A 57,671-nucleotide genomic window follows, 5' to 3' on the forward strand; every position below is an offset into this window, starting at 1 on the left:
TGATCAGCGGTGGCTCGGCAGGATTGAGCACGATGATGGCGCGTCCGCTCGTCGCCTCGCCGACCACTTCGATGGCCAGCGAGGTGGTCTCGGTGAATTCGTCGATGTTGGCGCGGGTTCCGGGCCCGGCGGACTTCGATGCGATCGAGGCGACGATCTCCGCGTAGGGCACGGCGGTGACCCGCGAGATGGCGGACACGATCGGAATCGTCGCCTGCCCACCGCAGGTCACCATGTTGACGTTCGTCGCATCCAGATGCTGGTCGAGATTCACCGCGGGCACCACGAACGGCCCGATCGCGGCCGGGGTCAGATCGATCAGCCGCTTCCCGTACGGCGCGAGGGCGTTCGCGTTGGCCTGATGTGCTCCTGCGGAGGTCGCATCGAAGACGATCTCGATCTCCTCGAAGCCCGGCAGGCCGATCAGCCCGGCGACGCCGTCGGATGTGGTCGGCACACCCAGTCGTGCGGCGCGTGCCAGGCCGTCGGAGGCCGGATCGATGCCGACCATGGCGGCCATTTCGAGGGTCTCCGACAGGCGCAGTACCTTGATCATCAGGTCGGTGCCGATGTTGCCCGAGCCGATGACGGCCACTTTGGTGCGGCTCACGATTCCTCCCAAGTGAAGTCGACGACACCGAGTGTCGTTGCACCGGTGAAAAGTTCGGATCTGACGTGCGAGTGAGGGCTCAGCGGCGCCATGGGTCCGAGCGCACCGGAGAGAATGATCTCGCCCGCCCGCAGCGGCGCACCGAAATCCCGGGCGGTACGGGCCAGCCAGACGACGGCGTTGATCGGGTCACCCAGGCACGCGGAACCCGTTCCTGTGGAGACGATTTCGTCGTCGATAGCCATGTTCATCGCGATCTCGCGCGGCTCGAAGTCCGACAACGACAGCCGCAGCGACCCGAGTGCGAACCATCCGCTCGAGGCATTGTCGGCAACGGTGTCCGCGAAGGTGATGTCCCAGCTGGCGATTCGGCTGTCGACGATCTCGAGTGCAGCGACCGCGTAGTCGATGGCGCCCCGCACAGCGATCGCATCCAGCTGCTCGCCGTCCAAATCGGATCCGAGTACGAACGCAAGCTCGGCTTCGACCTTGGGTTGCATCAGCCGGGGCCGCTGGGCCACTGCGGTTTCGGACACGTGCATGTCGTCGAACAGCACCCCGAAATCAGGCTGGTCGACGCCCAGCTGCTGCTGAACCGCTCGAGAGGTCAGTCCGATCTTGCGACCGACAATCCGGGCCCCGGCGGCGAGACGGGCGTTGGTGCCGATCGTCTGCACCGCATACGCCGACACAACGTCGTCGGGACCGATGAGGTCACGCACCGGCGCAACCGGGACACCGGTGCTCATCGCGCCGGCCAGCCGGTCGGCTGCGGCTCGTACCGCAGGAGAGTCCGCCAAAGCGAAAGTCATCGAGCCTCCGATAGATAGCGGCGCGGTGCCAGCGCCGGGTTGGATTTCCGTACACGCGACGCGCTGCCGCGCGTCGGCGCAAGAGCGAGCTGGCTGACGAGCTCGGCGACGAGCTGGTCACCGCGCCCGGCTGCCGCGGTACCGAAGACATATCGGTCTGGGCGGAGCAGGAGAAGCCCTCCGTTGCGCACGCCCGCCTTCGCGAACCATCGGGTCAGCATGCCGGTGTGGTCCTCGATATCCGCGAAGTCATCACCGATGGATCTCCCGTCCCCCGGCACGCCTTGCGGGCGACCGCCGAGGGCGTAGACGGTCACAAACCGGCTACCCAAAGCTCGCAGTGCGGCCAAGTCGTCGCCGCTGAGCGTGGTGCGTGGGTCGACGCCGTAGCCGATGACCGAAAAGCCCTGGCCCAGTACATCATCGAGGCGACGGTGACGACCGTCGTAGGTGCGTACCTCCGGCTGTGGAGCGAGGGTGCCTTCGACTCCGCGCAAGCGGCGCCGGGGAAGGCCGAAGTATGCCCCGCGCCGGAACCGCGGTGACGGCTTCATCTTCGCCTCACGGATCCACCCGGCCAGCCCAGGCACCCGCAGCGATCCGGTCAGGACGACATCGCGGGCCGCGGCAACGGCTTTGTTGTCGACGGAGACCAAGTTCTTGTTCAGCACCGACAGGCTGATCATCGCCTTGGCATGCGGTCGACGCTCGGACTCGTAGCTATCCAGAAGCGCCAGCGCCGCACCGCGTTTCACGATCGCCTCGAGCTTCCAGGACAGGTTGTCGGCGTCGCGCACACCCGAGTTCATGCCCTGGCCGACGAACTGCGGCGTCATATGAGCAGCATCACCCGCGATCAGAATGCGCCCCTCGCGCCACCGCTCGGCCACCACCGCATTGAAGGTGTAGACGAGCTTGCGCAGCACTTGCACTTCGTCCGGGTCGACGTAGCGGGAAATGTGGCGGCGGACGGTGTCCTCGTCCTCCATCTCCTCTTTCGTCTGCTCATCGTTCAGCATGAATTCGAAGCGGTGGTGACCACCGGGCTGGGGGCAGGATACGGTCGGCAACACCGGGTCACACACGAAGTTGAAGTAGGGCAGGTGCCGGAACGCGTCCACCCCGTCCGCGGCCTTCAAGTCCACCACGAGCCAGCGCTCCGGGAAACTGGTGCCGGACATGTCGATTCCGAGTTTGGTCCGTACGACGCTGCGTCCCCCGTCGCATCCGACGAGGAACTTTGCCCGCACCCGCTCCGCGGTCCGCGGGTCGCTCTCCGCTGACCGCTTGCCGTATTGGGTCCCCGAACACGCGGCGTGCTCAACGCTCACACTCGAGTCGTTCTGATCGAAATCCGTGACCACACGGCCTCGGCGAACAGTGACATGGGGATACTGTTCGAGCGCCCGCTCGAGGCTGTTCTCGAGGTATGGCTGGTACAGGAAGTTCGCTTTCGGCCAGCCCAGCGGCTGGTCCATCGAATGGAACTGCGCCAGCACATGCCCATCGCCGCGCACCCACTGCACGGTGCAGTCGAGATTCATATCGGCAGAGAGTTCGTCTGCCGCACCGGCGGTTTGAAAGATCCGCATGCCTTCGTCGTCGGTATATACCGCGCGGGCCATTCCATAGAATTCGGGTTCACGCTCGAGCACGAGGACGCTCACGCCCCGTCGCCCCAGCAGGTTGGCCAGCGTGAGGCCGGTCGGGCCCAGTCCAACGACCACAACGTCGTAGTCGGTATTCATCGCGAAACTCCTCCGGTGAGCTCAGGCACTGCGATCTCGGGCGTTCCCACGGTCCGCAGCGCCTGCCGGAACTGGGCGAACTTGTTCAGTACGGTCTCCCCCACCGTGGAGTGACCCCAGCTACTGATGCCCTGATAAGTCGACGGTTCCCACGTGGACTCGAGTTCGGGACCGATCACGATCGGATTCCACCCGACCTCCAACTCGAAGCCCGACGGTGTGACGCAGTAGTAGGACAGCTCGCGGTCATTCGTGTGCTGCCCTACCGACCACTGCATCCGAAAACCCAGGTCCGTGACCCGCTGATAGGAGTCCAGCATGTCGTCCAACGTCCCGGACTGAATATTGATGTGCTGCACCGACGTCCGAATGGGATCGATCTTGACCCCGCGGATGTTGGCGATGGCGATCGAGTGATGGCGTTCGTTGACTCGCAAGAATCGGATCTTCATCTTGAGCCCAGAGATGTTCTCGTCGATGTAGTCACTCAGGCGCGAATCGAAAACGGTCTGGAAGTAACCTCGTACGGACTCCGGCTCCCGCGACAGCATCGCCACATGCCCCAGACCGGCCTCCCCCGTCACCCACCCCGAGCTCTGCATCCGCAGCGGCTCCGGTGTGGTCACCGCATTCGTGAAGATCTCCTGCGCGATGCCTTTCGGACCCGCGAAGCGCCACAGCCGCTCCACGCCACGCAGCGCCGCCTCCTCCGGAGTGCCTTCGATGATCGGCACCTCGCGTTCGGTCACGCGGGCGACGATGCGGTCGAAGGTCTCGTGATCATCGACCTGCCAGCCCAGGGCTATGACGTCCTCTGCGGGGCCACGCCGAATGAGGAATCGACAGCTCCGGTCATCCAGTCGGAAGCGCAGTGTGCTGCTGTCGAGTTCGTCGACGTGCAAACCGATCGCGTCGGCTCCGAATCGCCGCCAATCGGACAGCCGATTCGATTGCACGACAACGTATCCCAGATGAACCGAACCGAACACCGAACCGTCGGTGGTTGGGTGCAGAAAGCTGGTCACGGCGCCGCCTCCAGGAAGGCGACGGCCAGCTCGTTGAACAGCTCCGCACGCTCCCACTGCACCCAGTGCCCTGTTTTCGCCGCCAGATACACGTCGCAGTTGGGCATGGCGGCGGCGAGCATGGCGGCACCGGCGGGCCGGTTTACCTTGTCCTCGGCACCCCAGACCACCAGGGTTTGATGAGTGACCTGCCCCAGTCGGCTGTCTCGGGTGAAGTCCATCCGCCACAGTGTGCGCAGCGCCAGGGGGCCGGAGGGGCGACGCAACGGCGGGTTCGCGACGACCTCGGGATCGAGGCTGGCCTTGTATCTGGTCTCGATGAGTTCATCCGGCACTGCGCCACCGTCGTAGACCAGGTATTCCCGGACGAACCGGGTGATCTTCTCGCGACTCGGTCCGCCGCCCGCGTAGTAGTTCAGCAGTTCCTGCAGTCCCGCGGTCGGCAACGACCGGGTGGTGCCAACACCGCCGGGACCCATCAGGATCAAACGGTTCACCTTCTCCGGCCGGTCCATGGCCAGGCGCAGCGCCGCTGCGCCACCGTAGGAGTTGCCGATCAAATGCGCTGCGGCGATGCCGAGTTCATCCAGCAATCCACCGATTGCCTGCGCCAGATCGCCGAAGGGGTCTGCCCGGTCCACCCACTTCGACGACCGACCGTAGCCGGGCATGTCGGGCACGATCACCCGAAATCGCTTCGCCAGGTTGTCGATATTGCGTGAATAGTTCGACAACCCCGAGGCCCCGGCCCCGCCGCCGTGCAGCAGCACCACCGCGGGGCCGGTCCCCGCCTCAGTGAAGAAGATGTCGCGATCGCCGACCCGGACCGTCCGACCGGTGCCGACACCCTTGTCGATGCTTGTCAAAGCTACCTCCAGAACCGTTATTGATTAGATCATCAGTTCCGATGGTATCGTCTGTCAAGTTGATTCTGATGAAATCATCACCCATTGACCGGGAGATCCGCTGGCCGCCCCGACACGGCCGTCCGCGGCAATGCCCGGAACGGGAAGGTGCGGCGTGAGGCGCGTTCTCGATGCCACCGCACGATCGGATCAGCCCGGAGTTCGCCGTTCGGAGTGACGCACTGCTGCAGCATTTTTCGGGCAGGCCGTGATCGCGGAAGGGACCGCTTCACCCCCTCTGCGATCGGGTCCAGCCAAGCGTCGCCCTTCAGCCGAAGATGACGCTCTCCGTGGCCAGGAAATATGCGGACTGCGCGAGGTCGATGAATTCATTCTCGCTGTCAGCCAGCACTTGATTCGCTTGCGCCCCAGCCTGTGTGGCGAGCGCCTGCCCCAACTCCCGCTCGGAGGGGAACCAGACTTCGATGACACCGTCGAATGCCTGGCCGGAGCTGTGAGAGAACGCAGTCGCGGCGTTCAGCACCGTATCTACGGTGTGGCTCTGAACGTAGCGTGTCGCGCCGAGCACGGTGAGCGCCTTGACCGCTACGGGCGCATGGACGTTGAGCCAGTGTTCGTCGAACCGGGCCGGCGTCATGTCCGCCCTGCGGCGGACGATTCCCACCAGCTTGATCGGACCGCCGGAAGGCGTGTCGGCGTTAGCGTTAGGAAGCTGAGATGCCAGCACGCCAGCGAGGCCGATGGCTGCGACACCGCCGATCGATGTCCGGCCCGCAGGTCCGCTGCCATGTGTGTTCTCGTTCAATGTCTGATCCTTCATGGTGGGAGATTCCAGTACGCACTGCTCGGCACTCATCTAGCCGAGCAGCACGTACTCCTTCGTCAGGTAGAGCGAGCATTGCGCCGAGTCCATGAAGTTCTTCTCGTCGTTGACGAGGTTCTGGTTGGCCGAGATCCCTTGCAGGGTGGACATCGCCGTGATCATCGCTTGCAGCGAAGGGAACCACGCCTCCACGATGCCGTCGTAGGGCTCGCCCGTACCGTGCGATGTGGTGAAGAGCCCGGTGAGGTCGGAGTATGTTGCGTGGCTTTGGACATAGCGGTATCCGCCAAGGGCTTGGATCTGCTCTTTGGCGAAGGGCCCGTGCCGGTTCAGCCAGTAGTCGTGGAACTGGGCAGGCGTCAGATCCGGTCGGCGCCGCAGGGCACCCACCAACTTGATCGGATCCGAGGAGGGATCCGCTGCCGCCGCCTGGAGGTGGGACCCGAGGAAAACGCCCAGCCCTACCGTGGTCGCACCGATCAGAAAGGCTCGTCTCGACGCAGCACCCTTGTATGCGTTCTCTGCCAACTGTTCATCCTTCAACTCGAGCACGCTTGCGCCCGTTGCGCAGCGTGGCTTCGCGATCTACACGAAGGTCTTGGCCCGTAACGTCCCCGCACGACCGATCACACCGCACGACACGTTCCCGACGGTGCTCGAGGGCTCTCATTGGAATGCTGATGACTCCGTTAGGAAATGCGCGACAGGTCGGCGATCCCACTTCTCATGCATCTCTGATAGATCCATCAGGCGTGACGAGACTAACAGCGAGCGTCAAACTGATGCAAGAGTCATATATGACTGTATCGTCACAAAATATTGGACCTGCACGGGGCATCCTTGTGCGGTACGACGCCGACTACCGAGGTCAGGCAGACCGCGCGAGGATCCACAGCGGCAGGTGACGCAATGCAAAGCCGATTGGAATCCATGGCCAGGCAGGGACTTTCGCTTCGGCCTTTTCGTGTTCGATAGCCTTCACCATGGCCCGAACACCGCTCGCAGTGGATGCCATCAGCGGCGTCGCTCCGACCCTCGCACTCAGTTCCGACTCGATGTAGCCGGGATACAAAGTAGTCACGGCGATCGGAGACAGCAGAGTGTCGGCGCGAATGGCCTCCGCGAGGGTCGCAACGCCGGCCTTGGTCGCGGAGTAGATCGATAGGTAACCCGGCATCCCACGCAGCGCGCTGATCGACGAGATCACCACGAGGTGCCCGCTGTTCTGTGCGCGGAATATCTCCATTGCCGCCTCGCACTGCGCCAGCGCCGCAATGAAATTCGTATTGGCAGTCCGAAGGTTGGCTTCGAAGCGGCCGGTGCCTATTGGCTCGCCTTTACCCATGCCAGCGTTGACGATCACTCGATCCAGGCCGCCCAGCTCGCGCTCGAACCTTCGAAAGGTGGTGAACACTTGGTCGTGGTCGTTCACGTCCAGTTGCGCGATCACCACCTCGATGCCGGGGTGCGACCGCAGCAGTTCGTCACGCAGCTGCTCGAGCCGGTCGAGGCGACGCGCGCACAGCGCGAGATTCCTTCCTCGAGCCGCGAATTCACGCGCCATCTGCGCACCCAACCCCGAGCTGGCCCCGGTGATGACGATGTTGGCGCGTCTCGGCATTTTCGGCTTCTCCTTGCTCATCCGAGAATCGGTAGGCGGTGGCGTGTCTGGCGATCGAGTTCGGATTGCATGACGACGCGGATGCGCTCGGCAAAGGCATCGGAGCCCTCATCGGCGACCATCGAAACCTGAGGTAGGACCGCGGTCCGGAGCTTCGTCGGCAACGGCATGTACGGCAGCAGTCCGGCCGCGCCGACACTGATCCCCCAGGGCGCAGTGAGCGTGACCGGCAGCCGTTTGAGCCGAAATGCTTTGTCCAGTCGCAGGAACCGAGCCAGGCGGGCGCCGTCCCCGAGGACGATGGCGGATTCCCCTCCTCCCGAGGTGACTACGGGCACCACCGGCACGTCCGCTTCGCGAGCCAGATCAGCGAAGCCGCATCGACCGCCGAAGACGATGTCGTTGCGGTTCCGCCAGGGCTTGAATGCATCGACGTCACCCCCGGGGAACACTACGACGTGGCTATCTTCGGCGAATGCTTGCAAGGCGACATCCCGCCCGGCCTGCCGAGCACCGAACGGCTCGAGCAACGCACCGACGCCGAGGGCCCACGCCATCCGGTGCGTCAGCATGATGATGCGGCGTCGATCGCCGGTGCGCTCGACGGCAGCGAAGAGCGCGAGCACGTTGAGGTCGAAAACCCCGCCGAACCCATGATTTGCAACAAATAGAACCGGCTGGTCCGGCAGGGGGTCAACGGTGATTTCGTGGCGGTTGTAGACCCGCAGCGCGTGGCCACCACCGCGGAGGAATTGCCGTACCCACTCCGGCATCTGATCCTTGTTCGAACTCCCCGAATCGGTTCTTTCGGGAGAGTCGCAATGAGTTTCAACTTGCGGTGGATGCCCCGGGAGCGAAGGCTCCCGCTCGTCGCCGAGCACTCCACCGAGCCCGTCCAGCCTGGCATCGATCCCCACGGAAACCATCGTCTCTCCCCTACTAAATGACATAAACGTCAGTTACGATCAAATCATCTACTAGCCTCGAGAGGGCTGCAACCGGGAGCGAAATCCGGCGAAGAGAGAACTGTCACGATCCAACCGTTCGACAGCCCGAGCCAAAGTTTCAGCACACCAACGAGACTCGACCAGATCGCAGCAGATCGGGATCCCCAGCGCGAAGGCCGAAACGCGGGCCCCGACGACCACATCACACCGCCGACCCGTAGGGACCGCGGCGCTGCCGGGTACATCGAGCCGATAATGACGGTATTGTCAGTTCCGATGAAGATGTCACCCATCGTGCTTCGGTGGGTCGGTTGGGAAAGGCAGGGCGGCCGGTGGGCCACTACAAGAGCAACGTGCGCGACTTGGAGTTCAATCTTTTCGAGGTGCTGGGCCTGGACGCCATCCTGCAGTCGGGGCCGTTCGGAGATCTCGATGGCGAGACCGTTCGAACGATGCTGGCCGAAGCGGCCCGGCTGGCAGAGGGCCCGGTCGCGGATTCCTACGCTGACGCCGACCGCGTTCCTCCGGTGTTCGATCCGGCGACCCACACGGTGCAGCTGCCCGAGTCGTTCAAACGATCCGTACGCGCATGGGCCGACGGCGACTGGTGGCGTGTCGGCAGGTCAGAGGCGATCGGTGGGGTAGCCGCGCCGCAGATGGTGGTTTGGGCAATCAACGAATTCGTCTTGGGCGCACAGCCGGCCGCGTGGATGTATCTGACCGGCTCGGGGATGGCCACGCATGTCCACCGCTCCGGCACGGAGCTTCAGCGACACTGGGCACAGATTGCCGTGCAACGCAATTGGGGAGCCAGCATGGTTCTCACCGAACCGGACGCCGGTTCCGATGTCGGGGCCGCACGGACTCGGGCGATCCCGCAACCTGACGGCACCTGGCACATCGAGGGCGTGAAGCGGTTCATCACCTCCGCCGAATCCGACGATCTGTTCGAGAACATCGTCCACCAGGTCCTCGCTCGCCCGGAGGGCGCTGGTCCGGGAACCAAGGGCTTGAGCCTGTTTCTGGTGCCGAAGTATCACTTCGACCCGCAGACCGGCGAGCCTGGGGAACGGAATGGCGTGTACGTCACCAATCTCGAGCACAAGATGGGCCTCAAGGCATCGGCGACCTGTGAACTGACCTTCGGCGGGCACGGCACGCCTGCCGTCGGGTACCTCCTCGGTGAGGTACACGATGGGATCGCGCAGATGTTCCACGTCATCGAGGAAGCTCGGATGATGGTGGGCACCAAGGCGATCGCCACCCTCTCCAGTGGCTACCTGAACGCCCTCGAGTACGCGAAGACGCGGGTGCAGGGCACCGACCTGACGCAGCTCGCCGACAAGACCGCACCGAAGGTCACCATCGTCCATCACCCCGACGTACGCCGCTCATTGATGCTGCAGAAGGCGTACGCCGAAGGTCTGCGCGCACTCTACCTCTACACCGCAGCACACCAAGATAGTGTTGCCGCACAGCATGTTTCGGGCACAGATGCCGACTTGTCCCGCCGCGTCAACGATCTCCTATTGCCGATCGTCAAAGGTGTCGGCTCCGAGCGCGCCTACCAGTACCTGACCGAATCGCTGCAGACCTTCGGTGGCTCCGGCTTCCTGCAGGACTACCCGATCGAGCAGTACATCCGCGACGCCAAGATCGACTCGCTCTACGAGGGCACCACCGCCATCCAGGCGCAGGACTTCTTCTTCCGCAAGATCGCCCGCGACCGCGGCGTCGCCCTGGCCCACCTCGCCGCCAAGATCCGCGGAACCGTCGAATCCGACGCAGACTCCGGTCGTCTCAAAGCCGAGAAGATCCTGCTCGGCGCCGCACTGGACGACGTCCAGGATATGGCCGGTCGACTCACCCAGCACCTGCTGGCCGCCCAGGAACAGCCATCCGAGCTGTACAAGATCGGCCTGGTGTCGGTGCGCTTCCTGCTCGCGGTCGGAGACCTCCTGATCGCCTGGCGCCTCCTGGTCGCCGCCGAAACAGCCCTGGCCGCACTCGAATCCAACGACAGCAACACCGACGACACCTTCTATCTGGGCAAAGTCGCTGTTGCGTCGTACTTCACCAAGACGGTGCTGCCCAGGCTGGGCACAGATTGGGCGGTGATCTCCGACATCGACACCGCTGTAATGAAGCTCGACGAAGCAGCGTTCTGAGCCCATCCCCAGTGTGCCCTCGTCGACGTGCGAGGGCCTCTTGGCAGTTAGGTGTGCAGTAATGTGCGCATCGATATCAACTGCCGTCGCCGGTGGTGGTTCTGACGCAAGCTTGGCTCACGTGTTGCCAGATTCGTCACTCGGAGTTGATATTTGCGCGCGTTCGGTGCGCGATCACCGAGGGGGCGTCACATTAGGCCCTAAGGGGCGCGCGCAGTACCTACACTGATTACGGCCTACCAGTCTCGACCAACACTGGGGAAGTGCACGTGGAGGCAGCGCCGGATCGAGCCGACACACCACGCGAGGCGCTGCAGGCTGTAGTCGCCAGTCGACTGCGATTGATGGGCAAGCCCGGGAACACGATTCCGGCTGTTCTCGACCCTCATGCCGTCGAGGAGGCGCGCCAGCTAGCTGCCGTGTTGCACGACGGGGATGGCGATCTGCGGTCTCGGCTGCTGTTGGGCTGGGTGCACTGGTACCGATTTCTAGCGCTCCCCCGAGGACAGGATCAGCCTGATCTAGAGCTGGCGATCGAGATGTTCCTGCCTGTATTCGTCTCCGATGGTGTGATAGCCCAAGAGTTTCCGGCGCGGTTGACGCCTGCGCTGGCTGACGTAGCGGAGCGTGAGGCGCGCGATCGCCTCGACCGGGAATTCGGCTCCCGCGACACTGCAGCCGTTACTACCACCGTCGAACTTTGGCGACGGATCGTGGCCGCCACTCCCCACAGCCACCCCGAGCAGTCTGACCGGTTGTCAACGCTCGGAACAGCTTTGACAAGGCTATTCGTATTGCAGGGGTTGCTGCCTGTTCTCGAGGAGGCAATCGAGGTAGCGCGACGCGCGGTAGCGGTTACTTCCGCAGATCACCCTAAGTGGTCGAAGTATCGGGCCAAGCTCGCGGTCGACCTCGAAACCAGGTATCAGCGGACCGGTCAGATCGCTGACCTCGACGAGGCCACCGAGCTGGCCCGACAAGCCCTTGCCGGCCTACCCACCGCTCACCGTTACCTGCCTGCCGGGCTCTCCAATCTCGCCCACCTTCTCCGGCAGAGATTCGAGCGCAAGGGTGTTGCGACTGACCTGGACGAGGCACTGTTTTTGTACCAGAGAGCTCTCGACTCGATTACCGCCGATGATCCCCGTCGCGCCGAGAAGCTGTCCGATCTCGGCAATGCCCTGCGGGTCCGGTTCGACGCGACGGACGCACTGGCCGATTTGGACCGGGCCGTCGACATCGCTCGACAGGCGGTGGTCATCTCCCGAGCAAGCAAAGGCTACTTACTGGCCAATCTGGCCACTGCCCTCCGGACTCGATTCGACCGGACCGGGTTCGTTGCGGACCTGGACGAAGCCGTCGAAATGGCCCGGCGAGCCGTAACAGTCACTCACCCCGACGATTTGAAACATGCCAGCAGGCAATCCACTCTCGCCAGCAGTCTCTTGACCCGATTCGAGCGAACCGGAGTCGCTGCCGATATCGACGAGGCTGTGAGGGTCGGTCAGGCGGCCGTGGCCCGCACGCCTCATGATCATCCGAATCGGCCTATGTACCTATCCAATCTTGGGATCGCCCTTCGAACACGATTTGAGCGGACCGGTGCTCTGACGGACTTGGACCAGGCCGTTGATGTGTCCCGCCAAGCTGCGACGGCTACCCCGACCGATGACCGTAACCATGCTGGTGTACTTAGCAATCTGGCAATTGCACTATCGACCCGGTTCGATCGATCGGGACTCTCCACAGATCTGGACGAGGCGATCGAAATAGTTCGACGCGCACTCGAAGCCACGCCTACTGGCCATCCTGATCGGGCAGCTCAACTGTCGAGCCTTGGCGGATACCTCCGGACTCGTTTCAGCCAGACGGCGCAAGTGGCAGACCTGAACGAAGCGGTCAGGGCAGGTCGTCAAGCGGTCGCGTGCGTTCCCTCTGACCATCCGGACAGGGCGATCTACCTGTCGAACCTCGGAATCTCATTGCAAGTTCGGTTTCGCAAGACAGACGTCGGCAACGACCTGGATGAAGCGATCGTCGCAATTCGGCAGGCAGTCGACGCTGTCCCTGGCGACCACCCCTACCACGCCATCATGGTGAGCAATCTCGGGACCGCGCTATCGGCCCGTCACGCCGCCACTCACGCGAGGGTCGATCTCGACGAGGCGATCTCGTATTTCCGAGCTGCAGTACAACTTCGAACGGCCAAACCCTCGACTCGAATTCTTACTGCTCAATTGGCCGCAGAAGTCGCTGCAGTCTCACGCCCCGACGTTGTAGCGGAGCTGATGGAGACCGCCGTCCGCCTGCTCCCTGACGTGGCACCGCGGCAGTTGCAGCGGTCCGATCAGCAATACGCCCTAGGCGAGTACCGCGGACTTGCTTCGGACGCGGCCGCGCTAGCGTTGTCCGCCCCGTCCACGCCTGCCAGCCAACGAGCCGGGCTAGCATTGCGGTTGCTCGAGGTGGGGCGAGGAGTGCTGCTCAGCCAAGCCCTCCAGGTCCGCAACGACCTGACGGAGTTGACCGATCGGCACCCTACGTTGGCCCGCGAATTCACTCGACTTCGTAACCTGCTCGACGAGCCTGACATCCCTGTAACTCTGGTCGAAGCAGGCAATCCTGGGCGTGACCGCAACCAACTCGTCGACGACTTCGAGCAGTTGCTCACCACGATCCGAGCCATGGACGGATTCGAATCCTTCGCGGCACCGCCCGCTTACGAACAGCTCCTCGCCCAGGCCGCATTCGGACCGATCGTGGCCTTCAACATCAGCAGGCATCGGTGTGACGCGCTGCTGCTAACCACCAGCGGAATCGACTGTCTACCACTACCTTTGCTGACGTTGGCATCGGCGACAGACAAGGTCAAGGCATTCACGGCAGCTCTCCGAGCTGCTTCCTACGGCACCACGAAAGACGACCGTCAAAGGGCCCAGCAAGAGCTACAGCGTGTCCTGGAATGGCTGTGGGACAGTGCTGCCGGTCCAGTGCTCGATTTCCTTGGCTGTGAACCTAAGTCGGGGCCTCGTGATGTTGGCCAACGCGTTTGGTGGATCCCCGGCGGATTGTTGGGCCTTCTTCCGATCCATGCCGCTGGCTACCACACAGGCGGCTCTGAGTCCCGAACGGTAATGGATCGTGTCGTGTCCTCCTACGCACCAACGATTGCCGCGTTGGCCCACGCCCGCCAACACCCGCCCAAGACCGACACTTCTACCGCGAACCGAGCATTGATCGTGGCAATGCCTACCACGCCCGACGTCCCCGGCCGACTGCGTCACGTTCTCGACGAAGCAAACTTGATCTCGACTCGCTTGCCCGGATCGATCACCTTGACGGAGCCCGACGATTGCTCGACAACCGTGCCGGCCGATATGCCGACCCGAACCAACGTCCTCAACCTTCTCAAGATCTGCTCGATCGCGCACTTTGCCTGTCATGGCACAAGTGACCCCAGCGACCCTTCCCGCAGCCACCTCCTACTCCACGATCACGCCGAATCCCCACTGACTGTTGACACCCTTACCCCCGTACACCTTGCTCACGCCCGATTGGCTTACCTCTCTGCCTGCAACTCCGCCCGAGCCGCCAACACACGGCTCATCGACGAAGCCATTCACCTGACCTCTGCCTTCCAGCTGGCCGGGTATCCCCACGTCATCGGGACGCTGTGGGCCATCAACGATGAGTTCGCTGTGCAGATCGCCAAATCGTTCTACACAGCACTCACCGCGACCGCCGACAACAGTCCGAACGTGGACATCGCGGCTCATGCACTCCACCACGCAGTACGTACTGTTCGCGAGATGGCCCCCAACATCCCATCCCTCTGGGCCGCTCACATCCATGTCGGAGTCTGAACATCGTGCGGGCGCGAACATTCACGCAGCCGAGACACCCCCACCGATGTTGCAAACGGATCCGCAGCGACGATGACCCAGCAGTCGACTCGGCCCGAGCCAACCATCATAAGGAGGGAAAATGTCGACACCAGATGCCGAAAGCACCCCTGGTCAAGACAACTTCGCTGACGGAGCCGAGCCAGCGCCAGAGGCGCCACCGATACGCGACTGGCTGGAATTCGATCCCGTCATGCGAGAGCAGTGGCCCGGCACGAACCTCTTCGACCGTGAGCCCGAATGAGCAGCCAAGGCGCGGACTACGCCGCCTTCATCGCCGCCGAGCTGAAGGCCGAGCAGGATCGCCGCGACAACGCCAACAGCCGCGCCGCAACGATGCTGACCGCTGCCACTGGATTGGTGACAATCGTCGTCTCAGTGTTCACAGTGATCCACGGCAAGGATTTCATCCTTACCGCAAGCGCCAAGGCTGCACTAATTGTGGCGCTGCTAGCGTTGCTCGTCACAGCCGCCTTATCACTGGTCGCCAGTCTCGCGCGAACGTATGAGACAGCCAGCCCGGCAACTCTGCGGCGAATGCTCGATGCTCACTGGACGGATTCCGAGGCCGCGGCACGCAATATCACCGCGTCCTGCAACATCCACACACTCGAAACCCTACGCGCCGGAACCAATTTCAAATACCGAACGATGTGGCTCGCCGGCGGATTCCAACTCATCGCAACCCTAGCCCTCATCGTGTGCGTAGGGATCGCAGTCTGAAACCCTGCAGAATCCGTGAACCCACCCACCCCGGGAACCCAGAGCACCCGTGAACAAACTGATCGAGGCGCGAACCGACTGTGTCAGCGACGAGCTCGCTGCAGGCCCGGATGCTGCCGTACGAACAACGGAAGCAGGACGCTACGAGGGGCGAACTGCGCTATGCGGGTGGCAATTCGGGTGGGCCAGCCAGGGATGACCAAACCACGGTCTCCATCGAGTGCGTCGATTCCCACCTTCGCCACCTCACGAGACGGCATGTACATCATTTTCGGCAACGAGGCTCCATAGACATCCGGGTCGACACCAGCGGACTCGAGGAACTCGGTATTCACCGGCCCTGGGCAGATGCCGGCGATCGTCACGCCTGTACCCGCCAGCTCCGCGCGAACGGCCTCGGTGTAGCTGTTGACGAAAGCCTTCGTCGCCGCGTACCCGGACTGGCCCGGAAACGGATAGAAGCCGTTGCTGGAACCGACATTCAGGATCGCGCCTCGACCGCGCGGCACCATCTGCTGCACCGCGCGGGTGGTCAGATCGATGACGGCTTCGACATTCACCCGGACCTGCGCGATCTCAGCATCGACCCGCGAATGCGCAACAGCGTCAACGGTTCCTATGCCCGCATTGTTGACCAGGATGTCAACGGTCAAGCCGCGGTCTGCGACGGTGTCGAACAGTCGTGCGCGCTGCTCGGCGTCGGCTACATCGCAGGCGATGACCTCGACCCGCACCGTGTCCGACAGTTCTGCGGCGAGCGCCCGCAATCGATCCTCGCGTCGCGCCGCCAGCGTCACGCCGTACCCGCGGTGAGCGAGTTCGCGAGCGATATCGGCACCGATACCCGACGAGGCGCCGGTCACGACCGCCGTGGTGGTCGTTGTGGGCTTCGGAAGAGACATACGTCGAACCCTTCTCACTGAGGGGCAGGAGGCTGCGCGAGTTCACCAATGCCCGCCTCGGCCACCTCTAGCCGGTATTGACGAAATCCTCAGTCACGATGAGGCTCGCTGTCAAGCAATAATGATGAAATTGTCAGAACTCGACACCGGGTGGGTCACGCCTGTTCGCACGCCAGGCCGCGACAAGCTTTCCGATCGCCACGCCGACCTCGACGCGGCACGTCTCACCACCCAGCTGCCCAGAACGACCCCTATGCGCAGCTCCCGCTCGAGGTAGTTGCACAGCCGTGTGATTCCCGTTACCTTCAGATGACGTACTGCTCATGACTGACAGATTCATCACTGCTGGCGTTAGGCGCATGAACGCCTCGGACACAGCTCAACAAGGGACTTCAGGTGTACACAGATCTCAGTGACGAGACGATCGTCGTCACCGGCACTGCCCGCGGAATCGGCCCTAGCGCCACGCGGCAGGGGGCACGATGATGACCACGCCAATCCGCACGACCTCCTCGGTAAATCCGGTTTCGCTGCGCCAGGACGTATCGAGGGACGACGGTTTCGCCTATTGGGCGGGCACCCATGCCGACATCATGACTCGTCTCCCGAACTTGCTGGAATACGTCCAGCGCCACTTCTCGTACGACGACCACGGATACTGGCCGGCAACACGGAGCGTCGGCACGCTCATACCTCCTGATTGGCGACTGGACGGATTCCCCGAGGTCCGACTGAGCAGCACATTGGGTTCACTGAACACCGCATTGCACCTGCGCGAGATCATCTTCGATGAGCAGAACGTCTTCGATCGCGTGCTGGAACAGCTCACAGGACCCGGCGGCGGACGGTGGTGGGCACCCGGCCACGACAACACGGTGCCGCACCGCACCGCCGTGCTGCTGCAACGACGACGCGGTGTGAGCGGCCGCGCGTTCCGTGGCTTCGTCCACGAAATCCTCGGTCCCGCACTGCATTCGGCGGGGGCACTGGATCTGCGGACCTACACGTTCCTGCCTTTCACGAAGTGGATTCATCCCTCGCCCGGCGTCAATCACGACTACGCCACGCACCGCCGGTTTCACGGGTCCCTGACCATCGGCGCGGAGAGCCGCGACCACTTGTTCGAGATCCTGGCATCGCCGCAGGTATCGGCGATTATCGAGAATCAGTCCCGCGTGCTCACCGCGGCGCACGCTTACACGATCGACAGAACCATTTCGGTGATACTCGATCGCCGCATCGTCCCCGCCGATCAACGAGGTTCATGATTCCGCCGTAACGGTCTGCTGCGCTTCGGCTTCGACATCATGGGTGAGTCGGCGTTCGAGTTCGGCGCCTTCGATGTCGAGGTCGGGGACGTAGCGGCCGAACCAGCGTGGGTGGTACCACATTCGGTTGCCGACCAGGGCCATGATGGCGGGAACCAGGGTCAGCCGGACGATGAACGCATCCAGCAGTACGCCGACGGCCAGGGTGAAGGCCAGGGGTTTGACGATCGGATTGTCGACCGTCGCGAAGGCGACGAAGACGCCGAACATGATCAGCGCCGCAGCGGTCACGACACGGGCGGAGTGTGCGACACCGTTCTGCACCGACGTGACCGCGTCCTCGGTGCGGGTGTGCTCCTCCTTGATGCGGGAGACGACGAAGATCTGGTAGTCGCTGGAGAGGCCGAAGATGATGGCGAGGGTGATGATCGGCAGGAAGCTGAGCGTTTCCCCCTTCGTCACATGCAAAAGGCTTGCGCCCCAGCCCCATTGGAAGACAGCGACCTGTGCGCCGAGGGCCGCGAAGACCGACAGGATGAATCCGACGATCGAAGTCAGCGGGACCAGGACGGTGCGGAAGGCGATGGTCAACAGCACCAGCGCCAGACCGACGACCACCGCCAGGAAGACCGGCAGCGCCTCGCCCAGCTTCTTGGACGTATCGATGTTCGCCGCGGTCGTGCCGCCGACCAGATATGTAGCACCGGTTCCGCTGACGATGCTGTCGCGGTCGTCACGCAGCCGGTTCACCAGGTCGGCAGTCGCGGAGTCATCGGGTCCGGTTTTCGGAATCACCTGAATCAGCATCAATCCGTTGTCGGTCCCGGCGGGCTGCACGACGGCGACATCGGGTTCCTGCTGCAGTCGGCCGATCAGCGTCTGTACGGCGTCGGCGGAGTTCGCGTGCGACAGGTCGGTCACCACGAGCAACGGACCGTTGAATCCTTCTCCGAACGAGCCACTGATCACGTTGTACGCCTTGTGCGCGGTGCTCGAATCCGGTTGTGTTGCACCGCTGGGCAACCCGAGTTCCATGCGAGTGGCAGGAACGGCCAGTACAGCCAGGATCGCGACGCCCAGCACAAGCAACGGGATCCGGAATCGGGTGACGAACCGTCCCCATGCATGCCCGCAGGTGCGCTCGGGCTCGTAGGCGGCGATGCGAGCCACTTCCTCGGCCTTACCCGGATTCAGTGGTGGCGAGATGAACTTGGCAACCAGCCCACCGGCGAAGCTCAGCAGCGCGGGCAGCAGGGTCAGCGCGACGAGCATGGCCACCAGCACCGCACCGGCAGCGGTCAGGCCCATCACAGTCAGGAATGGGATGCCCGCGACCGCCAGCCCGCACAGGGCGATGATCACGGTCACCGCCGCGAACACCACAGAACTGCCCGCCGTACCGACCGCGAGCGGAATGGATTCTGCGGCAGGCATTCCCAGCACGATGTGATGCCGATGGCGGGACAGAATGAACAGTGCGTAGTCGATGCCACAGGACAGACCCAGCATCAACGCCAGCGAGGTGGCCGCGGATGGCACGTCGACGAAGGCCGCCACGCCCATGATCCCGCCGACCCCGATTCCCACGCCGACCAAGGCGGTAACGATGGGCAGACCGGCGGCGACCACGGCCCCGAAGGTGACCAGGAGAATCACGAACGCCGCGATGATGCCGAGGATCTCGGGGGTATGCGGGATTTCGGCGGTGAAGCCCGGGTACACCCCGCCAGAGAACTCGACGTCGAGGCCGGCGTCCCGCGCTGAGCCCGCGATGTTGTTCACCTTGTCGAGGGTGTCCTGCGAGACTTCACCCGCCGAGACCGTGAACTGCACACTGCCCAGCGCGGCGTGCTGGTTCGGCGAGACCGCCTTGGCCTGGAACGGGTCCACGACCGCCGCGACCTGTGGCAGGCCCTTGAACGCGGCCATCGCCTGTTCGATCTCACCGGCTGCCTGCTGGTCGGTCACCTTCGTCATGCCGGGCGTGGCGAACACGACCTGCATCTGAGCTCCGCTGAATGCGGGCATCCGTTGTTGCAGCAACGACACCGCATCCTGCGACTCGGTGCCGGGGACTGTGAAGTCGTCGTTGGTCTTCCCGCCGGTTCCGACAGCGAATCCGATCGCGCCGACCAGCAGCACGATCCAGACTGTCAGCACCCACCAACGGCGACGAGCTACGAACTGGCCAAGGGCGAACAAGTACCGAGACATGCGGGTCCTCTCACTGAGATACCAAACGACATATCAGCGACGCGATCGCACAGAGTGCCCGTACGATAGCACTAATATGATGAGATCCTCATAAACGCTGCAATGGTCAGCAACACGTTGCTCACCCGTTCAGCCTGTGCGCGTGGATCGAACACTCGGTGCGAATCGAGGCAAGGCCGCGTAGAGAGCCGACGGGCTCCCGCCGCAGCGCTGCACCGCACCATCGGGGCGAACCATCACCGCGGCCGAGTGGCCACGGCGAAGCCAGCGGTACAGATCCGTTCCGGGTTGCGCGTGGAGCACGACGCCGTGGCGTTCTTCGCACAGCACGTGGTCCTCGGAGGACGGGGCGACGGTGGTGATGATCGCGTATCGACCGGCTATTACCTGGTCGACCCTCCGCCCGTCGGCAAGTCGGCTGTTCGGCACCAACCGACCGGCCAAGTGCCGCAGCAGCGGCGTGATCACCAGTTCCGACCGGTGCAGCGTCGGAGATTCCCCGCTGGTCACCATGCGGGCGAGACCGGGGACCTGCGGCAGCCTCGGCGCGATGAGACCGCGCAGGCGGTTGCCCAGCTCGCCCCCCTCGGTCATCGTCAAGCCGGTGAGCTTGGCCAGCCTGATCATGGCCCGTGCGTGTGGTTTCCGCTCGGTCTCATAGGTGTCGAGCACTGTGGCCGGTAGCTCGCCGCGCAGGACCCCGGCCAACTTCCAGGTGAGGTTCATTGCGTCGCGCAGTCCTGCGCCCATGCCTTGCCCGATGAACGGTGGCGTCAGGTGGGCGGCATCCCCCAGCAGAAACACCCGTCCGCTGCGCCACCGGTCGGCCAGCTGAGCGCGGAACGTGTACTCGGCGACGCGCACCAATTCGAGGTGTTCGAACCCACCGGACTCGATCCACGGTTCGAGCAGCGGCCGCAACCGGGGCAGGTCTCCAAAGTCGTCGGCGGATTCGCCTGGGAGAAGGCGGAATTCCCAGCGGTGGCGGCTTTTTCCGATGCGCATATACGTGGCCGCCCGCGCGGGGTCACAGACCTGGTACACGCCGTCCCAGTGACCCAGGTCGGCCGGCGTCGCAAGGTCGACTACCAGCCAGCGCTGATCGAACCGCAGATCGCGGGTCCGCCCGCCGATGGCGTCACGGACGAGGCTGTTGGCTCCATCGCAGCCCAATACATATGCCGCACGCACGGATTCGGCCCGCCCGGTGTCGCGGTCGTTGAAATCCACTCGCACGCAACCGCTCTCCTCGGTGACCGCCGTGACTTCCGCGCTGCTACGCAGTGTGACGGTCGGGTAGCGGAGAAGGTTGGCGCGCAGGATCGCCTCCAGCTCAGGCTGGTCGAACAGGTTTGCTTCCGGGTGCCCGTTACGACCACCGGCCGGGTCGCGGTCGAATTGCGCCAGTGTCCGGTGATCGGCATCGACGAGCCGCAATCCGAGCGCAGGTCGGGAGACGGCGTCGAATTCATCGCCGACGCCGAGACGCTCGACTATCCGGCGGATTTCGCCGTCCAGATGCACGGCACGTGGCTGCGGATAGACGCCCTCCCAACGCTCCAGCACCAGGGACTCGATCCCGTACTGGGCAAGCAGGGTCGCCGCGGTCAATCCGGATGGGCCCGCACCGACGAGCACAACGGGAATCAACGGGGTATTCACCGGGAGACTCCGGCCAGGACCAGCGTATAGGCGAGTGAGGCGAGGCCGGATCCGACGGCTGGCGCGAACAGTTGGACGCCGTCACCATTGCGCACATGGGATGCGACCGCGCCACCCATCAACAACGTCAGCCCCGTTCCGGCCGCCATTCCGATCGATGGAAAGGCGAGACCGGCCAGAACGCCGCCAGCCGCGACGATCTCGACGGCGCCGATACCCCGGTAGGCCGTCGTGGTGTAGTCGAGGTGTTCGGCGCGCTCACGCATCGGGGCGATCGCAAACAGCTTGGCCGCGCCGAAGGCGAGGAACTCGGCGGTCAGTGCACCGGCGAGCACTGTCGAGACGACTTTCATTACCGCACCTCGACTTTCACCGTGATGGCATAGCGACCGAGGATCGACTCGACCGCCCGGATGTCCGCGGAGCCTTCGACTTCAACCGTCGCGACGACCGCGCCGTCCTCGACTTCGGCCTTGACGGCGTGAATTCCGGCACTGTCGATGAGCGCCTCGAGCAGTTCTCGCCGGGTGGCATCGGCGCGCAGCCCCAGCTTGTAGGGCTTGCCCACATCGGTAACCGGCAGAGCATCGAGGATCGTGACCGTTTTGGGCGCGGCGGCGCGCTCATGCACTCGTTCCGCGGCCCATTCCACCAGCTCGTCTCCGGTGATGTCCGCGCCGGCTGTCACCGCGACGTAGGCGACGGGAACCTCGCCCGAATGCACGTCCGGGCGGCCGACGGCACCGGCGGCGCTGACGTGCGGGTGCGCGAGCAGGGCGTCCTCGATGGTCGCGGGGTCGATATTGTGGCCGCCTCGGATGATGAGATCCTTTGCGCGGCCGTGCAGATAGATGAATCCGTCGTCGTCGACATGAGCGAGATCGCCGGTGTCGAGCCAGCCGTCGATGAGAGTGCCGAGCCCGCTGGTGATGTGGCCGCGGTCGTCACGGCCGGTGACGTATCCGGCGAAAATCGTTGGGCCGCTGATGACGAGAACGCCGGTCTCCCCTGCCGACAGCTGCGCCCACGCCCCGTCTTCGGTGATGCGGACGACCGCGATCTGCTGATAGGGCATGCGCTGCCCGACGGCGCCGGGGCGCGGCATGTCGGGGAAGCTGCGTGCACTGGCGCAGGTCGCCTCGGTGAGCCCGTAGCCCTCGACCAGCGTGACGCCCGTATGCGCCTGGAAACCCTCGCGCACGGCGAGCGGCAGCGGCGACGCGCCGACCATGGCGTAGCGCAGACTGGAGATATCAGCTTCTATCGGACACTGGGCCAGCACGGCGTACACGGTGGGTACCGCGCTCATCGCTGCGATCTTGTAGTGCTCCACGATATTCCAGAACTCCGCGTACAACGCGAAGTCCCGGTATCCGAGCGCCCCTGCCCACACCACCGACTGGCCCCGGTACAGCGGAGCGAGCAACGTGACGACCAGCGCGTTGACATGGAACAGCGGCAGCGCGGCAAAGACCACCGCGTCCTCGTCGAGCAGCGAGTTGGCGGCGATCATCCAGGCATTGGCGACCTCGCTGGAGTGGCGGTGCGCCGCCAGTTTCGGCACACCGGTGGTACCGCCGGTGTGGAACAGTGCCGCCAGGTCCGATCCGGCCGGGGGCGCACCGGCGAAACGCGTGGAATCCTGCTGGCCCGCAAGGTCTTCGAGGTATCCGACCCGGACTCCGGCAATCGAGGGCAGTTCCGGGGGCGGCGCGGAGACCGCGGTCGGCCGCAGCACCAAGAGCGCATCCACGAGTCCTTGGCCTGCCAGGCTACGCGCGGATGCCCAAGTGTCGGCAGCCAGTTCGGGGCCCGCGGTGATCAGGACACGAGCACCCGAGCGACGCAACAGTTCGGCGATGTGACTGCCGGACAGACCACCGTTGATCGGTGCCGCGATGCCCGCCAGTTGGGCGGCGAGGGTGGCGGGGATCAGTTCGGCGCAATTGGGTGCGATGAGCGCGACGGCATCGTGACCGCGGACACCCAACTCGTGCAGCAGGTTCGCATACCGGTGGACATCGGACAGGAGTTCGGTATAGCTGCGCCGCACTGGTTCCCGCCACCGCGAGGCGTCGGGCAACACGGTGATCGCGTTCTTCTCGGGCCACAGTGCCGCTGCACGGGCGAGCAGGGCGTATGTCGTTTCAGGTAGGCCGCGCGCGGCGAGAGGCACCGACTCGATGGCCGCCAAGTCCTCTGGAGCGACGTAGCGTGGCCACAGTAGTTCTTCGGTCGCGGCTTCGAGGGTCGGATTCTCTGTCATCGGGCGTACCTCACGACTGTGCGCTGGCGGCCCAGGTCGATGACGCCGTCACCGGTGCCGATGGCGGCTTCCATGACATCGCCGTCCTTCAGATACTTCGGGTTCTTGGCCTGGCCCTGGAAGAACAGCTTCCACTTGGCCTTCGGCGGCAGCAGTGACCCGATGATCTCCGCGATCTTGGGCGGGGCACTGATCGCAGTGCCGACCGGAGTCCCGGTGAGCAGCAGGTCACCGGCGTCCATCCGCTGGAATCGGGTCAGTTCGCGCAGGGTCTGCACCGGCCGGTAGATCATGTCGGCGACCGTCATGTCCTGGCGCGCTTCGCCATTGACCCACAGCCGCAGCCGCAGATCGGTGAACCGCTTCAGTTCATCGGCGTCCAGCAGCACCAGCGCCGGTCCCACCGGGGTGAAGGTCGGATACGACTTCGCCTCGTAGAACTGGGTTTTCGGCAACTGGACATCGCGCGCGGAGATGTCGTTGGTGACGACCAGACCCGCGATGTAGTCAGCGAGATTCTCCGCGGTGATCTGCGAGCCGACCGGCATCTCACGCCCGAAGACGAGACCGATCTCCACCTCGTAGTCCAGCAATGTCACATGGGCGGGCCGGATGACATCGTCGTACGGGCCGCTGATCGAACCCGACGTCTTGCGGAAGAACGTCAGCGGCACCGTCGCGGGATCCATGCCCGAGTCCTTGACGTGCGAGGCGAAGTTCGTCATCTGCGCCACCACCCGACACGGTGCGCTCACCGGGGAAACTAGCGAAAGAGTCTCCACCGCCGCGACATCTGTGCTCGACACCGCGGCGTCGATCGCCGCCCGGTCGGCCAGAAGTTCGCGGGTGGTCGTCGCCGCGGTGTCGATCCGAGCCGCGCCCGTGGCGTTCTGCACCCACCAGGCGTCAGCGGTACGTAGTACGGAAATGCTCATGAGTTGGCTACTTTCAGCAGGCCGCGCAGGCGGCGGAGATCGAATTCGTTGTCCTCACGCAGCGCTTCGACGATGGCGCGCGCTTCTCGCAATGACTCGGCCCCAGGCGTAAGGCCGAGGAAATCCTTGGTGGCCGGTGGCCCCCACTGCGCCAAGCCCGAGGCAGTCATCGGGGCCCAGCCCGGTTCGAGGGAGCAGTCGAACATGTCGCCGTCGCTGAAGTGCTCGACCATGAAACCGTCGGGATCGCGCCAGTAGTCGAAGATCTGGCTGCCCTGGATGTGGCGTCCGATTCCCCATGAACGGTGGTAGCCGTTCTCGTGCAGGAACTCGCCGCCAGCGGCCAGAGCGTCGAGGTCGGCGACCTGATACGCCGAGTGCACGTATCTGTTGGATGGCCCCAGCGTCAGCGCGAGCGTGTGATGGTCGGCCGGAGTCGAACCCCGGTCACAGCGAATGAAACTCATGACCGGCCCGCGGTCGCGCTGTTTCGGGTAGTAGAGGAAGTCGCTGACGATCAGCCCCAGGTTCTCCAGATACCAGTCGAGGGTTTCCCGGTACTTGGTGGTCTGCACGACAACGTGCCCGAGTCGTTGCACGCGAGCCGGTGCTCGCAGCGGCCGCTGCGTGGCGTTGATACGCAACACCTCGTGTCCGAGATTGAGCACGTGGGGCTGCTGCGGTTGCAAGGCAGGCAATTCATGGGTTTCGGCGACGACCCGAACCTGTAGCCGACTCGGATCGACAAGATCAACGGTCAGCCCACCGAGCGATTCCGGCAGGGGGACCGGTCGCACGCCGGTCGCGTCCGCGAGCCGCAGCAGGTCGGTGCCGTCGACGGCCCGGAAGGCCGGACCCACGAAGCGCGACCGAGCTCCTCGGCGGATCAGCACGCAGGGTGAGCCCGGGTCCGTTCCGCGCAGTTGCAGCTCGTCGGCAGTCCTCATCGCTGTCGTGAAACCGAATGCGTGAGCAAAGTTTTCAGCTCGTTCCAGATCGGGTTTCTCGAACTCCAGCCATGCGAGATCGAGCACCTTCACCACCGGATTGCGTGCTCGGCCGGGATGCTCTCCCGCCACTGCGCCGTGCTCGCTGTGCAGACCGCTGTGCACATCGTGATGGCCGCTCATCGACCACTCCCTTCCAGTTACTGACGATATCGTCACCTACGAGAAGGTAATCAGTCAAGAGATTCTGACAACTTCGTCAGTATTGAGTCAACGCGCTACCATGGCGTGCTAAGAAGTCGGCGAGAGGTGAACAGCGATGACCACGCAGACAGGCCCGGAACCCAACCGCCTGGAGCGACGTAAGGCGCGTACCCGCGCCGCGCTTGTGAGCGCGGCCCAGTCGTTTCTCGCGGAAGGCAAGCTCAACGTCCCGATCCTGGAGATCACCCAGGCCGCCGACGTCGGCATGGGGTCGTTCTACAACCATTTCGAGAGCCGGGAAGAGCTGTTCCACGCCGCGATCGAAGAGGCACTCGACCGTCACGGCGCCCTACTCGACGTGTTGTGCAAGGACATCGACGACCCCGCCCAGATCTTCGCGCAGAGCTTCCGCCTCACCGGCCGCCTACATCGCCTCACCCCCACCCTCAGCAAGGTGTTGCTCAGCGACGGCCTGAACCTCGCCACTTCACCCAAGGGACTCGCCCCACGCGCTCGACGCGATATCGAAGCCGCGATCGACGCCGGCCGATTCCGGGCCCGCGACCCGGAACTGGCGATGACGATCGTGGCAGGAGCGACGCTGTGCCTTGGACGGCTTCTCCACGATCAGCCGGAACGAGATGATGCCGCGGCCACCGACCAGGTCGCCGAGGATCTGCTGCGCATGTTCGGCGTACCACCAGAGGACGCGGAGGAGATCTGCCGCCGCCCGCTGCCTACGCTCGATACACCGTCCCAGGACAGCACCACCGTTTGATCCAAGGGCACGACTCGGCCCGACATCCATCTCCCCCATCCCCTGATCGAGGCATCGAACCCGCGATCAGCACTTCGGCAGAGACGCCACCGTGGCCGCTCATAGCCTTCCAACGGCCCATAGCGGCGATAGAGAGCGAATTCGTTGTACACCAGGGCATTCCGCATCCGGAGGACGCCTCTAACGACAACACGGAAGTTCGCTACGACACCCTCCAGAACCGATGCCGTGGAGCCCGACTCGCGGCCATTTCACGACATTCGGTTCAACATAGGGATCTGAACGTGTCGCGCATGGCTGACATTTTCCTCAGATATGATCTGCGTAACAGACCCGATTAATGGAGGTCCGATGACAGCCGAACCCGTAGTGCGCAACCGCGTCGATCGCCGCCGGGAACGCACCCGCAATGCGCTTCTCGGCGCCGCACGCAAGTTCCTGTCGGAGGGACGCTCCGCGGTGAGCATCCAGGAGATCACCGATGCCGCGGATGTCGGTTTCGGCTCGTTCTACAACCACTTCGACTCCAAGGAACAGCTGTTCGACGAAGCGGTGCGCTCGGTACTGCAGGTCTACAGCGAGATGCGCGACGGCATCGTGGCCATCTACGACGACCCGGCCGAGGTGTTCGCGGTGAGCTTCCGCATGACGGGCCGATTGCAGCGGCAGATCCCGGAGATGGTTCGGGTGATCCTGAATTCGGGCATGTCGATTCTGCTGCGCGATGAGGGCTTGGCCCCACGCGCCCGCCGCGACATTCTCGCCGCGCAGGAAGCGGGCCGGTTCGAGCCCATGGATCCCGACATGGCGGTCATGACTGCGGGCGGAGCCCTGCTCGGACTGCTGCAACTACTGGATGCCAGGCCGGATGCCGACGCTGAAGCCCTTGTCGACCAGATGACCTTTCGCATGCTGCGCATGTTCGGCATGACCAAGCGTGCGGCAGAGAAGCTGTCCTCGGGCCCACTGCCACAGCAGCCGCAACTGTAGATCTCCGAGGGGCTTTCACCCTGGGAGAAATCTGAAACTTGTTGTACGCCAACGGCTGATCCACGACAACACGGAAAGCTTGTCTCGCCTGCCCGAGTGACGTCCAACGCTCTTTGATCTTATCAGCTTGATCGAGGGTACCTTCAGACCTGACGGTTCTCTCAGAAAGTCTGATCAGGAGTGTGCGGTTCGAGATGTCCCTGGTAGCTGGTGAGCTCGGGAGCGAGCGCCATCGAGTTCTGGTCGTCGACGATGACGACAACGTGCGCGAATCGCTGGAACGCGGTCTAACGCTCAGCGGGTTCGATGTCTGCACCGCGATCGACGGCGTCCAAGCGATCGCTGTGTCCCGCGCGGAGCAGCCCGATGTCATCGTCCTGGACCTGCAGATGCCGAAACTGGACGGACTCGGATTCATCATGGCCTTCCGCGCCTTCGGCAGCGATGTACCCATTTGCGTACTCAGCGCGCGGAACGAAGTCACCGACCGGATCGAGGGTTTGGAAGCCGGTGCGGATGACTACCTGGTCAAACCGTTCTACTTCGACGAGTTGACGGCCAGGTTGAATGCCTTGCTGCGCCGACCACGCGGCACCTCGACCGTCACCCAGGATGCGATCACGATCGGTTCCCTGCACATCGAGTTCGCAAGCCGACGGGTACTGAGTTCCGGGGTCGAGGTCACGCTGACCCGACGCGAGTACGAACTGCTGACGGTCCTGGCGAACAACTGCGGGACAGTGATGACGCGCGAACAATTGCTGGAGCGGGTCTGGGGGTACGACTTCGCGACAAGAACGAACGTTGTCGACGTATTCGTCGCCCATCTGCGGCGCAAACTGGAGGCATGCGGTGAACCCCGGCTCATCCAGACCGTGCGCGCTGTCGGCTATGTCCTGCGTAAGGAACCCGCGTGATGCCCGCGTTGTCCTTGCGTACCCGCGTCGCCATCGCCGCAGCCCTCGGAACCGCGATCGTCGTTGGGGCCCTGGCGATATTCATGTCGGCCGCGATCGCCAGCAACAACATCAAGCATCTGGACGAAAAGCTCGACGGCACTGCGGATCTGATCGAGCTCAATGTCGATATCGCACAACTGGTCATGGGCCGCCTCGGCGACGCCGGCGCATTCGCGGTCACGCTGTGGCGTGAGGACACCGTGCTGGCGAGCACCTCGACACCGCTCCCCCGGCTGGCAGACGGCTATCGAACTGTCCAGCTCGGGGCGGTCGGATACCGAGTGAAGACGGTGACTCTCAACGACTCTCGTATCGGCCCGCACACGCTGTCGGTCGCCTTTCCGGTCAAGGCCGCGGAGTCCGTCACTCACGAACAGCAGCAACGCGTCCTGCTGCTGGGTACCGCCGCTATCGTCGTCGCCTCGGCGCTCGGTCTGATCTTCGGCGGCGCCGCTATTCGTCCGCTGGTCGCCCTGACCCAAAGGATCAGCCGCGGCGAGCAATTGCCCGATCAGAGCGGCGCCGGGGGGATCCGCGAGGCCAACCAGCTCTCGGCCGCCGTCACCACCATGCTCGGCCGGATCGCCATCGCTCAGCGACAGACCACGACCGCGCTCGAGACTGCGCGTACCTTCGCCTCCACTGCCGCTCACGAACTGCGCACACCGCTCACCGCGATCCGAACCGATCTCGAGATCGTGCGCGGTTTGGAGCTCCCTCCGGACAAGCGAATCGAGATCCTCGACGACGTCCTGCGCAAACAGGCCGGTGTTGAGTCCACACTCACCGCTCTCGAACTGCTTGCCTCCGGCGAACTGAACGAGGGCGACCGCCGGGTTTTGACGGACATCGTCGAAATCGCCGATCAGGCCGTCCGCGACGCCACCCAGCTCTACCCTGACGTCCGCATTCGAGTCCGCAGCAATCCTCCGCTGGAAGTCCGCTGTTCGCCTGCCGGAATCCGCCTCGCGCTCGACAACGCGATCACCAACTCCGTCCGGCACGGCCGGGCCACGCGCATCGATATCACCGCGGATCGCACTGTGAACCGCGTACGGATCGCCATCGAGGACGACGGCGCCGGAATCGACGAGAGTGAACGTGCCGCAGTGTTCGGGCGCTTCTACCGCGGCGCGGGCGCTGCGCGGGAAGGATCCGGGCTCGGCCTGGCACTCGTTGCCCAGCAGGCCGAATTACACTGCGGTAAGGCATATTTCACCGACAGCGACCTCGGTGGCATTCGACTCGAACTCGATATCGCCGATGGTTCTGCATCCGACGCATCGGGTGTTTCTTAACGAATCCCTCAGAGATCACCGGCCGATACCTTCATCCCCGCTTCATAGGGTCTGCAGTACAGACGAGATTCCGCGGCGGTATGCCTACGCCGCGGACGAGCCCGGGCTCGCGGTCTGTCTATCATCCTGATGAAAGGTTCGGACTCCATGCCGGATGCGCGCGACCGCGCCTTGTTCCGTGATTTCGCATTCTGGACGCAGCGAATCGTTCTCGCCCTAGCACTGGTGATCCTTCTGCCGTCCACGATGCTGATGGCGGGCAACGCGACCCTCGCGAGTGCCGCGCCCGATGACAGCGGCTTCGACTTCTGGGTCGATTCGAGTATGGGCCCCATCAAGTCCCGCGTCTTCCGCGCCGCCGATGGCAATACGGATCGAGTGGTGTACGCGCTCGACGGCATGCGAGCCCGCGACGACCTCAATGGATGGGAGATCGAGACCGACGTTCCGCGGCGACTGGCCGACCAGAACATCAACGTGGTCATGCCTGTCGGTGGACAGTCGAGCTTTTATACCGACTGGAGAGGCCCTTCGACCTTCCTCGGCATCCCGGCCGGGTCGCTCTCGATATCGTCGGGATCAGGTGCAACGCAAGCATTCTCGGCCGGGCCCGGGAAGTCCAACACGTACAAATGGGAAACCTTCCTGAGCCAAGATCTGCGTAACGCACTGCGAGATCGACTCGGCTTCAACACAAGTCGAAACGGCGTATTCGGCTTGTCCATGGGCGCCAGCGCCGCGCTTGCGCTGGCTGCGGACCATCCTGACCAGTTCAGTTTCGCAGGCGCGTTCTCCGGCTACCTCTCCCTCACCGGTCCCGGCATGCTGCCCGCCCTCCGTCTCGCGATGCTCGACGCCGGGGGTTACAACCTCGACTGCATGGTTTCCTCGATCTTCGATCCCAAGTGGCAGCGGGTGGATCCGTTCCTCTTCGCTCCAACTCTGATCGCCAACAAGACCCGCCTGTGGGTCTCGTCATCGAATGGACTCCCCACGTCCGCGGACGGGTTCAGCTCGGACACCTTCAACGGAATGGCGCTGGAGTCCCTCGCATTGTCCAACACCCGGACATTCCAGATCCGGATGAACATGCTGCGGGCAACGAACATCACCTACGACTTCCCGGCCGCCGGAATCCACAACTGGAAGAACTGGCAGGACGAGGCCACCCGAATGATCCCCGACCTCTCCGCCAACATCGGCTGAGATCAGGCAAGTAAGCAGGAGCAACACAGATGCGAACATTGAGATCCGTTGTGGCAGCGGCCGTCTGGACGGTCTTGGGAGCCTCCGCCATATACGTCGGACACTCCACAGCATCGGCAGATACCGAATGCCCGAACCTCTACGTCGTGGCAATTCCCGGGACATGGGAGACCGGAGCCGACAAGCACACCACAGGTCCGGGGATGTTGGCCGGTGTCACTGACGGACTGCCGGGTTCGACGCAAGTCGCCTATGTCGACTACGCCGCTACTGCCTTTCCGTGGGAAGGCAACATCTATGGCGATTCGAAGAAGGGTGCGATCGACAATGCCCGCGGAATGATCGGGGCGATGGCGCAGCGCTGCAATGCCACGCATATCGCCATCGTCGGATACAGCCAGGGTGCGGACGCGGCGGGTGACCTCGCCATGGAGATCGGCAGAGGCGACAGCGTGGTCCCGCCGTCCCGGATCGCGGGCGTCGGCCTGATCTCCGATCCACAGCGCTCGCCCACCGACATCGCGGTTGGCCCACCGGTCGGCGGCGCCGGAGCGGAAGGCCCCCGCGCTGGCGGATTCGGCCAGGTGAGCGGGAATGTCCGAACGGTATGCGCGGTGGGCGACCTGTATTGCTCGACCGAGGACGATGACTTCGTGACCCGGTTCGCGGGCTTCGTCGCGAGAACCTCGGGCGCTGCCTCGACCAACCTGTGGCAGTACCAGTTCCAGGCCGCCATGCTGCTGGCCGACATCAGGGAACACGGTGGACTCCCGGCGATACAGGCACAGTTCGGCGAGGACGCGAGCAAGCAGCGCGCCGAGCAACTCGCACGCTTCTATGGCACCGGGACCCATACCTCCTACGGCACCTATCAGGTCGGAGAAGGCAAGACGGCGCTCAACTGGATGCACGATTGGATCGCCGGCATGGCCTGAATTGGCCCCACACACGTCGCTGCCCTGTTGCCCAAACAGAATGACTTGGGCAACAGGGCATTTCAGTGTCACGCAGTGCGCAACGATGCCTCGGAGGTCGGCTGACGCCCAGGACGGAGGACAGCGCGGGTGGCCTCAGCGAGATCGGAGGGCCTCACCGGCTGCGCCGTGGTACCAACCTGCGTTTTCCTTGCCCGGGTATGCCGAGGGAGGCCGAGGGATGTTGTTGAGGAACCCTACGACAGCCTGGGCATACTGCTCGATGGTGTCCGGGTCGATCTTCGGGAGGTCGTCTACGGTCACAGTGTCTTTGCCGATCCACAGCCTGAGTTGAGTCGCGATGTAGCGCAGGTCGTAGAAGGTCGGATAGACCTCGACGGGGTCCTTCTCGATGCCGGTGAGCCGGTAGGCCGCGGCCATGGCCGTGCGCACCGAGGTCTCCACTGTGAACACGGCGTCCTCTTCCGTCTCGACGTACTGGCCCATGAACGCAAGGTTGGTGCATCCCTGGGGAATTCCGTGCGGGCGGTCCGCGATCTTGCGGGGCATGAATTGGCTTGTGATGTAGGGCATCATGCAGGTCGACACGTAGGAGTGGGCGACCAGGTCGTCATACATGTCCAGCATGCCCAGGTGGTAGAGCAGTTCGGCGAGGATCTCGTTGCCCGTGCAGTCCGACATGGGCTTCTTGACGTAGTCGCCGACATTCTCACCGTAGAGCCCGTAGCCCCAGAAGACCTCGACGTCGTCGGGCTGGTCTTCGAAGAACGGTTTGTGATGCAGGATGATGCTCATATCCCAGCTGCTGTCGATGAAGCTGATGATCCCGCCATTGCCGGCCTTGCTTCCCGAGACCTCTTCGAGCCGTTTGATGAAATCCGGGTATCCCTTGATGGTCGGGAAGAAGCTCACCCATTTGGTCTTGTCGACGTCGGAGATGAAGGTCGCGGGGTTGCCGAATTTCGGGTCGCGCTCGGCCAGCTTCTGCCATACGGAAAAGACGCCGAGGTCATCGGTGTCGCGGTCGGTAGGCGCCACGGTGGTGTTGTCACCGTAGCGGGCGTTCTGACTCATGCTTCCGTTGGTGAACAAGACCATGTCGGTCGGGGTGATGCCGATGACGGTGCGTTCGCCGTCGAGCACGACGTCGATCCCGGTGACGGTGTTGTTGTCCGGAGTCAGCTGAATCTCCTTGACGTCCGCGTGAATATGCATCTGAACGCCCTTGCTTCGCAGGTGGGCGAGGAGCGGCTTGATCAGGGCGTCATATTCGTTCAGGTCGGTGTGCAGGATGCCGTGCAGCCACGGGACGACTTCGTTGAGGTGGGAGAACCTGCGGAAGTAGCGCTTGGCTTCGATCACGCTGTGGTACCGCTTGAAGGCCAGCATCGTGTGGAATCCGTACCACAGGTTCGTGGTGAAGAACCGCTCGGGGAAGTACTGCTCGATGCTGACGCCTTCGAGTTCATGCTCGGGTACGAAGAACAGCCCGTTCATCAACTGAGCCAACTCGTCGTCGAGCCCGAATCCCGCAACCTCGTGAACCTGCCCGCGGTTCTCGAGCAGCCGGTATTCGCTGTGGATGGGGTTGTCACGGTTGAAGTCGACGACGTCGTCGAGCACGGTGCGCCCCGGGTTGCGCAGTGAGGGAACCTTGCTCCACAGGTACCAGAAGCACTCCATGTAGGGCTCCAGCTCACGCTCCCCGCGACACAGGTATCCCATCTCACCTGCCGTGCCATCCATCGAGCCGCCCAAGGCGGGCAGCTTCTCGTAAATGTGGACGTTCTCGCCGGGCAGGTGGCAGTCCTCGGTGAGGAACAGTGCTGCGGACAGTCCCGCCATGCCACCGCCGATGATGTGCGCCTGCCGCTCTTCAATGCCCTCGGGGGGTCGAGCGTTGTAATGGAGTTCGTAGATCTTCATGATGTGGCGCCCTTTCCTGTGAGTGGCACCGAGCGATGGGGGCATGCGCCCGGCGTTCAAATCGGCAGTCCACCTCGTCAGCGTGGCTCCGACGGCAGCCGCTGGATCCCACGTACGAGCTTTTTTGACTATATCGTCAGATTTGACTAATTCATCTAGTTGTCGCGGCGTGAATCGTCCTACAACGGCCACCGCATGCGACCCACGTCACCAACGGCCAGAACAGGCATCTACTACACCCGGGACAACCGGATGCGACAACGAAAATGCCCTGCCGACCAAGCAAGATCGCTTGGACAGCAGGGCATTTCGGGTGAAATCAGTTCGCCGGAGCCTGGACGGACGGCTCATTGATGGTGGTGAAGTACTGCGCCGCAGCCAGGATCGCGACGGGCGCGGTCACGAGCAACTGACCGGCGAGAACACCCATGAAGCCGATGGCCGCCACGCCAGCGATGCAGCCGACCACACCGCCGGGCAGAGATCCGAACATGGCGCTCAGGGCGCCGGTCAGAGTCGCACCGGACAGCGCACCGAGAACGCAGCCCGCCGCAGCACCGCCGACGCCACCTACCAGGGTGCCGATAGTGGCACCCGTCGAGATGGTGTCCTTCATGCGGTTCCAGGCCGCCTGCTCCCGCTCGTAATCACTCTTGAAGTGAACCTGGTCCTCGTAGGGCAACGCGACCGGCTTGTAGACCGCCTTGTCCACGGCAAGCTCAGGGGTCAGTGTCGCGACGTGGTCGCCGATTTCAGCGGCGATCGGGAAGACGAAGTCGTCGACACGGAAGTTCAGCTCGGTACCCGCGACGGTGCTTCCATTCGGAGCCTTGATCTTGAACACGCCATTCTCGACCACCATGGAACCGGCATCGGTGCGGATCACGGTGCTGGCGTCGGAATTGGTAGCCGTGTAGTCGATCACTCCACCATCGGCGGCGGAAGCGGGCGCCGCATTAACGGTGCCTGCAGTTCCGCACAGAGCAGCGATAACCAGCGCTGAAACGGCGGCGTATTTTCTCTTATTCATGTGGTGAGCCTCAGTGACGAGTTCGGGTAGGACGAGAGAAATCGAAGACGGCCCCAGCCAACACGCCGTTAACTATATTCGAGCATCCGTTCACTACGCGTTCATATTCAGTGCCGCACAACTGTCGATTTTCGACGAAACCGCAGCTAGACCACAGCAGAAACATTCTCGTCCGTTTACCATCAGCACGACGTCGCCGATTTTCTTAATTGATTCAAAATCGAATTCTTAGAATCGCAACAATCGACAGATACAGACCAGGCAAGACGAAAAACCAGCCATGGTCTCGAATTACTCAGCACATACCTGTGCGAAATGCGAGCGTTAGACGAACCGGCCCGACCGCCGATTCACACGGCATTATTCAGCCGCACGCTGCGCCCCCGTCGGCTATCCGATGATTGCTTGACCGGGCATGCCGCAGGTGCTGCCTGCCGGAGCACCGGTCAGGCGCTGGCCGATCCAGTCGAGGGCGGCGGGGCTCCCGGCCACATTGCCGGTGAGGTGCTCGACACCTGGCAGCCGGTGGTAGGTGACGTTGACTCCGCGGGCGCAATAGTCACCGATGAGACCGTCGGTATCGCCAATGGGTGAGGTTTCGTCGTTCATGGCGTGGTAGATGTACGGTGGCATCGACGGCGTACCGTAACCTCCCGCCCGCAAACCGGCGGCGACATCGGCGATCGCCGGGATGTCAAGCAGCCCGACACCGCCCGGGGTCACGGTGTGGTCGGACAAACGCATCATCGGGTACGCCGACTCAGGTTGCAGCAGGCACGCATTGCCGACGGTGTTGCGGAATCCCGGATCGAGGAAGTAGGACTCCATGCCGAGTTCGGGGTAGGCGCGGCCGAGGCCCAGCGCCGCGGCTGGGGCCAGCGATCCGGAGAAGGTGCCGTCGATCGCCCGCGCGGTCGCGGCGATATCCACGGTCACACCGCCCGCGGCGACCCCCCGTGCAGGTTCAGCTCGGGCGCATAGTGGGCGGCGAACTCACTACCACCTGCGCCGCCGGAGTATCCGAAGATCGCCGTCGGCGTCGCAGGACCAAGCAGACCCGCAGGCACGAAGTTCACTGCGTTGCTCGCCTACTCGCCGAGACTTTCCATACCGGTCATCGCCGAATGGATCAGCCGCGTCCCCGACTGGATCGACTGGCAGCGTGCCGGCGACCCGATCACCTTCCATCCCGACGACAACGAAGCGCTGCGAGAACGTTCGAAACCCTCACTGGCACAGGAGAAATAGCCACACACGCACGAATTCGATCGTTCACCGAAACGGGATGGCGACCCGTCACCGTCATCTCCCGACGCTATCCCGGGGACATCGGCGGCCACCTACATATCATCCGTATCACCAAGACAAGCGGTTGATCCGACCGGGCCAAACAGTCACGAACTCTTTTCCCGGAGTGTCGAATTCGTCGATCCACAGTTGCGAGCAGACTCTCCCGAGACCACCACAGCTTCGATAGTCGACTTGGCACCACTCAATCCCTTGCGATACAGGCGATTCCATCCTTGCCGACACCAGCACACTCTGGCTGGATCGCCGACAACCTCATGCAGCTTGTGGAACGAATCGCAGCGCCGACGACCCAAACCCTACCGGTTCGTTCCAATTCACGAAGCGGTCCCGTTCGGTCGTTAGCTTGGCCGCATGGAGGTTTCTGTCCGTCCGGCACTGATTCCGGATGTCCCCGAACTTGCGCGCGTGCTGGGCACAGCGTTCTCTGATGATCCGATGATCACCTGGATGATCCCGCAGGATGCGGAACGGCCACGTCGCGCGGCCGCTCTATTCGGCACGCTCGTCCGCCACCATTATTTGCGCCACGGTGGGGTAGAGGTTGCGTTTGACGATGCCGGGGCCATGGTGGGAGCCGCCGCTTGGGCACCGCCCGGCACCTGGCACATTTCGAAGTACGCCAGTCTCCCCCAGCTTCCGGGCCTGATCTACGCCCTCCGGGGCCGGCTGATGCTGGCGGGCCGAGCGACGGACAGAATGGCAACAGTGCACCCTCGGGAGCCGCACTGGTATCTCGCCTTCGTTGGCACACTGCCTTCCGCGCGCGGCCTCGGCTACGGACAGGCGTTGATGAACTCACGCCTCGACCGCTGTGACATCGATCGAATTCCGGCATATCTCGAGTCCAGTCGGCCTGACAACGTGCCTTACTACGAGCGGTTCGGCTTCGAGTCCGCTGATGAACTCGACACCGCGCCTAGCGCGCCGCCGCTGTGGCCGATGTGGCGGCCGCCGGGCGGGCTCGACTAGCGCGACCGACCGGTGCGAGTTCGCCGCCCGCATCAGCGGGTGGCGCTTCGTCCAGAAGGGATGTGTCCGAATCCAGTTGCCGGTTTGACCTCGTGTTGACTGGCAGCGTAGCCACCGGTGGAGGTGATGCCGGTGGCTCGGAAGCCGGAAGTGTGCCAGCCCAAACCTCCGAAAGGTCATCACAATCCCGACGGGCCCCGCATCTGACATAGAGTCAGTAGTGGTCGAAATGTCCGTACGGACCGGAGTGAGGTGCTTCATATGCCCGCGGTAACCGAGCAGCCTGAGGATTGGACGGAGCCAGGTGCCTACGAGATCATCCAGGGGATACACCGCGTGCCCCTTCCAATCCCGCTAGACGGGCTCGGGACTGTCAACTCCTACATTCTCGAAACGATCGATGGACTGATCGTCATCGACCCGGGCTGGTATGGGCCGGACACGGAACAGGCCATGCGCGCGGCACTTGGCCAGCTGGGCTACAACCTGGACGACGTCACCACTTGCCTTGCCACACACCACCATTGGGACCATTACTCACAGGCGTACGCCTGGCGCGCCACGCTCGGGGTCGAGTTGTTGACCGGCCACGACGAGCGCCACAGCATCACCGAGTTCCGTAGTCGTTTAGGCAGGTTCCCCAACCACGCCCAACTACTGGGTCGCTGCGGAGCACCGGGACTCGCCCGGGAACTCGCACGCACCAAGCCACCGGAGAACGAGTCCGGAATCTCATTCGGACCACCCGACCGCTGGCTCGACCACGGCGACCGAATCGAGCTCCGCGATGGGGAGCTCGAAGTGATCTCAACACCCGGCCACACGCGTGGACACGTCGTTTTCCACCACAACCAGAGCCGATTGCTGTTCTCCGGCGACCACATTCTGCCGCATGCCACTCCATCGATCGGTCTCGAATGGATGCCCGAGCCGCATCCACTTCGCTCCTACATCCGCTCTCTGGAGTTAGTCCACGACCTACAGGATTCCGTCGTCCTACCGTCCCACGGTCCGGTGACCGTCAGCAGCCACAGGCGCGTGGACGAGCTATTGCACCACCACCAACGACGCTTGGACGAGATTTGCGACGCGGTCGCCAATGGGGCCGCCACCACCTACGAGGTGGCTCAGACATTGCGCTGGACTCGGCGGAATCGACTACTGGACGAGCTGCCGATCGATCACCAACTGTCCGCAGTCACCGAGGTTCGCGCGCATCTGGATGTGCTCACAATGCTCGGCCGCGTCAGTTACACCGACCACACCGACGTGCGGGCATACGCGCTAAGCACGTAGGCGTGCATTGACACCAAGTCGGCAATCTACAGCTCGGATAACCACAGGTAGAAGCATCAGAACAGCGGGACACGTTCCTGCAGAACAACTTCGGGACATGCAACAGCTCGAGTGATCTGCATTTTCAGGCGAACCCCGCATTGCGATCCTGACAATCGGTCAGTAACCTAGCTCACGCCCGTGCCTCGGGGAGGCAAATGAGGCGAGTCAGAGCGTGATAGCAGTACCGCGAGGAGACATACGCGTAATGAGGGTGGCAGCCACCGACGCAGCAGTGGACCGAGGTTCCGGTGGCACCAGCTACCTCCGGAACATTTGGCACCGAGTGCGCAGTCCCGGATCGATCCGCACTCGGGTCCTGGCCCTCGTTCTAGTCCCCAGTGCGGCGCTGATGATCATGGGCGGCACGTTCTCGGCCGCCCTCGTCAAGGACGGGATCGAGGCGCGGCAGTGGTCGGACGCGCTCAGCAGCCACATTCCGCTGCTGCTCGACTTCGTCCTCGCGCTTCAAGAGGAACGAACCGACAGTCTGCTCGCCGCTACCGGCGACTCCACGGCCGCAAGCAAACTCGGGGCGTTGCGGACGACGACCGACGTGGTCCTGCAGAGGACCACCGACGTCGGGCCCGAGTTGCAGAAGCTCAACTCCGAGGCGGTTTCCCGAAGCTTCCCCGCGTTCATCGCTGCTCTTCAAAAACTGCCGACGATCCGAAAGTCCGTTGACGAGCACCGTGCAACGCCGACCGATATCGACGGCGTGTACTCCGATCTGACCAGCACGCTGGTGACCGGCTTGAACGACATGGGACGCGCCTCCAAGGATCCCGAGAGCGTCGGGGTAGAGATGGTCGCTGCGTATCTCCTCCACGCCGCCGACCTACATTCCCGATCGGTCGGCTTGGCCAGCACTGTAATCGCCGACGATGGCGCTTTGGCACCACGCGAACGGCTCATGTATCAGCAGTTCGTCGGTGGCTTCCGAAGCCAGCTCGATGCGACGACACCGCAAATGACCGCCGCCTCGCGCAGCCTGTACGGGCAGCTGACTGCGGGTCCGGATTGGCAACTGGTATCGACCGCGGACGAAGGGCTGAGCGCGACAGGAACGCTATCGGTTCCATCGGCCGAATGGACTGCGGCGCAAACCCGTATCAGCGACAAACTGCGCACACTCTGGTCCGAAAGCTATCGTCACGCGCAGGACGTCTCCGCTTCCGAGGCGAATAGTCAAATCGAGCAATCCTCGATCGCAGGCATCGCTGCCCTTGCCGTCGCCGTTGTGACGCTACTCATTTCAATCAGGATCGCCACGTCGCTGGTCCGTCGGCTTAAGTCGCTCCGGAACAAGACGCTCGAGTTGGCGGAACACACCCTTCCGTCGATGATGCAGCGATTGCAGGACGGGCACGTTGTCGACGTCGACAGTGAACTCGGCCGGGCAGACGAGGGCAGTGACGAACTCGGGCAGGTAGCCGAGGCAATCTATTCCGCGCAGCGGGCCGCCCTCACCGCCGCGGCGGCAGAAGCGCAGACCCGCAACGGCTTCAACAAGGTCTTCCTGGACATCGCCCGGCGCAGTCAGGTCGTGGTTCATCAGCAGCTCGCAGTATTGGACACCGCGGAGTCCAAGCAGGACGATCCCGAGCACCTCGAATTACTGTTCCAGCTCGACCATTTGGCGACACGCGCACGCCGCAATGCAGAGAACTTGCTTATCCTCGGCGGCGGTCAGCCAGGCCGCAAATGGCGCCGCCCGGTAAGCCTCGAGGACATCGCGCGCAGCGCGATCTCTGAGACACGAGACTTCGCCCGCGTGAATGCGGTCAGGCTCCCGGAAGTCTCGGTGCACGGCAAGGTCGTCGCGGACCTCATCCACCTGCTCGCAGAGCTGGTGGACAATGCTACGGCCTTCTCTCCGCCTGGCTCTCCGGTCGCGTTGCGCGGCAATCTGGTCGGCAATGGCGCGGTCATCGAGATCGAGGATCAAGGGCTCGGAATCCGACCGGATGATCGGGACCGGCTCAACGAATTGCTGGTCAGCCCACCCGATTTCCAGCAGATGGCCAGCACAGGTCACCGACAACTCGGCTTGTTCGTCGTCGGCCAGCTAGCGCAACGGCACAACATCAAGGTGAAGCTCTCGGAATCAGCCTACGGCGGCATCAGCGCGGTCACCCTGATACCCGCTGCGCTGTTGGACGGAATCGCCGAAGCTCAACACAACGTAGTTGACGAACAGGGATTTCTCGCATCCAACAGCCCCCTCCACCCGGTCGCCCCAACAAGTACCGAAGACATGCCTGATCTTTACGAGCCCTACTACGAGCCCGAGAGCCTATTGCCTCCGCAGCCAGCACGAGAATCGTTCGCGTCCATCCAGGTCGAAATAGCACCGTCCGAGCGCCCTCTCACGGTGGTCCGAACATCGAGCTCGGGCGAAAGGGGCCGGGCCCCGCTACCCAAGCGCGCGCGGCAAACCCACCTGGCACCACAACTGCAGATCGAGGACACGACAACGCAGCACGCTCTTTCACAAGGACCGCCGACAAGCCCGGCCAGGGCGGCACGCCGCAGCGCAGCAGACGCGCGAAACGCCATGTCGTCCCTGCAGAAGGGAACCCGTCAAGGACGCGGGTTCGACACCCAAACTATGAATCGAAATGGATGGCCCGGGAATGAATAACTTTGCCGCATTGGGTGCCTCGGTGAGCGGCCTCGATTGGCTGCTCGACGACCTGGTCGGCCGGCTGGCCGGCGCTGAGAAGGCGGTGGTCCTCTCCGAAGACGGACTAGTGATCGCGCGGTCCGGGAATGTCGTACGTGAAGAGGCCGAGCATCTTGCAGCGATGGCTGCAGCGCTCGGCAGCCTGGCTCGCGGAGTAGGCAGCCAATTCGCGAAAGGCGCTGTGCAGCAGACGGTGATTGAGCTCGAATACGGCTACCTGGTTGTGACCGAGGCCGGATACGGCGCGTGCCTGGCGCTGCTCGCCTCGGCGGACTCGGATCTGGGCATGGTTGCCTACGAGATGAATGTGATCGTGCAGCAGGTCGGGGACAAGCTATCCGCGTCGCCACGTGTGCGCATGTCCGGCTCGATGACTCAGCAGCGGCCATGACATACGACGACCATGACCATTGGCTCGATGACGATCCCGGCCCGCTTGTCCGTCCGTTCGCAGTAACCCGCGGGCGGGCTGGACGGAACCTTCATGAGCTGGACATGATCACGCTGGTCGTCGCGGTCCACTCTGCGACAGATACCGCGAGTCTGGATCGGGAGTACGAAGAGATCCTCCGGATGTGTCAAGGGAGACCGGTCTCGATCGCTGAGATCGCCGCTCATCTGAACCTTCTGCTCGCTGCTGTCAAGGTGCTCGTCAGCGACCTGATTGCTGCGGGGTATCTGATCTACCGGTCACCCACCACAACATTCGACAACCCGGATCTGGGACTCCTGCAGGCGGTGCTCGATGGAATTCGCAATGCGTGATACTGCACCGGAACTCGGTGTCCAATCCGTCAAGATCCTTGTCGCGGGCGGCTTCGGTGCCGGCAAGACGACCTTCGTGGGGGCTACCAGCGAGATCCCGCCCCTTCGAACCGAAGAACGTCTGACGGACCTCAGCACGTCGGTCGACGACCTCACCGGTGTCGAGTCCAAGACGACCACCACCGTCGCACTCGATTTCGGCAGGATTACCCTCAGCTCGCAGCTCGTCCTGTACCTGTTCGGTACACCGGGCCAGGAGCGGTTCTGGTTCATGTGGGGCGAGTTGTCGATGGGCGCACTCGGAGCGGTCGTCCTCGCCGACACCCGTAGGCTCGATCAGTCCTTCGCTGCGGTCGACTTCTTCGAATCCCGCGGAATCCCCTTCATTGTCGCCGTCAACTGCTTCCAAGGAGCAGACCTCTACGACGAGGACGAAGTGCGCACTGCGCTGGATGTCCCAGACCAAGTACCGGTTCAACTCTGCGACGCCCGCAATCGCGACTCTGCGAAGCTGGTGCTCGTCAAGTTGCTCGAGTACCTCATTGCCAGCGCATCCCCGACGAGGGCGCTCAACTGATCAAGCTGTTCCATATACACAGCTGCCACACTGGGTTTGATCGATGCCTGGTGCGAGTACTCGGGCTTACCCGCCAGTTCCGCCAGGCACCGCACCGCATGAAGGCACCGCGCGAATCCCCCTGCGCCGTCGATGATTTTCGCCAGATGTGACGATTCCTGTATCGACTCGAACTGACTAGGCGGTTATGAGTCGTTGGCACAATCCCCGGTCCTCGGGGTCGATTACGACAAACCCAGCGGTGCCCTCACTCTCGGGCACCGCTGGGCAGCAGCCATATTCACGAAACGGAACGTCGGTTGGCCACCCTGCCGTCCCGATCTGATGCGACCGCGAATCGCTCCAGGTCTGATGTATCTGACGTGGGTGATCAGGGCGCGAGCGACGTATCCGCTCTGCGCAGGACGTCGAGGATTGTGTCGACCGATTGAGCGCCGGACATCCCGAAGGCGCGATCGACAACATAGAACGGGACACCGTTTACACCGAGCGCCCTGGCTTGGCTGATGTCTTCGTGGACCTGATCGGCGAATTCCCCGGCTTCAAGCGTGTACCGAGCAGCCTCGGCGGGCAACCCGACATCGACTGCGAGGCGGACCAATACCTCAATGTCGTCAATCGGCTCACCTTCGATTAGTGCCGCCCGCAGAAGTCGCTCGTGCATCGCGTCGCCCAGGTGATGTGCACCGGCCAGGTGAGTCAAGCGTTGGGCGTCAAAGGTGTTGGCCGTAACGGCCTTGTCGAGCCGGTAGGCCAACCCCTCCGCCGCGGCAAGATCTGTGACGCGGTCGTTCATAGCCTTGGCCTGGGTCGCGGTGACGCCATGCTTGCGGGAGAGCATCTCGAAGGTCGGGATGTTCTCGCCGCGAAGCTGCGTCGGGTCGAGCTGAAAGCTACGCCAGATCACCTCGACGTCAGCTGCGTGCTCGTACCGAGCAAGCGCGTGCTCCAGGCGTCGCTTACCGATGTAGCACCACGGGCAAACGAGGTCGGACCAGACTTCGACTTTCATGACTGTCTCCGTTCTCGTTTCAGCATCCGGCGCCATCGACGGCGCAGGCATCGCTGTTCGTCGTGTCGACAACTACAAGAGAGGTTGTCGGCGTATCTTCGGCAGTATCGGCCGTTCGGCCTTCGGTTTCAGCCATGGCGTTGCACCTTTCTTCCGACCTATCGACCGAGTTCTACACAGCCTCAACGAGTTTCGCGGCCAGGTTCTGCGCCCGCGTCGCAGCTTCGTCGTGAGCTCGGTAGCGCGACTCCTCATACATCGGGAGCAATTCCGACATCGACGGGTCGACCGCCGCACCCGTCAGTTCCGGAACAATGAACTCGACCTCCATACCCAGCATCATTTCGAAAACGCCTCGGAGATAGTTCTGTACGTAGTCGTAGCCTTCGCGTGGAGTGCCCGGTCCGTAGGCACCGCCGCGGCTGGCGATGATGATCACAGGCTTGCCAGCGAGGGTGGCAGCCCCCATGGCGGTTCGACCAATGAGAACGACATTGTCGATCCACGCCTTGAGGGTGGACGGTACTGAAAGGTTGTACATCGGTGCGCCGATCAGTACCGCATCCGCGGCCTCGAGTTCTTCGATCAGCTCCTTGCGCTCAGCGAACGCCGCAGCTTGCTCCACCGTGTGCTCCTCCGGGCTGAGGTAGCCGGCATGCTGCGCGGCAGCGGAAATGTGTGAGGCGGGATTCGCGGCGAGGTCGCGGTAGATCACGAACCCATCCGGGTGCTGCTGCAGCCATGATGTCCGGAACGTGTCTGCGACGGCGCGAGAAGCCGAATCGGACACCGGCAGAACCGACGAGTCGATGTGCAGGAGAGTTGCCATGAGATGCCTCCGTTGGTTGAAGAGAAGTGCTCAGCACATTTATTACTATTTGTGCGTAGCCACATGATGCGTCAGAATCGAAGGCGATACAAAAGGCACATTGATGTGCGTACCGAAAGGAAATGTGCGTGAGGAACGCCCCAATCCCCCCGACGCCCGGCGTCGCGCCACCCGGGATCTGTGCTCGATGGCCTGCTGAGAGCGTGGAGATCATCCGGCAGGTCCTGGAACGGACCGGAGACAAATGGACCATTTTGGTCGTCGCATCACTGCAGGACGGCGCGTCGCGTTATACGGACCTGCAGCGCGGCGTTCCGGGCATCTCGCAACGGATGCTGACCCTCACCTTGCGGCAGCTTCTGCGCGATGGCCTGATCACCCGGACCGCCTATGCCGAGGTCCCTCCACGTGTCGAGTACGCCCTCACCAGCCTCGGAACCAGCCTGCTCGACACCATGCTCGCGCTCATCGATTGGGCAGGCACCCACCACGAGGAAATCCAGCAGAACCAAGCCCAATTCGACGCCGCCAGTTCAGCGTGAAGCGGGCATGAAATCGACTCTCTCACTGAGCGGTTCGGCAACCTGGCGTTTGTAGGACTCAACAGGCACCCCCGGAACGGCGCAAGTCACTCCGTCGCTCCGGGTTTGATCAATGTGCGAGGCTGGCGTTGAGAGTACTAACCTGCGAGCTCGGCCAGAGCGACCTCGAGGTAATGCGCAATCTCCCAGGCATCCTCGATGATGTCGGCGCAGGTGAGGATACCGAAGTCGACGTAGCCGGCATAGGAGACCGCAGTGATGTTCAGACCGCCGAAGGTTTCCGCCAAGGCGGACACCGGATAGTTGCCAAGTAGACGAACGCCGCCGAGATACACGGGAGCCGTCGGTCCTGGGACATTCGAAATGAGGAGGTTCGTCAGGGGCAGGATCGGTGCGGTCGCGCGGAGCAGGCCGCGGGTCGTCAGTCCGTGGAGGAGCGGCGTCAACATCGACGTCACCTGGTGCAGCATGGTCGGCGATTGCGACTGAAACCGCTCCTTGGCTTCCAGCATGGCGCAATGCATCAATTTCAGGCGATGCTCCGGATCTGGTTCGCCGACCGGCAGTTCACTGAACATGAGGGAGAACTGGTTACCGGCTGTGCCCATCTGGTCGTTGGTGCGGATCGACACCGGAATCGCGGCGAGCAACGACTTTTCGACGGATTGCCCGTGGTCGAGCAGCCAAAGCCTTAGTGCGGCAGTGCAAACGGCCATCACAACATCATTGATGGTGCCGTCGACACGAGACTTCACTGCCTTGATCTGATCCAGCGGGAGCGAGGCGAACGCAACCTCACGCCGTGGCGTGAGCGGCCCGGTGAACGGTTCAGCGCGGTATTTCGACCAGAGGTCTTCCACCGTGCGCAACAGCCCGGGACCGGCTTCGACCACCGATCGGACACGTACAGCCTGCCGGTTGATCGTGTTGGGGATTGTCCGGGTGAGCATTTCGAGGATGGACAGCGTCTTATCGCGACGGAGTCCGGTGGCGGGCAGCGGCTGTGGCGGATTGCCTGGGATCGGATCGAGGATCGAGCCCAGGACTTCACCAGCCGACACGCCATCGAGCAGTGCGTGATGCAGCTTGAGGTAGGCCGCCTGCCTGCCACCGGAAAGCCCCGAGAGCAGATGGAATTCCCACAGCGGGTGGGACCGGTCGAGCGTCTCTCCATGCCGCCGTCCGACGTATTCGGCGACGTCCTTGTCCGTGGCACCCTCAGGGAGCCGGACGTCGCGCACGTGATAACCGAGATCGATTGTCGTGCAATCTTCCCAGTACGGCACGTCCAAACCCAGAGGGACGGTCCGGACCCGACGACGTAGCGGAGCAAGCAGATGCAGCCGCTCCGCGAACAGTCGACGCAACGAACCGACATCGAGCGGGCCATCCGGAGCATTGGCCGAGTCCAAGATCATAATGCCGCCAATATGCGTTGGCGTGCAGTCTGTTTCGCTGTCCAGCAAATGCATGTCCAGCGAATTGAGCTGGCGTGGTTCCCCCGGCGTCGTCGCAGTGGGGATGACCAATGCCGGAACGGGACTGACACCGGCCGTGGCAGCCAGTTCATCTCCCGGTGTTGCGGTCCTGACGTTCGTGCCCTTGGGGCTAAGAACGGTGATATTCGGATACTCCACGGAGTCCTCCCGACCTCGTCGACTGTCCCGGGACAGCGTTCGCCGGTCGTGAGGAAGCCACGACGACGGACACAGCGAACCGATCCCGGTGATCACTGAGTTCCGTGCGTCACGGCACGGGCGCGATATTCATCTGTCGACCGACCGCCCCCGTTGGCTTCGGTCACCCTTATATTCGGCTGATCTAGTGAATGCTGGCATTGGCCATGACGACGGCGGCAACTGCCAACAGCACTGCCGCCACGCCAAAGGCCACAAGCCCGACGACCACGAGGGGATCAGCGCGATTCTCCTGAGACGACACGCTCTCCGCCACAACGGCTTCCGAATCGGGCCGAGGGACGCGCGCCTCAAACGGCGTCGAAATTTCTCACCTTCGGTGCGGCCGCGAAGAACTCGGCGAGCTTGCGGGCCCCCGACTGGAAGTGCTGGGATCCGAGATGGGCCGCGAGAGCCGCGGCGTCGGTGTAAATCTCGACCAGGCTGTACTGGTCCGGCTCGGTCTGCGAACGCAATAGCCGGTACATCAGGTTGCCCGGCTCGTTGTTCGCGACTTGCTCGACCAGACCCGCGACCAGCAGTTCGAACTCGACGCCACGACCCTCGATAATGCTCAGGTCAGCGATGATGGCGATCATGTGTTTACTCCTCGACTTTCATGGTGGTGGACTCGCTGATCGCGACCGATGACGGAGACTGAATCAGTCCGTCCAAGACTGTTGTGGCAATAAGCTCGGCGATGGCGTCTGGGCCGTGTTCGCCTTCCTCGTGGTACCAGAAGATCACTGAATTCAGCATGCTGAGAATGCTGTTCGTAATGACACGGTCGGCGGTGCGCAGAGCACCGATCGCGTAGCCGGCCTCCATCACGTCCTGCCACCGCTGCCGGACGTCGGCCCCGAGTCGTTGCAGGTCGCGTGCCCGGTTGCCGGTCAAGGCCGAAACATCGCGCAGATGAATGGTCACTTCTCGGCGATGAGTGATGATCAATCGAACGTGGCTGCGCATGAGTCGCCGGAGCTTGTCGACCGGATCCCCTTCGCTTTCGGAGATCAACCTGGCGTCCGCGTCCACCAGATCGATGTAGCCCCGCAGGATCTCGAACAGAAGCTCCTCTTTCGAACCGATGTGGTAGTAGAGGGCCCCACGTTGCACTTGGGCACGATCACCGATCTCCGCGACCCCGGCGCCGTGGAACCCCTTCTCTGCGAACAGATCTGCGGCCACCTCAACGATCCGCTCCCTGGTCTCCGCGGTCTCTGCCGCGGGCGGGCGGCCCCGCTTACGAACCGGTGTCGACGTCATCGTGCAGCCCCTACCGGGCGTTGCCGAATCGCTGGCTCGGACAACGCAAACCGTCGATGCCGATTCACACCGATCACCTCCTCGGCTCTTCCTGCTCGTATCTTCGCCACCGCTGATCGCGGTTTCAGTCCCGCTGCTGGGGCCAAGCGGGGATCGTGGTGAGAAAGTCCGCGGTGGGACCGAGTGTGTAGTTCGGCTTGCGCCGTTCCAAGAACGCGGACACGCTCTCGGCGAAGTCCTTGGAGCCGACGAGATCCATGAGCACTTGGGATTCCTGCCGGTGTGCGATCCACGGACTGCCCCACTCGGACATTCCCCACATCATTTGCTTGGCTGCCGCAAAGGCGACCGGCGCCACGTTCTCACCGATCTCGGTGGCGAGTGCATATGCGGTTTCGAGCAAATCGGCGTCGGCGCATATCCGCGAAACCAAGCCGCTCTGCAGAGCTTCCTCCGCGCCGAACATTCGGCCTGTGGCCACCCATTCCATCGCTCGAGACATGCCTACGACCCGAGGCAGGAAGAAGGTCGATCCCGCCTCGGGCGTCAGGCAGCGCCGAGTGAAAACGAAGCCGAATCGCGCACTCTCGGAGGCGATCCGGATATCCATAGGCAAGGTCAGCGTCGACCCGATCCCAATGGCATGCCCGTTGATCGCCCCGATCACAGGTTTGCGCATGGCCGCGATCCGCAGCGACGCGAAGCCACCGCCATCACGCGGAGCGCCGTCGTCGAAGTAGGCGCCGTCGTATCGAGCCTTGTCGAATTCGCCCGCGTTCGGATCGAGGTCAGCGCCGGCGCAGAAGGCTCGCCCCTTACCGGTGATCACAACAGCCCGGACTGCGTCGTCCGCTTCCGCCAGATCGCACGCAGCGACGATCTCTCGCGCCATGGTGTAGGTGAACGCATTGAGCTTTTCGGGACGGTTCAGTGTGATCGTCGCTGTCGTCTGGTCGACAGAGTATTCGATCTCGGTGAATTCCATGATTTGTCGCTTTCGTTCAGTCGTCGCTCGGGCCCACGACCGCGAGATCAATCCACCAGCAGCAGTAGCCATTCAGCCACGCAGCCCGGCTTGGCACCGCCATCGATCTCAACGGTGACTGCGATCGAGATCTGGCTCCCCGCCGGGGTCGGCGTGACAGCGCTCAGCACCGCGCCGGCGCGAACCCGATCGCCGACCTTCACCACCGATGGAAAGCGAATCTTGTTACAGCCGTAGTTGATTCCCATCTTCAATCCATCGATGCGCCAAATCTGCTCCGTGAGCACCGGCATCAGCGACAGAGTCAAGAACCCGTGTGCGATCGGAGCGCCGAAAGGCCCTGCGGCCGCAGCCTCCGGATCCACGTGGATCCACTGGTGATCACCAGTTGCATCCGCGAACAGATCGACCTGCGTCTGGGTCAGCGTGAACCAGTCGCTATAGCCGAGATGCTGGCCGATCTCCTGCTTGAATTCGGCGATTCCGTTGAAAATCTTCATGTTTCGCGTTCCTGCCTGATCAGACCGTCGGACCACCGGCGACGTACAGGGTCTGGCCGGTGATGAAACCCGCACCGTCTCCGGCAAGGAAGGCCACCGCGTTCGCGATGTCATCGGGCTTGCCGGCCCGTCCGACGGGGATCTGCTGCACCACAGCGTCGCGGAATTCCTCGAACGAGATACCCATCCGCGCGGCGGTCGCCGCGGTCATCTCGGTCTCGATGAATCCGGGCGCGATCGCGTTGACGGTGATGCCGAACTTGCCCAGCTCGATGGCGAGAGTCTTGGTGAAGCCCTGCAAGCCAGCCTTGGCGGCGGAGTAATTGGCCTGACCGCGGTTGCCGAGCGCCGAGGTGGAGGACAGGTTGATGATGCGGCCCCATTTGGTGTTCGTCATGAACGACTGCACCGCCCGGCTCATCAGGAAGGCACCACGCAGGTGAACGTTCATCACCGCGTCCCAGTCGCTGACGGTCATCTTGAAAAGCATGTTGTCGCGGATGATTCCGGCGTTGTTGACCAGCACCGCGGGCGCGCCGAGTTCGGTCGCGACTCGCTGCACTGCAGTGGTGACGCTGTCCTCGTCGGAGACGTCGGCACCGACCGCGAGTGCCCTACCACCCGTTGCTTCGATGTCCGCAACGACCGCCTTGCCGGCCGCCTCGTCGAGGTCGAGAACCGCAACGGCGAATCCCTCGGCAGCCAGCCGCTTCGCGGTAGCCGCGCCGATGCCACGTGCGGCTCCGGTGACGATTGCGGCGCGGACGGTGTCAGTGGTCATTTTCTCTACTCCTGATATTGGCTGGTTGGGTCCAGATGGTACCCGTTTATTGTATTGAGTGTCCACTCTATTAAATAGAATTAAGAAGTATGGTGGACACTGGTGAGGTACTTGGGTCAGGCCCGCCAGAGGTGCGAGCCCGGCCGGGTCATCGCAATCGACGGAACTACAACAGAGCCGCTCAATCGGGTCAGCGAGACCACGACCTCAGCGACGTCGGCGGGGTCGATCATGGCTGTCGGCGAGACCTTGTCGGCCAGCGACGCAGTCATATCGGTCGCGACATAGCCCGGGCAGACCGCTGTCGCGATGACTCCTGCCTCGGACTCCTCGACGTTCAAGGTCTCGCACAGAGACGTCAGCGCCGCCTTGGTGGCACCGTACGCAGAGTTCAGAGGTTCACCGGCGAGGCCAGTCATCGACGACACGGCAATGACTTTCGCAGTCCGCTGAGAGGCGAATCCCGCTGTCGCCCGCAATAGTGGCAGTGCGCGCTGAACCATCACGTAGGCCGAGCGGACATTCACGGCGAACAGCTTGTCGAAGCGACGCGCTGGAAAATCCGCGAACGGGCCGATCGACCCCATGCCCGCGTTGAGCACCAGCGCGTCGAGGCGATCGTATGCCGCACAGTGTTCCTCGATCACGCGAATCACGTCTTGTTCGTTCGACATATCCGCGGTTACCTGGACTACGTCCGTGCCGTATTCGTCACGGAGCCTCCCACCGACCGCTCGCAATGAATCCTCGGATCGAGCGCACAGGGTCAGATCCCAGTCCTCCGCGGCCAAGCGCTCGGCTATGAGAGCGCCGATCCCGCGCGACGCGCCCGTGACGATCGCAGCCCGGGATCCGTTTGTCCGGCTCATCGCGGTGCCATCCGAATTGCGCCGTCGAGCCGGATCGTCTCACCGTTCAGCATCGGATTGGCGATGATGTGCTCGACGAGTGCGGCGTATTCGGTCGGATCGCCCAGCCGCGAAGGGTGTGGAATCTGTGCTTCCAACGACGCGCGAGCGTCGTCGGACAGTCCCCGCAGGATCGGCGTGGCGAACATGCCCGGAGCAACCGTCATGACCCGGATCAGCGATCCCGCCAGATCGCGCGCGATGGGCAACGTCATGCCGACAATCCCGCCCTTCGACGCCGAGTACGACGCCTGACCGATCTGACCGTCGTACGCAGCCACCGAAGCGGTGTTCACGATGACGCCCCGCTCCCCCGCAACCGGTTCGGTTGCTGCCATGGCTGCTGCAGCCAGGCGGATGACGTTGAATGTGCCGATCAGGTTGACTTCGACCACACGCACGAATCGGTCCAACTCGAGCGGACCTGTGCGGCCGATCGTGCGAGCCGGGTCACCGATGCCCGCGGCGTTGACGACAACTCGCAATGGGCCCAGATCGCTGGCGGCAGACACCGCGGCCTGCACCTGGTCCTGGTCGCGGACATCGGCAGGTGCGAAAACAGCTGCGGTGCCGAGCTCTTCGGCCAGTTGTGCTCCCGCCGAGGTGGGCAGATCGACGATCGCGACGCGGGCACCAGCAGTGATCAGACGTTCGACGGTGGCGCGTCCTAAGCCGGACGCACCGCCGGTCACGAGGGCGCAGGCTCCCGTTAGTTGCATTAGTTCTCCTCTGTTCCAATGAATTACCGGTGCACACCCGAGGGTGTGAGAGTTCCCTTCGGGTGCGCACCGGCGCGACCGCCTGCAACGGTCACGACAAGACCCCCAGGCCGGCGTCGACCAGAACGGGAACGGCATCGCCGACGGTCTGGAATCCGTCGCCGACCGTCTTTCCGGCAAGAAAGCGCTGGTGGATGCCCTCGGCGATCACGGCGAGCTTGAAATAGCCGAGTGCACGGTAGAAGTCGAGATTCTCGAGCCTGTGCCCAGTCCGCTGGGCGTAGCGCTCGGCCAACTCGTCGGCGGTGAGGAATCCGGGGTTGGCGCTCGGGGCGTGCCGCACGCCCAACACCGGTTCCGTTCGCTGGTCCCAGTACACGAGCAGCAGCCCGAGATCTGCCAGTGGGTCGCCCAACGTGGCCATCTCCCAGTCGACGATCGCGTTGATTCGGCCGACATCCTGTGCGTCCAGAATCGTGTTGTCCAACCGGTAGTCGCCGTGTACGACTGTTTCGCCCGCCTGTTCAGGAAGGGCGGCCCTGAGTGCGTCGTGCAGTCGCCCCAGCTGGTCCAGTTCACGGGTCGCGACGCGCGTCCACTGGCTGTGCCAAAGTCGTACCTGGCGAACGAGATACCCTGCCGGACGGCCGAAGTCGCTCAGCCCGACCTCGTCGAAGTCGACGGCATGCAAGTCCGCCAGTGCGTCGACGAGCGCCTCCGAGCACGATCGCGCCTCCGCTGCTGGCAGCTCCGCTGCCTCGTGTCCGTCTTGCAGAGTCCTGCCTTCGACATAGGACACCACCGCGAACGGAACGCCGATCACGCCGACGTCCTCGCACAGGGCGACCGGCTCGGCGACCGGAACGCCCTGCCCGTGCAACGCGGCCACAACCCGGTACTCCCGAGCCATGTCGTGCGCGGTGGGTGTGAGCGGGCCGAGCGGTGGGCGGCGCAAGACCCATTTGCGCGTTCCATCGGTGAGGAGATAGGTCAGGTTTGACTTTCCACCAGCCAACAGCGATGCCCGCAGATCTCCATTCACCGCGGGAACATGATCGGCGAAATACTGATTCAGCGCGAGGAGATCCAGCCCTTCGGGGACTGCGGCGGTCATCGCGCCTCCCGCAGGACGCGCTTCGCGATCGCCCACCGGTGCGTCTCGGACGGCCCGTCGTAAATTCGGAAAGGCCGGACCTCTCGGTAGAGCCTCGACAGCGGTGCATCGCCGGAGATGCCGAGCGCACCACAGACCTGCAATGCTCGGTCAACCACTCGGTTGACCGCCTCTGCGACGAAAGTCTTTGTAATGGAGGTGATCTGCGCGCCGGACTCACCACTGTCCAGCTCCCAGCAGGCTCGCAGGATCAGTGCACGACTCGCCTCGATATCGATCTCGTTGTCGGCGATCAACTGCTGCACCATGCCTAGTTCGCCGAGCCGCCCACCGAATGCACGCCGTTCGTTGGCACGGTCGATGGCGATGTCGGCGGCCCGACGCGCTGAACCCAACCACCTCATGCAATGCGTCATACGCGCAGGGCCCAGCCGCACTTGGGCATAGTCGAATCCCTTGTCGACCTCGCCCAGGACAGCGTCGTCGCCAACCTCGAGGCTGTCGAATGTCAGTTCACTGTGACCGCCGAACATGCTCTCATCGAGCGTGTCGATGTCGCGCGTGCGGGTGAATCCGGGTGTGCCGGTGGGCACCAGGAACATGGTCGCGCCACCGCGGTCACCGGGTTCGCCGCTGGTGCGAGCCATGATGATGGCGAAATCAGCGCCGTTGGCGCCGGTGATGAACCACTTGTGTCCATTGATGACCCACCCGGCGGACGTCCGCTGAGCCGTCGTGGCCAATGCGCTCGGATCCGAGCCCGCGCCCGGGGCGGGCTCCGTCATCGCGAAACATGAACGCCATTCCCCCGTCGCCAGCGGACGCAGGAAGCGCTCACGCTGTGCTGACGTGGCCACGCGCTCGAGCAGGTGCATGTTGCCCTCGTCGGGCGCCGCGCAGTTCAGTGCGAGCGGACCGAACAGCGAATAGCCCGCCGCCTCGAAAACCGGTGCGCGGTCCCGCATGTCGAGTGCCAGACCACCAAACTCCGACGACACATGCGGCGCGAATACCCCCGACTCCTTGGCAGCGCGTTGCAGTAGTTCCCGCGGTCCGTCCGGCAGTGCGTGTGCGGATCCGGAATACTCCGACTCGACAGGTAGGACTTCCTCGCGCACCAGCTTTTCGGTCCGTTGCGCGATGGCGACGACCTTCTCGTCGAATTCGAACTGGATGGTCATGAGCACGTCCGCTCGATCATGGGATACTCCTTCGTCTGGGTCTGGCTACACATCACTGGTCGGCGCCGCACGCGTCACTGCGGGTGGTTCGGGAAGTACTGACGCAGTTCGCCTTTGAGTACTTTTCCGCTCGGGTTGCGCGGCAGCTCATCGACGAATACGACCCGACGCGGGCGGCGGAAGCCCGCCAGCCGCGGCCGCGACCAGTTGATCAAGATGTTCTCGGTCAGTTCCGATCCGGGGCGGGGCACGACGATCGCTGTCACCGACTCACCCCAGATGCGGTCCGGAACCCCGATCACGGCGACCTCGGAAATCTGCGGATGCCTGATGAGCACCCGCTCCACCTCGGCGGGGTAGACGTTCTCACCACCGGTGATGATCATGTCCTTGAGGCGGTCGGTGATGAAAAGGTATCCGGCGGCGTCGAAATGGCCCACGTCACCAGTTCTCAGCCAGTCCTCAGCGACACGAAGTCGCACGGTCTCCTCCGGACGCCGCCAGTATCCCTTGCTGCACTGCCCCGAACGGATCAAGATTTCACCGTCCAGCCCGGGCCCCAACCGTTCTCCGGTGAATGGATCGCGAATCTCGACTTCCACCCAGGGGTAAGGCTTGCCGACCGCGGCCAGCAGTTCACCGTGATGGTCTTCGGGATCCAGTTGCACCACGGCCCCGCAGGTCTCTGTCAACCCGAACACCTGGATCAGCGGCGCGTCGAAGCACTCCTGGACACGATGCAGCAGCGGCAACGAAATCGGTGCCGCTCCGTACACGATCGAACGCAGGGCCGAGAAGTCCGCGGTCCCGGTGCCCAGAACATCGACCATCATCTGCAACATTGCAGGAGCAACAAGCACATTCGTGACCTTCAGCCGCCCTAGGTCCACTACTAGTGCGGCGGCATCGAACTCCGGAACCAGGACGCACTGGGCCCCGCAGAACAAGGCTACGAACGCCCAGGCTGAGCCGCCCATATGGAATAGCGGCATCACCACTGACACCAGTGACTCCGAATCGACACGCCAGTGTGCGGCGGCCCGGAACAAGTGGGCCAGATTGCTATTCGTGATGATCACGGCCTTGGGCAGACCAGTGGTGCCGGATGTATAGAACTGGATGAACGTCTCGTCGGGACCGGACACAGTGCCCGGATCTACCGTGCCCTCGGCATCACGCCATGCCTCGTAGCCCTGACCGATGGTCAGTCGAGTCACATCCGATGGCGCAGCAAGGGCGAACTCGCTGTCGGTCACGACAATCTGAGCCTCGGCGTCGGCGATCAACTCAGCGAGATCGGCGGTGGTGAGACGCCAGTTCAGCGGAGCCAGGACAGCCCCGATCTTGGCGCACCCGAACAGCACCTCGAAAAACTCCGGCCAGTTGCGGCCCAGATACCCGACTCGCTCACCCCGCGTGACGCCGGACCGCAACAAGGCGCGGGCGACCTGGCTGGCTCGAGCGTCGAGGTCGGCGAACGTGAGCGTCGAGTCCGCGCAACGCAACGCGACGCGGTCCGGGAAGGTTCGCGCGAAGTCTCGGATAGCCCTGACGGGATGGAAGTCGTCCGCTGAAATCATCGTTGATTCCCTTCTGCGCCTTGCATGTTCGTTCAGCTCAATGCAACGGTCGCGGTGCCCACGATGGCGCGGCGACCAGCCACATCGGCCCACACGTCGCAGTCGATGACACGGATCGAGCCTTCTTCGGTCACTGCGGTCACCTCTCCGCCGACGACAACGTCATCTCCGGTGAAGACGTTCGCGCGGAAGGAGCAGGAGATACTCCGCAAGGCACTGCGCGTACCGGCCCATTCGGCGAGCAGATCCATGACGTAGGCCATGGTCGCGCCGCCCTGGTTGATCTCACGATCGCCGAGTCCTGCCCTGGCAATCGCGTCGAGGTCGAAATGGATCGGGTTCGAGTCCTGAAGGACCAGGGCCACGATCTTGATGTGGTCCGCGCTGATCGCGGTGATTCGACGCTCGGGCAGCCGGGTGCCGACGTGGATATCATCGGTGAAACTCACTGTGCGCCTCCGCGCTTGAACAGGTAGACGCTGGTCACCGCGCCCGAGTAGGCACCGGCTTCGTCGAAGATCTCCAGACGAACGTCCACGTTGTCGAGCCGTGAACCGTCACGGGTGGTACGTGATCCGGTGGCGGCGACAAACGCTTCGGCCCGGTAGCGCGCTCCGACGCTCAGCGGGGTGTGCTGTTCGATTTCGCAGTTGCCGAACAGGAGCGTGTCGTCCTGGGACTTGCCCGCCATCGCGCACAGCTCCGTGACACTGATACCCAAGCACCGCAACGAGATCACGATGAACCACATCGGATGGGCGATACCGGGTTCGGCCTTCGGCGCACGCAGGGCGTGCTCCAGGATGGAGTTCTCGTGTGGCTCGATGACAAGCGCGCCGCCCAGAAACCGGGTTCCTTCGAGCTTTTGCAGCTCTTCGATCGTTACTGTCATTCCTCCCCGCTCCTCAGTACGACCGCGGCAGGCCGAGGGTGTGCTGCGCGATGTGATTGAGCACCATCTGCGACGACACCGGTGCTACCTGCTGCAGACGAACGATGCCCCACAGATCCGCGAGACCGTATTCGTGGGACATGCCGTTGCCACCATGCATCTGGATCGCGGTGTCGAGCGCCTTGTAGCCGGCGCGGGAGGCCAGATACTTGGCCATATTCGCGGTCTCGCCGGCGGGCAGGCCCGCATCGATCTCGGCGGCGGCACGCCAAACCATGTTGGCGGCACCGGTCAGCTCGATGGTGGCTTCGGCCAGCGGATGTTGAACGCCCTGATAGGTCCCGACGGGGACACCCCATACGTTGCGCTCGTTGGCATATCGGACCGCCTTGTCGATCGCGTAGCGCCCGACACCGAGACAGATGACGGCGCTGAGCACGCGCTCCGGGTTCAGGCCGTCGAACAGCGCGGCGAGCCCGTTGTCGACCTCGCCTACGACAGCTTCCGCAGGCAGGCGGACGTCATCGAAGAACAGGGTGAACTGCCGTTCTGGCGCACCGAGCGCTGTCGGGATCAGAGTGCGGCTCAGTCCACGGATATTCGGATCATCGACGATGAACAGGGTGAGTCGGCCGCGCCCTGTCCGTTCGTCGGTGCCAGTGCGCGCAACCAGCAGGAAATGGTCGCAGTGGTCGATGCCGGAGATGTAGTACTTCGTGCCGCGCACGATCCAGTCGTCGCCGTCCCGCTTGGCCCAGGTGGACACGTTGTGCGAGTTCGAACCGGCATCGGGTTCTGTCAAGGCGAAAACGAATTTCTCTGCGCCGCTCGCGATTCCGGGCAGATAGCGGCTCTTCTGCTCCTCGGTCCCGTGTCGAGGCAGCACGCTGCCCGCGATGCCCTGCGATAACACCATCGCCAATTCTGGGCAGCCACCCGCAGACAGTTCTTCGAGCACGATGGCGAGTTCGGTGAGTCCCGCGCCGCCGCCACCGTATTCCTCGGGAATGCTGACACCCAGATATCCGCTGCGCCCCAACTGATCCCACAGCTCGGCCATGGGTTCGCCAGTTGCGGCTTTGGACCGGTAGTACTCGTGCCCGAACTTGCCAACAATGTCGGCCACAGCGGCGCGTAGCTCTTTCTCCTCATCGCTCGGCCGCAGGGGCAGACAGAGACTATGGGTGGTCATCGATTTCGTTCCTTCCAAGTTCCGGACGCGCGCGTGCCGCGTCATCGGCTTCGGTAGCGTGGAGCTCGTTTCTCCATGAAGGCGCG

The 57,671-nt window shown here is 63.3% G+C and carries 53 protein-coding genes and 1 pseudogene (2 of these 54 cut by a window edge); 18 read left to right on the forward strand and 36 right to left on the reverse strand.

Translation table 11 applies throughout. The features are described from left to right. The 9 genes from ACFXHA_RS05320 to ACFXHA_RS05360 form a co-directional block, all read right to left on the reverse strand. Positions 1-610, reverse strand: partial view of an acetaldehyde dehydrogenase (acetylating) gene (locus ACFXHA_RS05320; protein WP_379353145.1) — the 5' portion only. It extends 332 nt beyond the left edge of the window; the window shows 610 of its 942 coding nt (coding positions 1-610); its start codon is at positions 608-610; the stop codon falls past the left edge of the window. Next, positions 607-1,422, reverse strand: coding sequence for a 2-keto-4-pentenoate hydratase (locus tag ACFXHA_RS05325; protein ID WP_379353147.1), 816 nt, complete (start codon positions 1,420-1,422; stop codon positions 607-609). Before ACFXHA_RS05325 ends, ACFXHA_RS05320 begins: the two co-directional genes overlap by 4 nt. Then, positions 1,419-3,170, reverse strand: a complete 1,752-nt coding sequence (locus tag ACFXHA_RS05330) for a bifunctional 3-(3-hydroxy-phenyl)propionate/3-hydroxycinnamic acid hydroxylase (protein WP_379353149.1) — start codon at positions 3,168-3,170, stop codon at positions 1,419-1,421. Before ACFXHA_RS05330 ends, ACFXHA_RS05325 begins: the two co-directional genes overlap by 4 nt. Beyond that, positions 3,167-4,195, reverse strand: a complete 1,029-nt coding sequence (locus ACFXHA_RS05335) for a VOC family protein (protein WP_379353151.1) — start codon at positions 4,193-4,195, stop codon at positions 3,167-3,169. The genes ACFXHA_RS05330 and ACFXHA_RS05335 overlap by 4 nt, the downstream gene beginning before the upstream one ends. Beyond that, positions 4,192-5,052, reverse strand: coding sequence for an alpha/beta fold hydrolase (locus tag ACFXHA_RS05340; protein ID WP_379353469.1), 861 nt, complete (start codon positions 5,050-5,052; stop codon positions 4,192-4,194). Before ACFXHA_RS05340 ends, ACFXHA_RS05335 begins: the two co-directional genes overlap by 4 nt. 316 nt (positions 5,053-5,368) lie before the next feature. Next, complete coding sequence (locus tag ACFXHA_RS05345) at positions 5,369-5,917, reverse strand: EthD domain-containing protein (protein WP_379353153.1); 549 nt, start codon at positions 5,915-5,917, stop codon at positions 5,369-5,371. Then, positions 5,918-6,436 (reverse strand): EthD domain-containing protein, encoded by a 519-nt coding sequence (locus tag ACFXHA_RS05350; protein WP_379353155.1) that lies wholly within the window; start codon positions 6,434-6,436, stop codon positions 5,918-5,920. A gap of 316 nt (positions 6,437-6,752) precedes the next feature. Next, positions 6,753-7,526, reverse strand: coding sequence for an SDR family oxidoreductase (locus ACFXHA_RS05355; protein WP_379353157.1), 774 nt, complete (start codon positions 7,524-7,526; stop codon positions 6,753-6,755). Then, positions 7,523-8,422: a 1-acyl-sn-glycerol-3-phosphate acyltransferase gene (locus tag ACFXHA_RS05360; protein ID WP_379353159.1), complete on the reverse strand. Its 900-nt coding sequence runs from the start codon at positions 8,420-8,422 to the stop codon at positions 7,523-7,525. The genes ACFXHA_RS05355 and ACFXHA_RS05360 overlap by 4 nt, the downstream gene beginning before the upstream one ends. 362 nt (positions 8,423-8,784) lie before the next feature. Between ACFXHA_RS05360 and ACFXHA_RS05365 the strand changes: the two genes are divergently transcribed. The 3 genes from ACFXHA_RS05365 (at position 8,785) to ACFXHA_RS05375 (ending at position 15,245) form a co-directional block, all read left to right on the forward strand. Further along, positions 8,785-10,620 (forward strand): acyl-CoA dehydrogenase, encoded by a 1,836-nt coding sequence (locus ACFXHA_RS05365; RefSeq protein ID WP_379353470.1) that lies wholly within the window; start codon positions 8,785-8,787, stop codon positions 10,618-10,620. A 269-nt stretch (positions 10,621-10,889) separates the two neighbouring features. After that, complete coding sequence (locus ACFXHA_RS05370) at positions 10,890-14,483, forward strand: CHAT domain-containing protein (RefSeq protein ID WP_379353161.1); 3,594 nt, start codon at positions 10,890-10,892, stop codon at positions 14,481-14,483. A gap of 279 nt (positions 14,484-14,762) precedes the next feature. Next, positions 14,763-15,245 (forward strand): hypothetical protein, encoded by a 483-nt coding sequence (locus ACFXHA_RS05375; RefSeq protein WP_379353163.1) that lies wholly within the window; start codon positions 14,763-14,765, stop codon positions 15,243-15,245. A gap of 83 nt (positions 15,246-15,328) precedes the next feature. On the opposite strand, the gene ACFXHA_RS05380 is transcribed toward ACFXHA_RS05375, so the two are convergent. Next, a complete protein-coding gene (locus tag ACFXHA_RS05380; protein WP_379353164.1) occupies positions 15,329-16,147 on the reverse strand; it encodes an SDR family NAD(P)-dependent oxidoreductase in 819 nt (272 codons plus the stop codon). 485 nt (positions 16,148-16,632) lie between these two features. On the opposite strand from ACFXHA_RS05380, the gene ACFXHA_RS05385 reads away from it, so the two are divergent. After that, positions 16,633-17,415 (forward strand): hypothetical protein, encoded by a 783-nt coding sequence (locus ACFXHA_RS05385; protein WP_379353166.1) that lies wholly within the window; start codon positions 16,633-16,635, stop codon positions 17,413-17,415. Here the strand turns inward: ACFXHA_RS05385 and ACFXHA_RS05390 are convergent. The 6 genes from ACFXHA_RS05390 to ACFXHA_RS05415 all read right to left on the reverse strand — a co-directional run bounded on the left by ACFXHA_RS05390 (position 17,410) and on the right by ACFXHA_RS05415 (position 25,622). After that, positions 17,410-19,629 (reverse strand): MMPL family transporter, encoded by a 2,220-nt coding sequence (locus ACFXHA_RS05390; RefSeq protein WP_379353168.1) that lies wholly within the window; start codon positions 19,627-19,629, stop codon positions 17,410-17,412. The two genes, ACFXHA_RS05385 and ACFXHA_RS05390, sit on opposite strands and share 6 nt — an antisense overlap. Positions 19,630-19,758: 129 nt before the next feature. After that, the gene (locus ACFXHA_RS05395; protein WP_379353170.1) at positions 19,759-21,291 is read right to left on the reverse strand and encodes a bifunctional 3-(3-hydroxy-phenyl)propionate/3-hydroxycinnamic acid hydroxylase; all 1,533 of its coding nucleotides are present in this window, start codon (positions 21,289-21,291) and stop codon (positions 19,759-19,761) included. After that, the gene (locus ACFXHA_RS05400) at positions 21,288-21,644 is read right to left on the reverse strand and encodes a DoxX family protein (RefSeq protein ID WP_379353171.1); all 357 of its coding nucleotides are present in this window, start codon (positions 21,642-21,644) and stop codon (positions 21,288-21,290) included. Before ACFXHA_RS05400 ends, ACFXHA_RS05395 begins: the two co-directional genes overlap by 4 nt. After that, positions 21,644-23,557: an acyl-CoA synthetase gene (locus tag ACFXHA_RS05405; protein ID WP_379353173.1), complete on the reverse strand. Its 1,914-nt coding sequence runs from the start codon at positions 23,555-23,557 to the stop codon at positions 21,644-21,646. Before ACFXHA_RS05405 ends, ACFXHA_RS05400 begins: the two co-directional genes overlap by 1 nt. Next, the gene (locus ACFXHA_RS05410) at positions 23,554-24,492 is read right to left on the reverse strand and encodes a fumarylacetoacetate hydrolase family protein (protein WP_379353175.1); all 939 of its coding nucleotides are present in this window, start codon (positions 24,490-24,492) and stop codon (positions 23,554-23,556) included. The genes ACFXHA_RS05405 and ACFXHA_RS05410 overlap by 4 nt, the downstream gene beginning before the upstream one ends. Then, positions 24,489-25,622 carry a VOC family protein gene (locus tag ACFXHA_RS05415; RefSeq protein WP_379353177.1) on the reverse strand — a complete coding sequence of 378 codons (1,134 nt, stop codon included), beginning with the start codon at positions 25,620-25,622 and terminating at the stop codon, positions 24,489-24,491. Before ACFXHA_RS05415 ends, ACFXHA_RS05410 begins: the two co-directional genes overlap by 4 nt. 136 nt (positions 25,623-25,758) lie before the next feature. Here ACFXHA_RS05415 and ACFXHA_RS05420 point away from each other — a divergent pair, with 136 nt between their 5' ends. The 6 genes from ACFXHA_RS05420 to ACFXHA_RS05445 all read left to right on the forward strand — a co-directional run bounded on the left by ACFXHA_RS05420 (position 25,759) and on the right by ACFXHA_RS05445 (position 31,809). Continuing rightward, complete coding sequence (locus ACFXHA_RS05420; RefSeq protein WP_379353179.1) at positions 25,759-26,421, forward strand: TetR/AcrR family transcriptional regulator; 663 nt, start codon at positions 25,759-25,761, stop codon at positions 26,419-26,421. 351 nt (positions 26,422-26,772) lie between these two features. Then, positions 26,773-27,411, forward strand: coding sequence for a TetR/AcrR family transcriptional regulator (locus ACFXHA_RS05425; RefSeq protein WP_379353180.1), 639 nt, complete (start codon positions 26,773-26,775; stop codon positions 27,409-27,411). A gap of 194 nt (positions 27,412-27,605) precedes the next feature. Further along, a complete protein-coding gene (locus ACFXHA_RS05430; protein WP_379353182.1) occupies positions 27,606-28,328 on the forward strand; it encodes a response regulator transcription factor in 723 nt (240 codons plus the stop codon). Beyond that, positions 28,328-29,668 (forward strand): sensor histidine kinase, encoded by a 1,341-nt coding sequence (locus tag ACFXHA_RS05435; RefSeq protein ID WP_379353184.1) that lies wholly within the window; start codon positions 28,328-28,330, stop codon positions 29,666-29,668. The genes ACFXHA_RS05430 and ACFXHA_RS05435 overlap by 1 nt, the downstream gene beginning before the upstream one ends. A gap of 147 nt (positions 29,669-29,815) precedes the next feature. Then, positions 29,816-30,874 carry an alpha/beta hydrolase gene (locus ACFXHA_RS05440; RefSeq protein ID WP_379353186.1) on the forward strand — a complete coding sequence of 353 codons (1,059 nt, stop codon included), beginning with the start codon at positions 29,816-29,818 and terminating at the stop codon, positions 30,872-30,874. Positions 30,875-30,903: 29 nt separating this feature from the next. Further along, positions 30,904-31,809 carry a cutinase family protein gene (locus tag ACFXHA_RS05445; RefSeq protein ID WP_379353188.1) on the forward strand — a complete coding sequence of 302 codons (906 nt, stop codon included), beginning with the start codon at positions 30,904-30,906 and terminating at the stop codon, positions 31,807-31,809. A 135-nt stretch (positions 31,810-31,944) separates the two neighbouring features. Here the strand turns inward: ACFXHA_RS05445 and ACFXHA_RS05450 are convergent, their stop codons facing one another. The 3 genes and pseudogenes from ACFXHA_RS05450 to ACFXHA_RS05460 form a co-directional block, all read right to left on the reverse strand. Continuing rightward, positions 31,945-33,927, reverse strand: coding sequence for an oleate hydratase (locus tag ACFXHA_RS05450; RefSeq protein WP_379353190.1), 1,983 nt, complete (start codon positions 33,925-33,927; stop codon positions 31,945-31,947). Positions 33,928-34,054: 127 nt separating this feature from the next. Next, positions 34,055-34,765 carry a hypothetical protein gene (locus ACFXHA_RS05455; protein WP_379353191.1) on the reverse strand — a complete coding sequence of 237 codons (711 nt, stop codon included), beginning with the start codon at positions 34,763-34,765 and terminating at the stop codon, positions 34,055-34,057. Between the two features lie 390 nt (positions 34,766-35,155). Next, positions 35,156-35,707 (reverse strand): annotated as a pseudogene (locus ACFXHA_RS05460) (lipase family protein); the annotation flags it as partial. A 138-nt stretch (positions 35,708-35,845) separates the two neighbouring features. Here ACFXHA_RS05460 and ACFXHA_RS05465 point away from each other — a divergent pair. The 7 genes from ACFXHA_RS05465 to ACFXHA_RS05495 all read left to right on the forward strand — a co-directional run bounded on the left by ACFXHA_RS05465 (position 35,846) and on the right by ACFXHA_RS05495 (position 42,408). Further along, positions 35,846-36,013, forward strand: a complete 168-nt coding sequence (locus ACFXHA_RS05465) for a hypothetical protein (RefSeq protein ID WP_379353193.1) — start codon at positions 35,846-35,848, stop codon at positions 36,011-36,013. A gap of 414 nt (positions 36,014-36,427) precedes the next feature. Further along, the gene (locus ACFXHA_RS05470; protein WP_379353195.1) at positions 36,428-37,045 is read left to right on the forward strand and encodes a GNAT family N-acetyltransferase; all 618 of its coding nucleotides are present in this window, start codon (positions 36,428-36,430) and stop codon (positions 37,043-37,045) included. A 261-nt stretch (positions 37,046-37,306) separates the two neighbouring features. Beyond that, the gene (locus ACFXHA_RS05475; protein WP_379353196.1) at positions 37,307-38,341 is read left to right on the forward strand and encodes an MBL fold metallo-hydrolase; all 1,035 of its coding nucleotides are present in this window, start codon (positions 37,307-37,309) and stop codon (positions 38,339-38,341) included. Positions 38,342-38,732: 391 nt separating this feature from the next. After that, the gene (locus ACFXHA_RS05480; protein WP_379353198.1) at positions 38,733-41,024 is read left to right on the forward strand and encodes a nitrate- and nitrite sensing domain-containing protein; all 2,292 of its coding nucleotides are present in this window, start codon (positions 38,733-38,735) and stop codon (positions 41,022-41,024) included. Next, entirely contained in the window at positions 41,017-41,457 is a 441-nt protein-coding gene (locus tag ACFXHA_RS05485; RefSeq protein WP_379353200.1) for a roadblock/LC7 domain-containing protein, read from the forward strand. The genes ACFXHA_RS05480 and ACFXHA_RS05485 overlap by 8 nt, the downstream gene beginning before the upstream one ends. Further along, complete coding sequence (locus ACFXHA_RS05490) at positions 41,454-41,831, forward strand: DUF742 domain-containing protein (RefSeq protein WP_379353201.1); 378 nt, start codon at positions 41,454-41,456, stop codon at positions 41,829-41,831. The genes ACFXHA_RS05485 and ACFXHA_RS05490 overlap by 4 nt, the downstream gene beginning before the upstream one ends. After that, positions 41,824-42,408, forward strand: a complete 585-nt coding sequence (locus ACFXHA_RS05495) for an ATP/GTP-binding protein (RefSeq protein ID WP_379353203.1) — start codon at positions 41,824-41,826, stop codon at positions 42,406-42,408. The genes ACFXHA_RS05490 and ACFXHA_RS05495 overlap by 8 nt, the downstream gene beginning before the upstream one ends. Positions 42,409-42,778: 370 nt before the next feature. Here ACFXHA_RS05495 and ACFXHA_RS05500 read toward each other — a convergent pair whose 3' ends face one another. Together ACFXHA_RS05500 and ACFXHA_RS05505 are read right to left on the reverse strand one after the other, a co-directional pair. Beyond that, entirely contained in the window at positions 42,779-43,420 is a 642-nt protein-coding gene (locus tag ACFXHA_RS05500; protein WP_379353205.1) for a DsbA family oxidoreductase, read from the reverse strand. Positions 43,421-43,592: 172 nt separating this feature from the next. Next, positions 43,593-44,249, reverse strand: a complete 657-nt coding sequence (locus ACFXHA_RS05505) for an FMN-dependent NADH-azoreductase (RefSeq protein WP_379353207.1) — start codon at positions 44,247-44,249, stop codon at positions 43,593-43,595. Between the two features lie 203 nt (positions 44,250-44,452). Between ACFXHA_RS05505 and ACFXHA_RS05510 the strand changes: the two genes are divergently transcribed. Next, the gene (locus ACFXHA_RS05510; RefSeq protein ID WP_379353208.1) at positions 44,453-44,791 is read left to right on the forward strand and encodes a winged helix-turn-helix transcriptional regulator; all 339 of its coding nucleotides are present in this window, start codon (positions 44,453-44,455) and stop codon (positions 44,789-44,791) included. A 137-nt stretch (positions 44,792-44,928) separates the two neighbouring features. Here ACFXHA_RS05510 and ACFXHA_RS05515 read toward each other — a convergent pair whose 3' ends face one another. The 15 genes from ACFXHA_RS05515 to ACFXHA_RS05585 all read right to left on the reverse strand — a co-directional run. After that, entirely contained in the window at positions 44,929-46,428 is a 1,500-nt protein-coding gene (locus ACFXHA_RS05515) for a wax ester/triacylglycerol synthase family O-acyltransferase (protein WP_379353210.1), read from the reverse strand. 350 nt (positions 46,429-46,778) lie between these two features. Next, a complete protein-coding gene (locus ACFXHA_RS05520) occupies positions 46,779-47,066 on the reverse strand; it encodes a putative quinol monooxygenase (RefSeq protein ID WP_379353212.1) in 288 nt (95 codons plus the stop codon). 4 nt (positions 47,067-47,070) lie between these two features. Further along, on the reverse strand, positions 47,071-47,733 hold the full coding sequence (locus tag ACFXHA_RS05525; protein WP_379353214.1) for a TetR/AcrR family transcriptional regulator: 663 nt from the start codon (positions 47,731-47,733) through the stop codon (positions 47,071-47,073). A gap of 124 nt (positions 47,734-47,857) precedes the next feature. Continuing rightward, positions 47,858-48,718 carry an enoyl-CoA hydratase-related protein gene (locus ACFXHA_RS05530; RefSeq protein ID WP_379353216.1) on the reverse strand — a complete coding sequence of 287 codons (861 nt, stop codon included), beginning with the start codon at positions 48,716-48,718 and terminating at the stop codon, positions 47,858-47,860. Between the two features lie 47 nt (positions 48,719-48,765). After that, positions 48,766-49,218 carry a MaoC family dehydratase gene (locus ACFXHA_RS05535; RefSeq protein ID WP_379353218.1) on the reverse strand — a complete coding sequence of 151 codons (453 nt, stop codon included), beginning with the start codon at positions 49,216-49,218 and terminating at the stop codon, positions 48,766-48,768. A 19-nt stretch (positions 49,219-49,237) separates the two neighbouring features. Then, positions 49,238-49,999 (reverse strand): 3-oxoacyl-ACP reductase FabG, encoded by a 762-nt coding sequence (fabG, locus tag ACFXHA_RS05540; RefSeq protein ID WP_379353219.1) that lies wholly within the window; start codon positions 49,997-49,999, stop codon positions 49,238-49,240. Positions 50,000-50,115: 116 nt separating this feature from the next. Then, on the reverse strand, positions 50,116-50,868 hold the full coding sequence (locus tag ACFXHA_RS05545) for an SDR family NAD(P)-dependent oxidoreductase (protein ID WP_379353221.1): 753 nt from the start codon (positions 50,866-50,868) through the stop codon (positions 50,116-50,118). Beyond that, complete coding sequence (locus tag ACFXHA_RS05550) at positions 50,865-51,626, reverse strand: SDR family NAD(P)-dependent oxidoreductase (protein WP_379353223.1); 762 nt, start codon at positions 51,624-51,626, stop codon at positions 50,865-50,867. The genes ACFXHA_RS05545 and ACFXHA_RS05550 overlap by 4 nt, the downstream gene beginning before the upstream one ends. A gap of 91 nt (positions 51,627-51,717) precedes the next feature. Further along, the gene (locus tag ACFXHA_RS05555; protein WP_379353224.1) at positions 51,718-52,740 is read right to left on the reverse strand and encodes a phosphotransferase family protein; all 1,023 of its coding nucleotides are present in this window, start codon (positions 52,738-52,740) and stop codon (positions 51,718-51,720) included. Next, on the reverse strand, positions 52,737-53,921 hold the full coding sequence (locus tag ACFXHA_RS05560; RefSeq protein ID WP_379353226.1) for an acyl-CoA dehydrogenase family protein: 1,185 nt from the start codon (positions 53,919-53,921) through the stop codon (positions 52,737-52,739). The genes ACFXHA_RS05555 and ACFXHA_RS05560 overlap by 4 nt, the downstream gene beginning before the upstream one ends. Positions 53,922-53,995: 74 nt before the next feature. Further along, positions 53,996-55,501 (reverse strand): AMP-binding protein, encoded by a 1,506-nt coding sequence (locus tag ACFXHA_RS05565; protein ID WP_379353228.1) that lies wholly within the window; start codon positions 55,499-55,501, stop codon positions 53,996-53,998. 32 nt (positions 55,502-55,533) lie between these two features. Further along, entirely contained in the window at positions 55,534-55,950 is a 417-nt protein-coding gene (locus ACFXHA_RS05570) for a MaoC family dehydratase (RefSeq protein WP_379353230.1), read from the reverse strand. Next, positions 55,947-56,393: a hypothetical protein gene (locus ACFXHA_RS05575; protein WP_379353231.1), complete on the reverse strand. Its 447-nt coding sequence runs from the start codon at positions 56,391-56,393 to the stop codon at positions 55,947-55,949. Before ACFXHA_RS05575 ends, ACFXHA_RS05570 begins: the two co-directional genes overlap by 4 nt. Positions 56,394-56,406: 13 nt before the next feature. Further along, complete coding sequence (locus ACFXHA_RS05580) at positions 56,407-57,564, reverse strand: acyl-CoA dehydrogenase family protein (protein WP_379353472.1); 1,158 nt, start codon at positions 57,562-57,564, stop codon at positions 56,407-56,409. A gap of 62 nt (positions 57,565-57,626) precedes the next feature. Further along, on the reverse strand, positions 57,627-57,671 hold the final stretch of the coding sequence (locus tag ACFXHA_RS05585; RefSeq protein ID WP_379353233.1) for an enoyl-CoA hydratase/isomerase family protein. The gene runs 834 nt beyond the window's last position; only the last 45 of its 879 coding nucleotides appear in the window; the start codon falls outside the window, past its right edge; its stop codon occupies positions 57,627-57,629.

Source organism: Nocardia sp. NPDC059240 (assembly GCF_042753865.1).
GTDB lineage: Bacteria > Actinomycetota > Actinomycetes > Mycobacteriales > Mycobacteriaceae > Nocardia.

Bases quoted from the DNA above. Each gene is read 5' to 3' on its own strand.
- ACFXHA_RS05430 (WP_379353182.1), top strand. From the start codon at position 27,606: ATGTCCCTGGTAGCTGGTGAGCTCGGGAGCGAGCGCCATCGAGTTCTG.
- ACFXHA_RS05520 (WP_379353212.1), bottom strand. From the start codon at position 47,066: ATGATCGCCATCATCGCTGACCTGAGCATTATCGAGGGTCGTGGCGTC.
- ACFXHA_RS05530 (WP_379353216.1), bottom strand. From the start codon at position 48,718: ATGGAATTCACCGAGATCGAATACTCTGTCGACCAGACGACAGCGACG.
- ACFXHA_RS05385 (WP_379353166.1), top strand. From the start codon at position 16,633: ATGACCACGCCAATCCGCACGACCTCCTCGGTAAATCCGGTTTCGCTG.
- ACFXHA_RS05550 (WP_379353223.1), bottom strand. From the start codon at position 51,626: ATGCAACTAACGGGAGCCTGCGCCCTCGTGACCGGCGGTGCGTCCGGC.
- ACFXHA_RS05560 (WP_379353226.1), bottom strand. From the start codon at position 53,921: ATGACCATCCAGTTCGAATTCGACGAGAAGGTCGTCGCCATCGCGCAA.
- ACFXHA_RS05345 (WP_379353153.1), bottom strand. From the start codon at position 5,917: ATGAGTGCCGAGCAGTGCGTACTGGAATCTCCCACCATGAAGGATCAG.
- ACFXHA_RS05490 (WP_379353201.1), top strand. From the start codon at position 41,454: ATGACATACGACGACCATGACCATTGGCTCGATGACGATCCCGGCCCG.
- ACFXHA_RS05355 (WP_379353157.1), bottom strand. From the start codon at position 7,526: ATGAGCAAGGAGAAGCCGAAAATGCCGAGACGCGCCAACATCGTCATC.
- fabG (WP_379353219.1), bottom strand. From the start codon at position 49,999: ATGACCACTGACACCGTCCGCGCCGCAATCGTCACCGGAGCCGCACGT.
- ACFXHA_RS05380 (WP_379353164.1), bottom strand. From the start codon at position 16,147: ATGTCTCTTCCGAAGCCCACAACGACCACCACGGCGGTCGTGACCGGC.
- ACFXHA_RS05410 (WP_379353175.1), bottom strand. From the start codon at position 24,492: ATGAGCATTTCCGTACTACGTACCGCTGACGCCTGGTGGGTGCAGAAC.
- ACFXHA_RS05535 (WP_379353218.1), bottom strand. From the start codon at position 49,218: ATGAAGATTTTCAACGGAATCGCCGAATTCAAGCAGGAGATCGGCCAG.
- ACFXHA_RS05480 (WP_379353198.1), top strand. From the start codon at position 38,733: ATGATCATGGGCGGCACGTTCTCGGCCGCCCTCGTCAAGGACGGGATC.
- ACFXHA_RS05420 (WP_379353179.1), top strand. From the start codon at position 25,759: ATGACCACGCAGACAGGCCCGGAACCCAACCGCCTGGAGCGACGTAAG.
- ACFXHA_RS05400 (WP_379353171.1), bottom strand. From the start codon at position 21,644: ATGAAAGTCGTCTCGACAGTGCTCGCCGGTGCACTGACCGCCGAGTTC.
- ACFXHA_RS05565 (WP_379353228.1), bottom strand. From the start codon at position 55,501: ATGATTTCAGCGGACGACTTCCATCCCGTCAGGGCTATCCGAGACTTC.
- ACFXHA_RS05405 (WP_379353173.1), bottom strand. From the start codon at position 23,557: ATGACAGAGAATCCGACCCTCGAAGCCGCGACCGAAGAACTACTGTGG.
- ACFXHA_RS05390 (WP_379353168.1), bottom strand. From the start codon at position 19,629: ATGTCTCGGTACTTGTTCGCCCTTGGCCAGTTCGTAGCTCGTCGCCGT.
- ACFXHA_RS05415 (WP_379353177.1), bottom strand. From the start codon at position 25,622: ATGAGCGGCCATCACGATGTGCACAGCGGTCTGCACAGCGAGCACGGC.
- ACFXHA_RS05475 (WP_379353196.1), top strand. From the start codon at position 37,307: ATGCCCGCGGTAACCGAGCAGCCTGAGGATTGGACGGAGCCAGGTGCC.
- ACFXHA_RS05470 (WP_379353195.1), top strand. From the start codon at position 36,428: ATGGAGGTTTCTGTCCGTCCGGCACTGATTCCGGATGTCCCCGAACTT.
- ACFXHA_RS05325 (WP_379353147.1), bottom strand. From the start codon at position 1,422: ATGACTTTCGCTTTGGCGGACTCTCCTGCGGTACGAGCCGCAGCCGAC.
- ACFXHA_RS05425 (WP_379353180.1), top strand. From the start codon at position 26,773: ATGACAGCCGAACCCGTAGTGCGCAACCGCGTCGATCGCCGCCGGGAA.
- ACFXHA_RS05455 (WP_379353191.1), bottom strand. From the start codon at position 34,765: ATGAATAAGAGAAAATACGCCGCCGTTTCAGCGCTGGTTATCGCTGCT.
- ACFXHA_RS05545 (WP_379353221.1), bottom strand. From the start codon at position 50,868: ATGAGCCGGACAAACGGATCCCGGGCTGCGATCGTCACGGGCGCGTCG.
- ACFXHA_RS05575 (WP_379353231.1), bottom strand. From the start codon at position 56,393: ATGACAGTAACGATCGAAGAGCTGCAAAAGCTCGAAGGAACCCGGTTT.
- ACFXHA_RS05485 (WP_379353200.1), top strand. From the start codon at position 41,017: ATGAATAACTTTGCCGCATTGGGTGCCTCGGTGAGCGGCCTCGATTGG.
- ACFXHA_RS05435 (WP_379353184.1), top strand. From the start codon at position 28,328: ATGCCCGCGTTGTCCTTGCGTACCCGCGTCGCCATCGCCGCAGCCCTC.
- ACFXHA_RS05375 (WP_379353163.1), top strand. From the start codon at position 14,763: ATGAGCAGCCAAGGCGCGGACTACGCCGCCTTCATCGCCGCCGAGCTG.
- ACFXHA_RS05505 (WP_379353207.1), bottom strand. From the start codon at position 44,249: ATGGCAACTCTCCTGCACATCGACTCGTCGGTTCTGCCGGTGTCCGAT.
- ACFXHA_RS05500 (WP_379353205.1), bottom strand. From the start codon at position 43,420: ATGAAAGTCGAAGTCTGGTCCGACCTCGTTTGCCCGTGGTGCTACATC.
- ACFXHA_RS05330 (WP_379353149.1), bottom strand. From the start codon at position 3,170: ATGAATACCGACTACGACGTTGTGGTCGTTGGACTGGGCCCGACCGGC.
- ACFXHA_RS05525 (WP_379353214.1), bottom strand. From the start codon at position 47,733: ATGACGTCGACACCGGTTCGTAAGCGGGGCCGCCCGCCCGCGGCAGAG.
- ACFXHA_RS05495 (WP_379353203.1), top strand. From the start codon at position 41,824: ATGCGTGATACTGCACCGGAACTCGGTGTCCAATCCGTCAAGATCCTT.
- ACFXHA_RS05555 (WP_379353224.1), bottom strand. From the start codon at position 52,740: ATGACCGCCGCAGTCCCCGAAGGGCTGGATCTCCTCGCGCTGAATCAG.
- ACFXHA_RS05445 (WP_379353188.1), top strand. From the start codon at position 30,904: ATGCGAACATTGAGATCCGTTGTGGCAGCGGCCGTCTGGACGGTCTTG.
- ACFXHA_RS05440 (WP_379353186.1), top strand. From the start codon at position 29,816: ATGCCGGATGCGCGCGACCGCGCCTTGTTCCGTGATTTCGCATTCTGG.